Raw genomic sequence first — 57,472 nt, forward strand, 5'->3', positions numbered from 1 at the left:
GGGCTAGGCCCGGCTTCTTTTTACCTGACGGATCATCCAAACCTTTTAAAGTATTCTTGACATATCATCATGTATACAATTAATTTGGTTTGCATTCACAAATTGTTAACCTGGAGGCAACAAGATGAATGAGAAAACCATAAACGCTGAAAGTGGCGTGAGCACCAAGCAAAATCTTTACTACGGCTGGTGGATAGTGCTAGCCGCTATAATTGGACTAGCTTTTGGCTACAGCGTAATCGCCATGTCCTTTGGCACCTTTATCAAAGCCTTTGAAGCTGATTTTGGCTGGAGTCGCGGCCAGATCTCTTTCGGCTCTACCGTGATTGGCATTACCGCTATTCTGTTTTTTCCCTATGTGGGCACCCTGGTGGATAAATATGGGGTGAAGCGCATTTTGGTGCCTTCTACCTTATTGTTTGGCTTTACCATCGCGGCCATGTCCTTGCTGACACCTTCAATCTGGCATTTGTATGCCATGTGCGTGCTGATCCCTATCCTGGGCGCCGGTACCGCTCCTTTAACCTATTCGCGTTTGCTGGTGAGTTGGTTTAATAAGAAGCGCGGTTTGGCACTGGGCATAGGTTTGTCCGGTGTGGGGCTGGGTACGACCTTGGTGCCCTTGATTGCCTCTTACTTTATGAGTCATTACAGCTGGCGTGAAGCCTACATCGCCATTGGTGTGGTCATTGTGTTGTTGGTGCTGCCAATTGCTAAATTTCTGGTGCGGGAAACGCCGGCCGAGATGGGCCTGGCGGTAGACGGTGTGGCTGAGCAGCAAACTGAGGCTGTCACTTCAAGCGCCGCTAAACCTCTGATTGGCTTTACCGCCAAGGAAGCATTAGGGCAGCGCACCTTCTGGTTGATGGTCGCCTCTTTTGTGATTACCGGCCTGACAACCTCCACCGTTTTAGTGCATCTGGTACCTATGATGATGGACCGGGGGATGAACTTACAGGAAGCGGTGGGGACCTTTGCCTATCTGGGGATTTCCATTGTTGGTGGTCGCTTGTTGGCGGGTTATCTGATGGACAAGTTCTTTGCTCCCTATGTGGTGGTGTTTTTTATGCTTGGACCGGTAATTGGCCTGGCCGCTTTTGCCATGGGAGCCAGTGGTCAGTCGGCGGCACTTTGCACGGCACTGATTGGTATCGCCATAGGCGCTGAGTTTGATGTGATGGCTTACTTTACCAGCCGTTACTTTGGCCATCGCTCGTTTGGCGCTATTTATGGCTACGGCTACTCCGGTTTTAAAATTGGCGCCAGCGTCGGACCTTTAATTATGGGGCTGGCGTACGACGCACTGGGCCGCTACACCGAAGTGTTGTGGGCCATGTCGGTGGTGATGCTGCTCAGTTGTGTGCTGATCCTGATGATGGGGCGCTATCCGCAATTACCCTCACGCCCGGCCAAATAGGTGCGAAAACGGCGGCATTTAAGCCGCCGTTATCATATTAATGTTTTATGTGTTCCAAAAAATGTAATTGTATACATGATATTTAATATGTATTCTTTACCTGTGTTGATTGGGTGGTAGAAACCAGTATGAGAAAAACATTAAAAGTAGGTATTGCCGGTTTTGGCACTATCGGCAAGGTTGTCGGTCTGGCGCTGGATAAGGGCATGCCAGGTCTTGAATTGGTGGCTATTGCCTCTGGCAATCCGGATAAGGCCAAAGCGGCTATGGCCGGGTTGTCGCAGCCAGTACCAGTAGTCAGTGCCAAAGCATTGGCCGATTTGGCGGATGTGATAGTGGAATGTGCACCTACCGCTGCTTTTATGGACATTGCTGAGCCCGCCTTGTGCCAGGGGCGCACCCTGGTCACGGTCAGCGGCGCGGCCATATTACAGCATCCCGAGGTAGTGGAATTGGCTCAGCGTCATGGCGCTCAGATCCTGCTGGCGACTGGCGCATTGCTTGGCCTTGACGCGGTGCGTGCTGCGGCCAAAGGCACTATTCATTCAGTAACTATGGTGACCCGTAAGCCACCCACATCGCTGACCAAAGCCAAGTTTATTGTGGAAAACAACATTCAATTGCTGGGCCTGGAAGAACCTCTGCGGGTATTTAAAGGCAGCGCCCGGGAAGGTGCAGAGAAGTTTCCTTCCAATGTTAACGTGGCGGCGTCCCTTGGATTGGCCGGGCTTGGTGCCGAGCAAACCCAATTGGAAATTTGGGCCGACCCTGGCAAAACCCGCAATACCCATACCATCAAAGTTGATGCGGACAGCGCCAGCTTTGAAATGACCATTGAAAACGTACCTACAGTGGAAAATCCCGGCACGGGTCGCATTACCGCACTTAGCGTGCTGGCGGCGCTGGAATCGCTGACCGCGGCTCTGCGGGTCGGAAGTTAATCTGAGAGGAAATATGTATGTCTAAACCTGAAAAACCTATTCAACTTAAACATCTGGCTATGGCGTCCAATGATCCGGATAAAAGCCGGGAGTTCTTTGAAAATGTTTTAGGCTGGAGCGTGGCAGGGGTGGTGGCCAGTCGTAATGCAAACGGCTTTTATATGACCGATGGCAATATCAACCTGGCCATACTGAAGTTTCGTAATGGCCCGGCAGCCGGGAAAGAATTTCCGCAGGGGTATGTCGGCCTGCACCACGTAGGCTTTCAATGTGAAGATATTCAGGACATGGTCAACAGCTTCAAGGCCAACGGCTATGAGCCACGCCATGATGTGAATCTGGCTCAGGGGCTGGGCATGAACCCGGCAAAGGATAACGCCGAGTATAAGATGTCTGGTCCGGAGAATATTATGATTGATATCTCTGAGCGTGGCTGGGTGGGTACCAGCACTTATAAAACCCTGGATTAAGCGCGTAGATTTAGCTCATGCTTGGTGATATCAGCCTGTTCTTGCTTGCTACCCTGGCTTCTACCCTGGCTGGGGTATTTGTGATGGGCGGCGGCATGCTGATGGTGCTGGTGTTGCCCTGGTTTGTGCCTGCCATTGCGGTGGTGCCTGTGCATGCGGTTACGCAACTGGCCAGTAACAGTTCCAGACTCGTCTTTGCGCTGGAGCATATTTATTGGCCGGCCATCGGCCCTTATCTGCTGGGCTCAGTGGTAGGCACCAGCTTATTTGCTGCCTTGCTGCTGTCTTTGCCTCTTGAGTTTATCCCGCCATTTATTGCCATTTATCTGCTGTTAAGCCTGTGGTGCGCCCCTTTTGCACAGGTGTTGCGACGCCTGGAAAGCTTTTTTCTGGCTGGATTTCTGCAAACCGGGCTGGGGCTGGTAGTCGGTGCGCCAGGCCCGATTGCCCTGACTATGCTAAGCCGCCGTCTGGAAAACCGGGAAAGCATAGTGGCGACGGCCTCGTTGATGATGTTATGCGGCAACCTGTTTAAGATTGGGACCTTTCTGTGGCTTGGCTTTCATTTTGCTGACTATTGGTGGCCGCTGGTCTTGACTGTGGCTGGCGCTTGTTTGGGCTCGCTGCTTGGCAGCTTGCTGCGCCGCCGTATAGCGCCGCAGGCCTTTATGCTGCAGCTGAAATGGCTGCTTACCCTGATGGCCCTGACAACCTTATTGAAGAGCCTGTTATGGGAGTGATAACACCATGCTGAGATTGGCGCTGATATTGCCCAATGGCGATGTGCGAGAGGTGCAAGCCGAGCCGGGTTACAGTTTGCTGGTGGCCGTGCAGGATGCAGGCATTGATACCTTGCCGGGCGTTTGCAACGGTTGCTGCAGTTGCGGTACCTGCTTGGTGCGTATTGACCAGGTAAGCGAACAGGATCTGTCGCCCTGCTACCCTGGGGAGCAGCAGATTCTGGCTAAGCTTAGCGCCGGGGAAAAAACCAGATTGGCCTGCCAGGTGATGGTCAGTAGCACACTTGCGGGCGGGCAAATCAGGCTGCTCGGTAAAAGCCGGCCGGGCAAACATGCTGGCGACTAAATTCAGACCCTATTTGTACTCCTTTTTTATGTCCCTGAGTATGTCGGGCATTATGTCGCTGGTGGTCAGCTTGCATAATCTCGGATGGCGTGAAGATATCCTGTCAATCTGGCTTAGTGCCTGGCGTTTTAGCTTTATGGTTGCCTTTCCGACCGTGTTAATGCTAACGCCCTTGGTGCGGCGATTAGTCGATAGTTTACTGACGCAAAATTCTTGACTTGAACCTGGCGCGGCGCACTATGTTAATTGCGTGTTTTAAATGGAATTAACCTATGCCGCTTAACCTTGCCTTTGCACTGTTGCTTACGCTTTCCTCATGCTTCGCCCTGGCTGAACAGACCATTCAATCCCAATATTCCTGCTTTAGCGGCTCCTTTGAGTCATATGATAAATGGCTTATGAAATTGGCAAGTAAGAACCCTAAGTTCAATCGGGAAAGATTCGCTATGCGCTTTCCTGAAGAGCAATTCAATCGCCTGAAGCAATCGTTGGATTGTGTTGATTTTGTTTATCAGGTGGATGGTTTTAATGTCGAAGGTTACTACCTGAAGCCAAAGGCCAAGCCAGGCAGGAAGCTCCCCGTCGTTATCTACAATCGTGGGGGCAATGGCGATTTTGGTTACGTAGTGTTTGGCAAAAAATTGGACATTCATGCTGAGATTGCCAGCCAGGGCTTTATTGTGATTGGCAGCCAATACCGTGGCGCCAGCAAGCATATCGACAACAATGGTTTTGATGAGTTTGGTGGGGCCGATGTGAACGATGTGGTCGCCCTGGTGGATATCATTAAACAGATACCCGACGCAGATAGTGAAAATATTGCCATGATGGGCTGGAGCCGCGGCAGTATGCAGTCTTATTTGGCGGCAAAAAGACTAGCGAATATTAAAGCCTTGATTGCGGTGGCCGGGGTCTCAGATGTGCAGCAGGCCTTGGCAGACAGACCGGCGATGGAACATGTATATAAAAAACGGGTGGCCGATTTTACCAACAATAGGCAGCATGCTCAGGATCAGCGCTCGGTGGCTAAATGGGCCCATGAATTGCCCGCAAATATGCCTGTTTTATTGTTGCATGGCGATCAGGACGAACGGGTCAATGTAGCGCATTCCACGCGTCTAGCCGAGATTCTTGAGTCCCTTGAACATCCGCATAAATTGGTGATTTATCCAGGCGACAATCATGGGCTAACCAAACATCGGCAGGAAATGATGAACGAAGTGGTGAGCTGGCTACAGACTTATCTTCAATAACTTTTTTGTGTTTAGCTGGTAACAACGGACTTAAGCAAGAATGCAGCGGAGGCATAGATGACAGGATGGACGTTTTTTCTCAGGTTTACGCTGAGTTACACCCTTGTTATGGCAAGTGTAGGTTTTTTTAGTGTGCTTATTGAGATGGAGAATCCCAGTCTGCTAAATACCCCTATATTGATGGGGATTGCCTATTGGTGCTTCTATAGCTACTCAATTAAAAACGCCAGAATTGTGCAAGGAAAGGAAAAGTGGCGACTGGTGCTTCTGGCTACCTTAGGTGATTTGTTGGCCAGTATTGTATTGGCCACGCCCACCGCCTTAGTGGCTGAGATCCCTTTTACCTGGCTATTGATGGGGTTTGCTATAGTAATTCCGTTGCACCTATTAATCTTTATCGGGACCGCCTTCTTTGTAAAACGACAGCTCGTAAAGTTGCAGCCCGGGTTTGACACTTCTTCTGATTGAGTGATCTACAGCGGCTTCTGACTAATCAGATAATCAATAGTGCCCAGGCTGGTATTGGAAATATGGTTACGCATGGCGTCAAACGCCTGATCGCGGTCGCCGGCAATAATTGCCTCTACCAACTCAGCGTGTTCACGGTATGAGGCTTCCAAACGATTGCGTTTTTCAAACAGCCAGGGTTGGCGATACAAGCTCAGACGCTTTCGCAGCTTTGCAATGGTTTCCTGCAGGGTTTTATTCCGCGAGCCTTGATGAATGGCGGTATGAATTTGGTTATTAAGTTCGGCAAAACGCTCTACATCTTCGCTGTGAACCGCCTCTTCCGACAACTGATGCATACGCTGAATTTGCTTACGTTCAACGGCGGTCATGCGCTCGGCACTTAAGCGCGCGCACAGGGCTTCCAGCTCTTGCAGGGCTTCATACATATCGCTGAGCTGATCAATATCCAGCTCAATCACCGTTACCCCTTTATGAGCCTTGCTTTCTACTAAACCGCTGGTGTGCAGCAGGCGAAAGGCCTCGCGAATAGGAGTGCGGGATACGCCGAATTGATTGGCAATTTCCTGCTCTTCCAACTTTTGTCCGGGTTTAATCTCACCCGAGATAATTTGCGCAGACAGTTGGTTATAAATTTTGTCAGAGATAGTCAGAGTGGACATTCCTATTGCTTCAAACGCAGCCAAACTCGGGTCAGTTTAAAAGATATCCCTTAACTTTCAAGCGATATATACACGGGCTTTTTATTGTGTACAAATCTCTAAGTTCTTGAATACAAAAAGGTGTCTTGCAGTGACGCTAGATACGTAGATTACCGAAAGATGACTCTCTTAAGCACGGGGTTATTAGCCCCTTCGTGTTCTTCGTGACCTTCGCAGTAAACAAATACTTAAACTGCCTATATCACCACGAAGAATAGAAGGACACGAAGAGAATACCTGTTCGGTTTGGGTATGCAGCGTGCAAGAACATCATTTTCTTAAAGTCAGAAAACGTTGTTATTAGCCCCTTCGTGTTCTTCGTGACCTTCGTGGTAAATAAATTCTTGAACTGCCTATATCACCACGAAGAATAGAAGGACACGAAGAGAGCGCTTTACTAGCACCAATCAGTCGAGGTCGAGCTGCATACACATCACTTTGGTCTGGCTCATTTCCCGTATCGCAAATTTCACCCCTTCACGTCCCAGGCTACCGCGCTTAGCGCCGCCAAAGGGCATCGCATCGAGGCGATAGTCGGTGGAATCGTTGACCATCACACCGGCCACGTCCAGTTCCCGACTCACCTTCATGGCGGTATTCAGGTTACTGGTAAATACTGCGCCGTGAATAGAGAACTCCGCACTATTCGCCTGGGCCAGGGCGTCGTCCAAATCATCAAAGGCAAACAGACTGACCACCGGGCCAAAGGCTTCCTGACAAACCAGCCGATCGCTGTCTTTGAGGTTGTCCAGGGCGGTGGGATAGTAACAGGCACCTTCGCGCTTGCCGCCTACCAGCAAATTAGCGCCGTTGGCGACTGCTTGTTCAACCCATTGTTCAATACGCATGGCTTCACGTTCGTTGATCATGGGGCCAATATCGGTATCGTCTGATAGCTGGCTGCCCACCCTCAATTTGGCCGTCTGTTCGATAAAGGCTTGCTTAAAGGCGCTGTACAGACTGCGCTGAATATAAATTCGCTGCACCCCGATACAATTTTGCCCTACCGCCCAGTAAGCGCCAGACACGCAAGCGGCCACAGCTTTTGGCAGATTGCAGTCGTCCATCACCAGTACCGGGCTGTTAGCCCCCAGTTCCATGGCCAACTTTTTAATCCCGGCGTTTTTGGCGATGATTTCTCCCGAGGCTTCGCCGCCGGTGTAAGTTACCATCGCCACATCCTTATGGCTTACCAGCGCCTGAGCGAACTCCCGGGCATAGCCGGTCAGCACATTCACCTGGCCTGGTGGCAGGCCGCTTTCTAGCAGGGCTTGCACCAACATTAATGCCGATAAGGGCGCTTGCTGCGAGGGCTTCAGCACCACCGCATTGCCAGCGGCCAGGGCCGGTCCTAATTTGTGTGCGGCCAGGTTTAGCGGGTCATTAAAAGGTGTAATCGCGGCGATCACCCCCAGCGGCACCTGTTCGTAGTAACCGATGCGCTCTTCCCCCCCGACAAAACTGTCGAAACGCAGGGTTTCGCCGGTCAATCTGGTCGCTTCCTCGGCGGACAGGTTTAGCGTATTGATACAGCGCCGTACTTCCTTACGCGCGGCCTGAATGGGCTTGCCGGTTTCCAGCGCGATAGTGCGGGCAAAATCCTCGTGCCGCTGCTGAACCAGATTGGCCGCACCTTTTAACCAAGCGGCGCGCTCAGCGCTGGGTAAAAAACGATGTTTCTCAAACGCCAGTCTGGCGCTTTTCACCGCTTGCAATACATGGCGGTCATCGGCGCAGGAGACTTCACTTACCACGTCATTATTAAACGGGTTGTGGATCTGCATACTGGCGTCACTTGCCAGCCACTGACCATTGATCAGCAAGCTGGCCGCTGCATTTGGATACAAAATGGCGGCCTGCATATCAGGGTTTGTCCTTACGCAGTACCAGGCTGTCATACTCGCGCGAGTTTAAAATCGCCTCGACAATCACCGGCCCCTGCATGGCAAAGGCTTTTTCCAGCGCCTGGGCGTATTCCTGTTTATCAAAGGCTTTTAGCACCGGCGCTCCGAAGATATTGTCGCCGCCAATAGTGCCGCGTTCACGAATCGGGGTGCCGTAAATCGGGTTGTGCTTTTTCTCTTGCTTGATACGGATCAGCGCCAGGTCATTGTCTGTGAAAAGCACATACACGATATTCAGCTTTTCCCTGACGGCCACAGCGAGTTCACCGGCAGTCATCAAGAAACCGCCGTCTCCCACCACCGAACAGACTGGCGTATCGGGTTTACACAGCTTGGCGGCAATAGCCGAAGGAATGGCAAAGCCCATGGCCGACCAACCGTTGGTCATAATTTGCAGACCCGGTTTAGGCGTGGGCCACTTTTGTCCAATCAGGTGAATATGGGCACCTACATCACAGGTCATAATGCCGTGTTGTGGAAACTTGTCGCGCAAAATATCCAGCGCAGCACAAGGACCGAAGGCGTCATTATTGGGAGACATACGGGCAAACATCTCGGCCTTACGCTTTGCCAAGGCATTTAAATCCCAGTTCTTAGCAGCGCAGTCGCTGGCGAGCAGATACTCCACCGAATGCTTGATATTGCCCAGCACGTCACAGGCTAAGGTATATTTGCTGGTATCCAGATCGGTGGCAGCGATATCCAGGCTGACCAGTGGTGCATTGGGGATCCAGTCTTCGTAGTTAAATTCCACTTCGTCATAGCCGATGCTGACCACCAAATCGGCCTGCTGATGGGTTTGCCCTACCACATCGCTCAAGGCATGGAACAACACGCCGGCATAGTTAGGATGCGACTCGGCCAGCATGCCCTTGGCCATGGGGTTTAGCACCACAGGTACCTGGAACTTTTCGGCCAGGGCAATCACCTGCTCCTGCACGCCGCTGGTAATAGCACGCATACCCAGCGCAATCACGGGTTTATCGGCCTGTACAAACAGCTCGCGCATCTTATCCAACAGCACCTGAGCCGCTGGCTCGGCAATTTTCGGCGCAATAGGCTTGGCACTTTCTTGCACCGCTGGCAGGGCACTCATCCCCACCGGCAAGCCGATATGCACAGGGCCAGGCACGCCGGAAGTGGCTACATGGGCGGCATCAAAGATGATTTCGCGGACACGCTCGGCTTCCAGACGGGTGGTTTTTTTGGTGATAGGGGCGAACAGCGCCTGATGGTCAATGGCCATCTGCACGATGCGGCCACGCTTGGCTGCGGGCATTTCGTCGGTCAGGGCAATCATTGGCGAGCGATCCAAATAGGCACTACCCACGCCGGTGGCCAGGTTAGTGGCGCCTGGGCCAAAGGTGCCGAAACACACGCCGGGCACACCGGTAATACGGCCACAAACATCAGCCATAAAGGCCGCGCCGCCTTCGTGAGTGGCGAGAACAAATTCGATGCCGTCTGTAGTGCGCAGGGCTTCCATGTAATCCACCCAGCCGCCGCTGGGTACGCCGAACACATGTTTGACGCCCAGCTCCTTGAGCGCATCGACGACCTGTTGAGCTACGGTTTTATTAGTCATGATAGGGTACCCGTTAAATCTGATTATGGATGAATGTAACCCGCACTGTTGCTATGTGCGGCGGCGCAGGGCGCAAGCCCGGCCATCTGCAGAAAGCTCAGCAGGCTGTCGTTGAATTCCACCGGCTTTTCAAAAAAGGCCGAATGACCGCAGGCGTCAAATTCCACGATAAAGGAACCATCCACCTGCTCCTGCACCAGGCGAATCGCCTCAATGGGGAACAAAATATCGTCCTGACCGGCCAGAAACATCACGGCAAAACCAAGCTTGCCTAAAGTGGCCGGATCCACTTTTGTGGCGGCATATTCACCGCTAAGATTGCTGCGATCGGTGCGGTTAAAGCTGTTGAACTGGCGGTATAACAGGCCCTGCTCGGGGTTTGCTTGGCGAAATGCCTCGCCCAGCACCCGTTGCAATTGGTCCAGGTGGGCAGTGTCGGCCCGCGCCTTGTCCATAATGGCCGCGACTTCAGAACTTTCCTGTAAGCCATGTAGGGAGTCGGCAATTACCAACCCGGCAACTCGCTCAGGGTATTGACTGGCAAACTGAATGGCTGTGCCGCCGCCCATGGACTGACCCACCAGTGCGACTTTGGGCAGTTGCAAGTGGTTAAGCAAAGCCAGCAGGTCGCTAACAAAACCGCTACGCCCCAGGCCAGCCTGGTCGGTGGAATTGCCAAAACCACGATGATCAAAGGTGATCACCTGATAGGCTTTGGCGAGTACGGCCACCTGTTTGTACCAACTGGCATGATTGCCGCCCAAACCGTGGGCCAGCACCACAGGCTCGCCCTGGCCATGCACTTCGTAATAAAAGCTGTCTTGGTTAATTTGTATAAAGGGCATCAGGATTCTCCCTTACTTGTCATTCTTAATAATGGCTTTGATCCGCGCTGGCGGCTCCACCACAAAGCTTTCTAAATTCCACTGATCAAAGGTGCCCATTTCGGTACCTGGCCAGACTGAAGCTGCATAGGGGGCTTGTTCGGTGATTTGCAGCATGTCAGAGTAAAATTCCACGTTGTTGCCATCCGGGTCTTTAAACACGATAAAGGTATTGTCCCCTGGGCCATGGCGACCAATGCCGCGGTCAATTTCAATCCCGCGCGCCAGCAACATCTTAGTGATCTGCTTGATGTCTTCGATGCTGTCGACGTGATAGGAGAAGTGCTCGATGCGTGACTGGGCCGGGTCCTGCTTGCTTAGTTGATCAGCAGGCAGCTGCAATAAGGCCAGATCATGATGGTCCTGACCGGCACGTAAAAACACCATGCGATCATCTATCCAGTCAGACACGGTCAGACCGACCACCTCCTGATAAAACTGCACCGAACGTTGTATGTCCTGCACTTTGAGCACCAGATGGCCCAGTTTAGTTGGCTTGGGTTGGTACATGTTGCTCTCCTCTGGTTCAGAGCACTTCGGCTCTGACGGTATTTTTAATGCAGCCCACGCCCTCGGCGCTGGCTTCCAGTACATCGCCCGGCTTTAGATACAAACCGATACCTTTACCTACCCCGGCGGGGGTACCGGTCATAATCAAATCTCCAGGGCGCAGGGTCAAAATGCTGGACAGGTACTCGATTTGTTCAAATACGTTCCAAATCAGTTCGCTGGTATTGCCGTCTTGCATTTGTTTACCGTTCAAAAACAGCGACAGCTTAATCTGATGCGGGTCGACGATAGCTTGCTTGGGTACGAAGACCGGCCCCATGGGGCAGAAGGTGTCCCAGCTTTTGCCGCGAAACCAGTCGTGTTTAAAGGGGTAGTCGCTGCGACGATTCAGATCCCGGGCAGAAATATCATTCACCACGGTGTAGCCTGCAATATAGTTAAGAGCATCAGCGGCTTTTACCCGGCGGGCGGCCTTACCTATGACTACGCCCAGTTCCACTTCCCAGTCCAATTGCTGGGTTTCCGGCGGCAGAATCACATCTGTCTGGGTAGCGGTTACTGAGGTGGTGGCTTTCATAAACACATAAGGGGAGCTGTCCGGCTTGGCGGCCAGAATGGTATTCATCTCGGCTGCATGTTCTTGATAATTGGATGCCGTACCAAAAATGGTGGTGGGGCGAAAGGGCACCTGCAGCTGCAAATTCTCAGCCAGTGGTGCTAACTTGCCCTGCTCGACCAACAGAATCACCTGTTCAGCCAGGTCCTGCAATTCAGCCGAGGTTTGCTCCCAGTGGCAAATTGCATCGGTACTGCTGAATACCCAGCGTGGTTTGCTGTGCTGTGCTGGGTGAACGGCTTCAAAACAGCTCTCCAGGTCGAAAAACTTGCCTTGGATCTGCATAGCCGTGCGTTCATGGCCTTGCGTCTGGTAAGTCGCTAGTGCGAATGTTGTCATACAGAATTCTCTTATTTTGTGCCCCTAAGGGGCTTAACTCTTGCAATTCATCAAGCCCACTTTGCGGGTCTTACCGATGAAATTCGACTAATTAAATAGCTGCCTGATATATCTAAAATTGAATATCAGTAAGCCTTGCTATCTTTTTTTACATATTCAAGCCAGTAAGGTGCGGTACAGCATGCGGCCAGCGACCAACAGCAGGAAAAAACCGAACAGCATGCTGAGCCTACGTTTATCCAAGCGATGGGCGAGCTTGGCGCCAAAGGGAGCCATTACCACAGTGACCGGTGCGATCAGTGCCACACCGATCAGATTGATATAACCCAGGCTGCCTGGTGGCAGGCGCGAGTCTCCCCAGCCTGAGTAGGCGAAACCAAAAGCGCCAGGCAGGCTGATCAGTAATCCAAACAGCGCAGCTGTACCCACCGCGCGATGGATAGGCTGATTCATCAGGGTTAGCACCGGCACGCTCAGGGTGCCGCCGCCTATACCCATCATGCTCGACAAGCCGCCTATGGCCAGTGGGGGAAAAGGTGCTGCCAGCCCACGTGGCACATCTCGGCTGAGGATCAGATTGTCCAGTGGCAACAGCATTTTTAGGGCGACCAGCAGTGCCACCACGCCAAACACCGCGGATAAAACCTGGCTGTCCACAAAGGCTGCGCCGATGGCGCCTAAAAGTGAGCCCATCAGCACCGCCGGGCCCCAGATTTTTACCAAACCCAAGTCCACTGCCCCTTTGGCGTGATGTGCCCGGGTGGATGAAATCGAGGTAAAGATAATGCAGGTCAGCGACGTGGCAACGGCTACATGCATGCGAATGGCCGGCTCTATACCGTACAAACCCAAGGCCGTGTCCAGCACCGGCACTATCACAATGCCGCCACCTACACCCAGCAAACCAGCCAGCAGACCGGCGACGATTCCTGTGGCCAGCATCATGGCGGCCAATGGCAAAACAGCGTCGATAAACTCCATAGTCTCAGATCTCTAAACCTATCTAGGTATACTTTGATAATGTTATTGTATACATTAAATCTAGATTGCATTCAGATCTAGTGTTTTTTTTAACTCAACCATGTCTATTGGGAGGACGCCAAGATGAATTCACCGGCTATTAGTCACACACAACAGCAGGCTATTGATATGGCACAGGCCGCTGCCACCAAGCTTCGAGAGGAATTTGAACCCCTAAGCCCGAAGATGCTGGATCAGATCCTGTGTGAAGCACGCAGCCATAATGGTTGGCTGGATAAACCTGTTGCCAAGCAAACCCTCAGGCAGCTTTACGAGATTGTGAAAATGGGCTCCACCAGTATGAACAGTTGCCCGGCCCGCTTCGTGTTTATACAAAGTGAACAGGCCAAGCAAAAGCTCAAAGCCTGCCTGGCCCCACTCAATGTCAACAAGGTACTGAGCGCACCTGTTACCGTGATCGTTGCCCATGACCTGGCGTTTTACGAGAAGATGGACAAGCTGTTTGCCCACAACCCCGGTGCTCGTCAGATGATGGCCGACAATGCCAAGGCTGCTGAAATCACGGCTTTTAGAAATGGCACACTACAGGGCGCTTACCTGATGATTGCGGCGCGCGCCCTGGGTTTGGATGTAGGCCCAATGTCGGGTTTTAATAATCAGGCCTGTGATGAGGCTTTCTTTGCCGGTACCCGTGTCCGCAGCAACTTTTTGTGCTGCCTGGGTTACGGTGATACCACAAAACTGTTTCAGCGCCTGCCGCGTTTGGATTTTGATGAAGCCTGCCAGATTATTTAGAGTCTGGTTACTCTTGCAGGCCTTGTTGTTTCAGTAATCTGCCCAGTTGCTCCAGATCTTCGGCTTTGGGACTGGGCATCCTGTATTCCGGTGGACACATGGCCTGCTTATAGGCCGGGTGGGTGCGTATGCGCGTCAGCCAGTCTTGCACCTGTGGCTTGCCCTGCCAGATAAAATCAAACTTTAAACGACTTACCCTGTCAGCCAATGCCATCGTACTGATATCCGCCAGGGTAAAGGTTTCATCGGCCAGCCAGGTATGCTGGGTCAGCCGTTGCTCCATCAACTCCACAATCGCAACAAGCTGTTGAACACTTGCCAGCACCGCCTGGTAATCCACACAAGTTCCCACCAGGTTACGAAAGGCGGCCGCTCGTGCTGGCTGCGGGTGCGAGGCGATCAGCGTTTCGAGCGCTTCAGGGGTCATATTGGTAAAGCGCTGGCGAATCATAAGCTGAAAAGATGCCACTCTCAGCGTGGGGTGGATCACATCATCAAAATACTTACACCACATTCGCATATTAGCCCGGGCCATTGGTTGTGAGGGGACCAAGCTGGGTATAAAAGTTTCGTCCAGATACTCATTGATGATGCTGGACTCGCGGATAACCTGGCCGTTATGCACGAGGGTCGGCACCACGCCGGCCGGATTAAGCGCCAGGTAATCGGGATGCAGATGTTCAAAGTCCCGCAGCACCACGCGCTGGCTTTGCCAACTCAAGCCTTTGGCGGCCAAGCAGGCGCGTACCTTAAAAGACATCAACGAATCCCAATCTTGATAAAGCCAGAGCATTTCATCACCTTTATTAATGTATACATGAAAATATAAATGTATTTAAATTGATTAAAAATATATACAAATATTTAACATTGAATTATATGTAAAAAAAGTGAGTGCAAAATAAACAACCTCAATCAACCGCACAGCAACAAGAACGAAAGAGGAGACGGGTATGACACGACACACCAACCTAACCAATCTGGGCTTATGCACCAGTTGCCTACTATCCGGTTTGGCAACCAGTCACAGCCTGATGGCGCAAGATGCGCCAGCCAACCAGGACAGGAATGTCGAGCAAATCGTCGTCACGGGGTCGTTTATCAAAGGCAAAGAGCAGGGCACCAGCGCTTCGCCTATTGCCGTAATTGGTGAAGACGATCTGAATAATATCGGGGCCACCAGTGTTTCCGATCTGGTCAATACCTTGACCATCAATACCGGAGCGCAGGTTTATTCGGACAGTTTCGAACAAGCCCGTTCAGCCGGTACGACTAATATCAACCTGCGTGGTTTGGGCGTTACCTCTACGCTGGTTTTGCTAAACGGTCAGCGGCACACCTTGTCACCGGCGGTTACCGAAGCCGGTGATCAGTTTGTGGATCTCAGCACATTGGTGCCCGCCATCGCCGTGGAGCGGGTGGAAATACTCAAAGATGGCGCGTCGTCCTTGTATGGCTCTGATGCGGTGGCTGGGGTGGTAAATTTTATTACCCGTTCCACCTTTGAAGGATTCGAGCTGGATGCCAACTACCAGCACAATAAATACGGCTCGGACGAAGTCAGCCTGGGCGCTATTGTGGGGGCGGCAGGTGAACGCAGCAATCTGATGTTTGCCGTGAATTACTTAAAGCGCACCAATGTGCCTAATTCTGCGCGACGCGATGATTATGCCGACAATCAAGACTCCTGGAGTGGTTACGGCTTTCCCGGCAAGGTGATTGCGTTTGACGGCCCTCCGGGACCGCCGATTAAACTCATTGACCCAAGCTGCCTGGATGGTAGTGCTTTTGAAAAATATCCGGGTCTGGTGCGCCGCAAGCCAGATGGTGAGTTCCCAAGCGACGGTGCTTGCGAACTGAACTACGGTTATTACGGTGACATCATTGCCGCCGCCGAACAAACACAGGCCATGGCGCAAGCGACCTTTGATTTAACCGACAGCACGCAGTTGTTCAGTGAATTGGTGGTGGCCCGCAATAAGACCACGATTAATTCGGTGCCAAGCCAACCCCAGCTAGACGAAGTGCGGGTACCTGCGTATCACCCGGACGCTATCGAAGTAGGAGGCCCTGACCCCTTTCCCGGCAGTGCCTCTAACAGTGGCGTGCTGTTTATCCGACCACTGGGGGCTGGTTCCGAGCCCAATAAAGATGACAAAGTTTACCAAAGCTGGCGTTATCAACTCGGCCTGAAAGGCGACTTGACCAATGATTGGAGTTGGAAAGCCACCTGGACTACCAGTGTCAATGAAGCAGAAAACGCCCGCAAAGATGTGATTACCAACAATTTGCAAGCGGCCTTGAATGGTCAGGGTGGGCCAAACGGCGATGCATTTTATTATTGGCTGTCGAGCAGCCAGGATAAAAATACCCCTGAGATGTATGACTTTATCTTTGGCGAGTTTGGCTATCAGGCTAAATCCAGCCAAAGCGTATTTGACGCCCATGTCACCGGTGATTTATTTGAACTGCCAGCCGGTTCGCTAGGGGCTGCTTTTGGTGTGCAACATCGTACCGATAAGCTGGAATACGATTTTAACGAGTTATCTAACGATCTGGTGTTTAACTTTTTTGGTGGCGGTGAAGATTTTACCGGGGAACAGAAAGTGTGGGCGGCATTCGCCGAATTCTCCATTCCGTTGACTTACGATCTGACGATGCAGACCGCGATACGTTACGAGGATTTTGACTTGGCCAGTACCACTGACCCCAAAGTAGCCCTGCTGTGGACCCCAAGCCAGGACTTTAGCCTAAGAGCCAGTTACGGCACCTCGTTCAGAGTGGCTACCGTGTTTCAGAATGATTCCCAGTTTATTACGCCGCAAACCGCCAATGATCCGCTGGCCGGTGGTGATGAAGTGAGTTTTATCTCATTGCTGACCGGTGATCCAGAGCGCCCATTAAAGCCACAGGAGTCTGAGGCTGTGAACCTGGGGATGAGCTGGACCTTCGCCGAAGATGTTACTTTGAATCTGGATTACTGGCGCTTTGATTATAAGAACTTTATTACGCCTGAGTCCGCTGCAGCATTGCTGGCTGTCGACCCGACCAGCAGTCAGATTGAGCGCGGACCGGGTGGCGAAGCGGTGAAAATCACCACTTACTACCGCAACGCCGGCTCGGTGCAAACCGATGGCATAGATTTCAGCTTGTTCACGGATCTGGACATGGGGGAGTGGGGTAACCTGCGCCCTATGCTGGATGGTACTTATCTGCTCAGCTATGACCTGGACGATCCGCTACTCGGCCCCATCGATGGCCTGGGCAATGTCAACGATGAAAACTTTGGCGTATCCACCGTCGAGCTGCGCGCTAATCTGGGCTTGCTGTGGAGTAACGGTAAGCACAGTGGCAATCTTTATGTTCGCCATATTGGCGATTACCAGAATGACAATGAAGACAACGCTAAAGTTGCCAGTTGGACCAAGATAGATATGCAGTACATCTATCAGATGGATCCTTTGCTAAGTACGGGGGAGGGCCCAAGGTTAATGGTGGGGGCGCAGAACCTGTTTGACCGCGCCGCCCCTACCGTGCGCAATTCGCTTGGCTACGATGCCACTGTGCACGATCCCCGTGGTCGCATGGTGTATGTCAATATAAAACAGGCGTTTTAACCTACGTCAGCTTTGCAATAAGGCGGGCTAGGCCCGCCTTATTTAAGGTTTTTATACTAAGACGCTTGGACTTTTATTCTGCGCTGTAACGGCGCTCAACTTTGTTCAGCAATGCCGGATCTTCCAAGTCCAGCTTTACTGGCTTATGCAGAATAATACGACCCTCGATGCGGGCATTTTTGTCGACAAACAAGGTCGGCTCGTCATCGTCACCCCAGCTTTTATCTTTGCGGTGATTAAACACTACATCACCTTTAATGGTGGTACTGCCTTTCAACACGATATCGCCATTCAGGGTCTCCAGATCTTTACCAACCTCTGCGTCATCCAGCAGGATATCGCCATTCACTGTGCTGATATCTCCAGCTACCTGGGCGCCGCGTTCCAGACTGATGCGACCATTTACGGTTTCAAGATCGTCACTCACTCGCAAGTTCTTACCAGCAATGATGCTGCCGTTGACGGTTTCAGCTTCTTCCACTGATACATTGTCGCCCAGTTCGATACCACCGTTGACTGTGCTGACATCTCCGGCGCTGCTGCGATGACCAATGTCAATTCCGCCGTTGACCGTGCTCAAATCGCCTACCTTACGGTCACTTTGAATATCAATACCACCAAATACCGTGCTTGAATTTCCATGTTCATCAACATCACCACCCACGTGAATAATACAGCCGGAGAGTAAGGTCACGCTGAACAGTGGCACCAGCAGAGCGAGAGTATGTTTTTTCATGTTAATCCTGTTGATTTTGCTTTTTGATATTTAAAAGCAAGCCTCAGGCCACATAAGTAAGCTGTTTAAAATCAATTGGTTATGTATTTGTTGTGTGGAGTAAATAAATAGGTTTTGCCAAACTTTGGCACAATTCGCCACTTTTGCTGAAAAATAAGCCACTCAATAAAAAGGAGCCTTACGGCTCCTTTTTCTGATTAGGGTCTTGGCGGCCATGCCTGCTTAGGTGGGGCAAAGCTGGGCTCACCCAAAAGCGGGCTGGACAGGGCGTAGAAGCCATGGTTAGTAAACAGCCAGAATAGGTTGCGGTCGTACTCCACATAAACCGAGTGGGACAAATTGCCCATGGCATAGCTGGCTACCTGATCTTCCTTAAAGGGTGGCACGAAGTAGGCAGCAATTTGTGGTTTATCCGGGTTGCTTACGTCAAACACCTGCAAGCCGGCATTGTAGAAGTTAAACGGCAGAATACCGGCTTTGTGACTACCCGGTTGATGATAGGCACCAGTGCGTTTTGGACCAAAGCTACCACGACGCTGACAAAAATCCGTAAAGGATGCGTCGGCTGGCGGCTTGGGACGAGGCATCACACCTTTCACCTTGGGATTGGCCGGGTCAGACACATCAATAATATGGATATCTTTGTAAGGCTCGTAGCAGTCTTCGTTGAGTGGGTAGCCACTGAAATACACCAGACCGGTTTCTTCAACCTGGGACACATCGACAAAATCCCCTTCGGTACCGGCAATATTGGCTGGGAACTTCAGATTACTGACCACCTGCATATTGGATGGGTCGCTGATATCCACTACCACAAAACCTAACCCGCCCATGGCGCCATAACCATACTTACCACCCTGGGAAGCCGGTTTGGGAATAAACAGTGGCATACGAGAGCCCATCCAGGAGGTACGGTTTCCTGCACGCGGATCTGCTTTGAAGACCGCCTCATGCTCCGGGTCGCCGACGATTTGCCCAGGCAAACCTAGCATATCCAAGAATCTGGGGTTAGTCGGATCAGACATATCCCAGGCCTGATAGCCTGCGCTGTATAGGTCATTGGGGTATTCGGTCAAACCCCAGCGCTTATCCGGGGCTGCGGAGACATACATAATGTCGTCGCCGAAATAAGCGGGAATATCCCTTACCCCTGAACCTTGCTGCTGTCCTACAGGGGCATCCGCATGCAAGATGTCAGTGGTCCGCTCGGCAATTAGTTTCCAGTCTTTGGGGAGCGGTCCATTCATCTCGTAGACTTTAAAGCCTTTAAGGTGATTGGCGTTGCGAATTGCTTCTACTTTATCTGGCTGGCGGTATTTATCACGTAGCAAACCGAAACGACGAATCTCAAATGCTTGCACCATTACATATTTACCCAGCTTTTTGCTCCATTGGATACTGGCCGCGCCCATCATGTCGTTTTCTGCATACGGATTTTGTTCTTCACCGTCAGGGCCGTTAGCGCCCCAGGTGTGGCCCCGGGTCAGAAGCAGTTCAACGCTCTTGGGGTCCGTAATATCAAATATCTTCAGATCACGGCGCACATATTGGTAGAGATAGCGGCGACCATTGAAATCAACAATATTCTGCCAAGTATGAAAAGGCTCTACCGTAATAGGGTAGTAAGCTTCCACCTTCATATTCTTGATGTAGCTGTTGGGATCCCAGTAATCCAGTTGCCCTTCAAAAGGAAAGGCATCATGAGACTCCGGGGTCGCCTTGGGATGCACGAAGCTGCCATCTGCCTGCATACCATAACTACCAGGCACTGGATTAGCCGGCGTGCGGTCACCACCCAATTCAGCCTGGCGCTTAACTATAGGGTCCTTGATGTTAACCGGCGTGTCTTTGCTTATGTCCCAGGGACTGGCGATTAAACCCGTGCTGACAACCAGCGCAGCGGCTATGGCACTCAGCGGGAGCCTTCTATAATTCTGCATGTCGGTCTCCGTTATTTATTAAGGTTAAAAAATTCAGCGGCGTTATCTGCCAGAATGCGTTGCTTGGTCTGTGCGCCTAGCTCATCGTGGCTTTTTACCAGCTCACCTATGACCTGCTCACCCAAAGGAAAGGGATAGTCTGAGCCCAGCATCACCCGCTCTTCGCCCATGGTTTTGACCAGTAAGGCCAGGGCATCGGGGTGAAATACCGCCGAGTCCACATAGAACCTGTCCATGTAGCTGGAGGGTAGGTTAGGGCAGTCTTCGCGCACGATATCTCTGTGTTTCCAGGCGTTATCCACGCGGCCAATCAAATAAGGGAAACTGCCACCACCATGGGCAAAACAGATTTTCAGGCTGCGGGGCAAACGCTCAAAGGCTCCCGATAAAATCAGGGATAAAATCGACAGTTGCGTTTCGGCAGGCATGGCGACCAGCCAGGGCAACATATATTTAGGCATGCGCTCGGGGGCCATCATATCCCAGGGATGGATAAGCACAGGTGCGCCAATATCGGCGCAGTGGTGCAAGAAGGTCACAATACCTTCGTCATCCAGATTCTTCAGACCCACATGGTTACCAATTTGCACCCCCACATGGCCATTGGCCATACAACGGGAAACCTCAGCGCAGGCCGCGTCGATATCCTGCATGGGCACCTGACACAGGGCTTTGAGGCGTTGGCTATCCGGAGTGCAAAGTTCCAGTGCCTGGTCATTCAGCCAGGCAGCCAGCGCCAAAGCCTGTTCCACGGGGCGGTGGTAGGCAAAAAGTACCGGTGTGGCGCACATAATCTGGATGTCGATACCAAGCTTATCCATATCTGCCAGGCGTTTTTGGCTGTCCCAGCAGGCATGGGTAATAGGCCGGAATAGTTTGCCGTCAATCAGAATGTCTGCTTGCTCGGCATTCTTGTGCACCACTTGTGGCCAGCCCTGGCTGTTAAAACGCGCAGCGAAGTCCGGCAAACTAGCTGGAAAAAAGTGCGCATGCATGTCGATTAACTTCATGGCCAACTCCTATTTGCCGGGGTGCAATTCGCCACAGGCACTGCAGGTGCGTAATTGCTCATTTTCCTGAAAAGCTTTAAACAGCGGGGGCAGGTCTTTGACGATGGATTTCAGTTCCACTTGCACTTCATGCAGCAGGTGGTTGCAGCTCAGGCAGTACCAACGAAATGCGTCATGCTTGCCCTCTGGGCGTTTGGGCTCAATAACCAGACACAAGCTGCCTGCCTCGGGGCGTTGCGGAGAGTGGGGTACATAAGGGGGTAACAAAAATACGTCACCCTCTTTTAGCTCCAGTTTATATGGGCCGTTTTCCCCCATGATGTTGAGGTACGCATTGCCTTTCATTTGGTAGAAGAACTCTTCTACCGGGTCCACATGGTAGTCAAAGCGCTGATTAGGGCCACCCACTACCGTACACATCAAGTCTGCATCTTCCCAAATCAATGCGTTGTTGACCGGCGGTTGCAGCTTATCTTTATGGTCATCCAGCCATTTTTGGAAATTAAAGGCTTTGAGTTGTGTCATGTTAGCTCTCCTTGACCGCGTTGGACTGCGGCTTATAGGCCACCGCCTTGATTTCAATCAGCAGGTGCGGATGTGGCAACTGATGTACGGCTACTGTGGTACGGGTTGGTCCGTTGGCATCGAAGTACTCGCTATATACCTGATTGTAAGGACCAAAATCATTCATATTGACCAGAAAGGTACTGATTTCTACTAAGTCTGCCAGGGTTGCCCCTTCGACGGCCAGAATATCGCTGATGTTGTCAATCACCGCACGGGTCTGGGCGCGGATATCCAGATTGGTGGTGCCCATAGCATCCACTTCTGCGCCCACTATGCTGTTATCTGGCAGGCGCGAGCTGGTGCCCGAGACAAACAAAAAATCACCGGCTCGCTTAATGTGGGGAAACTTGCCTCTTGGTGTGGCTTTACCACTGACCAGGGTTGAACGGTTAGTCATATTATTCTCCGGCATGCAGATGGACCTGACCCATGCTGCTGGTATGCAAGCAAACATGGTCGCCAGTACTGAGCGGATGTGCCGCCGTGGCCGCGCCGGCCAGCACTATCCAACCGGCTTCCAGACAAATATCGGACTCTGCCGCCAGGCGCGCCGCTTCCACCAATGAGCGCCAGGGATTGCCAAGAATGGCCGAAGATGAACCTATCTGTACCGGCTTACCGTTAACTTCCATCACCATGGCCTGATTGCGGATATCCTGCTTGGGGGAGCACCACTGGCCCAATACAAAGCCGGAAGAGGAGGAATTGTCTGCGACCACATCGGCCAGCGAGAACTTAAAGTTGGCATAACGTGAATCGATAATTTCCAGCGCTGGTGCAACAGCATCTACGGCATTCATGGCTTCCAGCAGACTCACTTTGCCTTTGAGGGTTTTATTCAGGCGAAAGGCAATTTCCGGCTCAATTCTGGGGTGAATAAAACGCTTGAGACTGACACTGTCACCTTCCACCAGTTGCATAGTGCTGGTCAGACGGCCCCAAATCAGGTCATCCACGCCCATTTGCAGCATTTTTGCCCGGCTGGTAAAGCCCATTTTAATGCCCAGCAGCTTTTCGTTGCGGCTCATGCGTTTCTCAATACCGGCGGCCTGAATCTGGTAAGCCTGCTTCAAACCAATTTCCGGGTAGTCCAGACTTAGCTGCGGCGTAGCCTGGCTATTCAGCATGGCTCTATCCAGAATCTCGGCAATCTGCATGGTTTGATGTTGTTTATTGTCCATGGGCCTTCCTTATCGTGCGCTGAAACTGGCTCTTACCGAGCCAAGTCCACTGATTTCACAATCAAAAACATCACCCGGCTGGACTGCGACCATGGGGCCAAGGGCGCCGGTCAGAATGGTGTCGCCAGCACGCAAAGGTTGCCCTAACTGTGCCATGGTTTTGGCCAGCCACAGCGCTGCACTCAAAGGGTGACCCAGGCAAGCTACCCCGGCACCGGTGGAAACCGGTTCACCTCGACGGCTTAAACTCATACCGCATAGTTTGAGGTCTATCTGGCTAAGGGGTGTTGGTTTGCCACCCAGTACATACAGACCACTGGAGGCGTTGTCGGCTACGGTATCGACAATGCGGATATCCCAGTTTTCCACCCGGCTGCCAACTATCTCAAGCGCTGGCAGCGCAAAGGCGGTGGCGCGTAGCAAATCCGCCAGTGTGGGCTGCTGCATGGTCAGATCCTGCTCCAGCACCAGGGCCACTTCGGCTTCAATTTTAGGTTGCAGTACAGCAGAGAAAGGAATCTCTTTGCCTTCGGCTATGGCCATGTCAGCAAACAGGGCGCCAAAATCGGGCTGGTCAACACCAAGCTGGGTTTGTACCACTTTGGATGTCAGGCCGATTTTCCGACCGACTAAACGGCGACCCTGCTGTTGCCAATATTCAGTATTGAGCTGTTGTACCCGATAGGCACTCTCAAGATCGTTGTCTGCCAATAATGTACGCACAGGAGTACAAGGTTGGCCGCACTCCTGAGCCTGGCGCAATTGCAAGGCGGCGCGAAGTTCAGCGTCAGTGGCTTGTGATTGCATAGTTTCCTCTTACAGCTTGATGCAGATGTTGCTGGGTTCAGCATAAAAATTCAGGGAATGCTGGCCACCCTCACGGCCGATACCAGACATTTTTACCCCGCCAAAGGGGGTGCGCAGGTCACGCAGATACCAGGTATTCACCCATATCATGCCGGCTTCCATTTGCCTGGCCACCCGATGACCGCGGCTAATATCCTGGGTCCAAATGGCAGCAGCCAGGCCGTACTTACTGTTGTTGGCCAGCGCCACAGCTTGTTCCTCACTGTCAAAAGAGCTGATGTGGGCGATGGGACCAAAGATTTCCTCTTTGACGCAGCGGGCGTCTTCGCTCAGACCGGTAATTAAAGTGGGTTGCACCCAAGCGCCCTGGTCGCGTTCATCACCAAATTCGGGCACGCTGCCGCCAGTGACAAAAGTGGCCCCTTCTTCGGCGGCCAGTTTGTAATAAGACAGCACCTTATTGCGATGCTCAAAGGAGATCAGTGGCCCCATGTCGGTATCGGCGTCCGTGGGCCAGCCAATTTTCATGGCCTCGGCTTTTTGTTTTAACGCCGCCACAAAGCGCTCTAAGAGGGAACTATGTACATACACTCGCTCGGTACAGAGGCACACCTGCCCACCGTTAGTAAAGACTGACCGTGCAGTACCTTCGACGGCCGCTTCAAAGTCAGCGTCTTCAAAGATAATCGCGGCATTTTTACCACCCAGTTCAAAAGACAGGGGTTTCACGTGCTCTGCGGCGGCGCGCATAATGGCACTGCCGGTGCGGGACTCGCCGGTAAAGGTAATGGCATCAATATGTGCATGACTGGTGAGATATTCGCCTGCTGAATTAGGGCCAAAGCCATGGATCAGGTTGAATACCCCAGGCGGGATACCCGCTTCATGCATCACTTCTGCCAGTAAGGTCGCGCTGGACGGTGTTTCTTCCGACGGTTTGGCGACGATACAGTTGCCCGCCGCCAGTGCCGGTGCCAGCTTCCAGGTCAGCAGTAATAGCGGCAGATTCCAGGGTGCGATGACAGCAACAACGCCAAGGGGCTTGGGCAGACTGTAGTTCAGTGCACCTTTGCCATCTGGCGTATCAGTATGAAAACACTCACTGCCAGCGGTTTTTACCATGTCGGCAAATACCCGGAAATTGGCGGCCCCGCGGGGAATATCAATGCTGGAAGCCTGCTGCAGGGATTTTCCGGTATCGCGCATTTCAGCAGCGACAAATTCATCAAACCTGGCCTCAATACCATCGGCGACTTTATGTAACAAGGCAGCGCGCTGGTGCACCGACATGCTGCCCCAAGGGCCGCGTAAAGCGTCTTTAGCGGCCATAACGGCCTGATTTACCTGTTTTTTATCGGCTTCAGCCACCTGGCAAATACGTTGGCCGTTAACTGGATTGATATTGTCAAAACGCTTGGTGCTGTCGACAAATTCCCCGGCGATGTAGTGATGCAAAATACTCAATGTCATTCCTGATTCTCTTATTGCTGCACAGGGCAGCGCTGAGGCTTGGATTGACTTTACAGGCCGTTAACATAATACAAAAATAGAATTTACCGACTCAGCTATAAGGTAAAAGTTATATCTTTAGTCCGCTATGGATTGGGAACGGCGAATAGTGGGTGAATATTTCAGATGAATGATTTGGGTATTTATTATCCAGTAGGAAATGTGGTAAGACATAATAAAAGGGTTAGTAAATTATCTTTGCTATAGCCTTTAGTTGATAGCAAAAAAGGGGCTGCGGCTCGTCAATAACAACAAATTCATCTGAGACATTGCACATGACACCAGAAAAACTGCAACGCGATATGGTCGCCCGCATGAAGCTTAAACACTTGAAGCTACTTGTTACTGTGGGGGAGCAGTGCAATATCTTCAAAGCGGCGCAGTTGATGAATATGGCGCAGCCAGCGGCAACCAAGATTATCCGCGATATTGAGTCTGCCTACGAGCTGACCTTGTTTGAACGCTCATCTCGGGGCGTAGTGCCCACCTTGTATGGCGAGGTGCTAATCAAACATGCCAAGCTGGTGCTCTCGCAGATAAAACATGTGAGCGAAGAGCTGACTTCGTTGCAGGGCGGCTTATCCGGTCATGTCACTGTAGGTACACTGATTACCGCCAGTTTAACTTTGTTACCCAAGGCGCTGGTGAGACTGCGGGCCGAACGGCCGAATATCTCGGTGACTGTGGTGGAGGGGACTCAGGATGTGCTCTTACCCAATCTGGTGCAGGGCGACTTGGATCTGGTGGTGGGTAGGATCCCAGAGCATCAGGACTATGACGGATTAACCTCTATCGAGCTGTATGAAGAGCCGACCATGATAGTCGCCAGGGCCGGGCATCCACTGAGTAACCGTGGTGTTTTGAGCCTGGAAGATTTGTTGCAGGAAGATTGGATCTTACCCTCACCTCAAACCTATTTGCGTCGTGAGCTGGATCAGAATTTCCGTGACCAGGGCCTACCCTCACCTGCCCCTGTGGTTGAGTCGGTTTCTGTGCTGACGAATCGTACCTTGCTAAGGGAAACCGATATGATCGCGGCCATGCCCTATCAGATCTTTCACACCTATGAACAGCTTGGTGAGTTATGCCGCTTGCCAGTACCCGCCTTGGCCCGCAAGGGGCCGGTGGGGATCACTATGCGAACCGAAGGGGGCCTGACGCCCGCCGCAGCCTGTTTAGTGGAGGATCTAAAGCTGGTTGCGACTGAACTAACGGAAAGCTAGGAATTAAAAGTAATCACTTCAGTGCCGAGCTGCCCGATGTTTTGTTTTAAAGTTAAATTTTTTGGCTGACTTTAACGTAACGATTTTATATAAATCACCCCGTAGAAAAAACATTAAAAAAGGAATCAGGGATGAAGTACATTGTGTGTTTATGCACTTTTTTGTTCTGTGGCCAGATTATGGCTGCAACGTTAGATGTTGAGGCTTACGCTAAATTACCTTTAGTCGAGCAGCCACAGATTTCCCCCGACGGTCAGATGATCGCCGCCTTATATAACCTGGATGATGGTCCCCAGGTTGTAGTTGCGCCATTTCCCACCCTAGAATTTTCCACCTTGGCTAAGCTGAAAAAAAATCGTGACAGGTTGGAGTTTATTCGTTGGTCTGGAAATAAGTACCTGATTATTTCCGCCAGCTACCCTGAATATTTTCAAGGACAGCATTTCAGGGTGCAAAGGTTGTATGCCATCAACGTCGAAGATGGCAGTTCCAAGGAAATTACCAATCGGCGGTTTAGCAGCCAGTCCTGGTACCAGTATCAAAGTTATATTCTGACGTCTTCGCTTAAAGATGACGAAGAACATATTTTAGTGTCCACCTATGACTTTACGGACGAGGGCTATTCGGTTTTCAAAGTGAATTTGAAAACAGCAAAATTCGAGAAAGCGGTTAATAATGTCAACGACATAGATTATTGGTATGCCGACCGTAAGGGCAGAGTTCGAGTTGGTGTGGCTGTAGAAAAGAAAGATGACAAGATTAACCGAACTATTTGGTATCGGGCTGCGGAGCAGGATGAGCTGAAAAAGCTTCATACCCGGACTTACGGGGTAGGGGAAACTTTTTATCTTATTGGTTTGAATGACCAAGGTGATAAAGCCTATGTGCTTTCAGATCGTGAGACAGGTTTTCAATCCTTGTGGCTTTACGACATTCCCAAAGGGGAATTCGAGCAGATGCTGTTTACTCACCCGCAATACGATTTAGAGGATGGATTATTTGACAGCCAGGGAGAATTAATCGGTGCTTACTATTATGACGATTACTATCGCTCCTATTACTTTGACCCGGCTGATGGTGAGCAGGAAAATACTATATCCGCAGTACTTAAAGGGCAGGAAGTTACCGTTGTTAGTCGCAGTGCTGATAAAACCAAGTTGCTGGCGATGGCGGTACGTGATGACAAAGTACCAACATATTTCTATTTTGACTTAGCAAAAAAGAAAGGCGGCATTTGGCTTTCTCAGTATCCGCAGCTAGCTAAATCTGCCATGCATGCTGTAGAGCCTTATCAATTTGAAGCCAGTGATGGGCTGAAAATATCTGGCTACCTTACTATGCCTGTAGGCGTGGAAGACCCCGCAGTTATTGTCTACCCACATGGTGGCCCGCATGCCCGTGATTACCGTTATTTTGATCCTAAGGTGCAGTTACTTGCTGCAAAGGGCTACGCTGTGCTGCAAGTTAATTTCCGTGGCTCAGAAGGCTTTGGGACGGCGTTTGAAACGGCTGGCTATTATCAGTGGGGAAAACGTATGCAACAGGACGTTTATGAGGCAATGGACTGGTTGTTGGCCTCAGATAGGGTGTCGAAGACCAAAGCCTGTATTGTGGGGGCTAGCTATGGAGGTTATGTTGCACTAACTGCTGCTTACCAGCATCCGGAACGTTTTGATTGTGTAGTCAGTGTATCTGGTGTCTCTGATTTAGAAGAGCTGGTTCAGGACGAAGAAAGGCAGGACAGCTTTATTGGCAATATAGTTGATATTACTGATAAAAATGCCATTGATGAGTTAGCTGACGTCTCAGCGATTAATTATCTCGATAAGATTAAGAGTCCGATGTTACTCATTCATGGTACCAAAGATACAAGGGTAAACTATGATCAATCTCGGTCTTTTTACAGCAAGGCTAAAAGCCGCTTAGATATTAAATATATCGAGATAAAAGACGGTACACACTTTTTTGATGATTATGAAAGCAACCTGACATTTATTCGTGAATTGGATAGTTTTTTAACCAAGCACTTATGATGGCTTGATTGGCGTTAATCACTTGCATCATTATATTTTTGAGATCGGGGATCCTCTTTTTTAAGAGGATCTTAGATCGCCTTCCGATCTGGTAATAAAGTCGGGGCGGGCGCTATTCTTTTGCCGCTGTGGATTATTTTCTTAGCTTGTCCTTATTAACCCTCCAAGTACGTCTTGTTTCTAAATTGCCCAGGTAGAGATAGTCCATTCGAACAGCGATTGGCCCATATGTATCATTGATTTAGTGAAGCGGAAAAGCAGGTTTATGACTTATCCACTGTTGGCTTAAAAAGCTGTGGAAAAAGCTGTGTTTTAAATTTGGGTGTTGTTCGAAGATGTGCGTTTAATTGCAGGGATCCTGCGTTGATCTTCTGGCAAAGTTGGCTTAAAAAGAGAGAGAGGATCGCTGTTGGATCCTCCCATATGGATCGCAGAGTGGAGCTTAAAAACGGCCTTTGATGCCGAATCGGATTGCCCGACCTGGTAGCGGCGCGACATCTTTAAGGAAAGAGGAATGCACTCTGGCTTCTTCGTCGGTCAGGTTGTCTCCCTTTAGGAACAGCGTCAGATCCGCCAGATCGCTCGGTAAATAGTAGTTAACGCTGGCTGACACCAAGGTATAACCCTCTGTCGAGCTTTCATATTCGGCGTATTTGTCCTGCTTGCTGTAACGGGTAAAGCCTGCTTCGGCATGCCATCTGTCGTATTCAAAGTGCAGCGAGGAGCCTATCCGCAGTGGCGGAATGCGCGGGACATTGCTGCCGTCATCCAATTTGGCGCGGGTGTAATCGGTAAAGGCATCGATGCGCCAGTTTTCAGCGAAGTGCCAGTCCATCTCGGCTTCGAATCCATACAACTTGGCGTCCTGTTGGGCAAATAGGAAGACCGGCAGATCCTCGCCATGCGCATGTCCGTCTTCCAACTCTCCGCTGTCTTCTACTTCATCATGGGCGTGCAGATGTCCGTTGCTGATTACTAGCCCAGTGTCCTGCTGAAACACGTAATTATCTACCTGGTTGTAGAACAGGCTCACCGACGCGTGCCACTGATCGGTGTGATAACGGTAAGTGAGATCAAGGTTGTTGGAGACCTCCTTGTCCATCTTGCTTTCAGCCTGCTCCAGCAGATATTCATCCTCGTGTTGGTGAATGGCAAAGCCACCACCAATTTCATAAGTGCCGGTGCCAATATGTGGGCCAAAAGCAAAGGTCTCTGAAGCGGAAGGTGCTCGCTGCGAATAAGCATAGTTAAAGGCCAGCGATTGGTGCTCATCTAAGCTCCACACCACGCCTGCGGAGGCACTCAAGCTGTTGTAGCGCTGCTCGTCAAAGTGGATTTCGTGCTCCTCTTCCTCCTCGGCGGCGTCATGGGCTTCGTGAGCGTGGGCCATGGCGTCAAAAAAAGCATTGTCCGGCTGATGGCGAACTTTCTCTACACGTAGTCCCAATTGCCACAGCAAGTCACCGGTGCGTTTTTCTTCCAGTACGAACATTGCCAGACTTTGGCTGTCCGTGGGAGGCGTAAAGGCTTCTTCACCAATGGCGGAGAATTCAACGTCATTGAAATGCAGACCTATTACTCCTTCCCAGCCAAATAGCGGCTTGTGTTCGGCCCATAGGCGGGATTCCAGCGTTTGATTCTGGAACGTTGTGCCAACTTGTCCCTCTTCAATTTCACTGTGCTGATAATCGGTATAGCCGTTATGCCAGTGTACTGCAGAGAAAGGACCGGTTAGGTTATTCCAGTCAATAATGGCCTGAAACCTGTCTTGCTTCAGACGAGCGTAAACGCCTTCTTCGGTTTCCGCACTGTGCTCGTCTGCTTCATCCTCTTCTCCATGCTCTTCATGGGCATGACCGGGAACGCCGTAGTCAGAATCCAAACGGCCGTATGATAACGCCAGGCGGAAGTCATCGCTTATCCAACCGCCACCCAGTGTGAATCCCTGCGCATCGATAGCAGAATTTTCCAGGTATCCGCTTTGTTCATCGTCATGCTCGTCTTCATCATGAGCCAATTCGGCTGGGCCTGGGATCTCAAAATTATCGGTTTTACGGCTGAAGGCGTCCAAATGCCAGGCAAAGCTGCCAGCCCCACCGTTTAAATCGGTGGAAACGGTTTTCTCGTTGGCGACTGTGTCATAAAAACCCATAACCTGGCCGCTCAAACCATCCTGGGTTTGCTGCGGGAGGCGGTTATCCACCACATTCACCACCCCACCAATTGCCCCGCTGCCATACAGCAATGTGGCAGGACCTCTTAACACTTCTATCTGCGTGGCGGTAGATACTTCAGTCGCGACGCTATGGTCAGGGCCAACGCGCGACGCATCTGATGCATCCAAGCCATTTTGCACAATCTTAATTCTGGGGCCGTCCAGACCACGAATAATCGGGCTGCTGGAGACTGGGCCGAAGTAGGAGCTATTTACCCCTGGGGTGTTTTTCAGGGTCTCGCCCAGCGTCGCAGCCTGATTCTGTGCAAGCTCTTCACCACTGAGAATGGATACCGGCGTGGCTGATTCCAGAATCGTACGCTTTAATGGTGAAGCACTGATTACCAATGTTTCAATATCATGTTCATCTTTCTGGACGGGTTTGTCATTAGCCCAGCCAAATGCTGGCAGAAGTGCCAGCACAATAGGGGAGAAGCGTACTTTCATGGGGTTACCGCTATAATCGTGAATTGGTAATATTATAACATTTCTGTTCATTGGCAGGTCAAGGTCAGACCGATAGAAAGGGGGGCTTTTGCGACAAACAATCCGTTATTACTTATTAGGCTAATTTCTGCTGTAATAGATATAAGTATTCAGTGGAAGGACTGTTTTGAGGTTACCCTATTCTACACTTGGCCTGGGAAAATGGTTGGATTTGCTGAAACCCCAGGCGCATGCACTTCGTCAGCAATGGTGGCCTTTGACTGAACAGTTGGCGGCACAGAAGAAACCTTGCGTATTTGCTATCAGTGGGGCACAGGGGAGTGGTAAATCTACCTTGGCCAAGTATCTGCAAGCCGAGTTAGGGCAAACATTTGGATTGCAGGTTGCGGTATTGTCATTGGATGACCTCTACTATCCCCGCTCTCACCGGCGCTGGCTGGCCGAAAATGTGCATCCCCTGCTAGCAACCCGTGGCGTGCCTGGTACCCATGACATCAGTTTAGGGATGGAACTGATTCGCCGTTTCAGAAATGGCCAGGATCTTAGCTTGCCAAGGTTTGATAAAAGTCAGGACGACCGAAGCGTAGAAGGTGAATGGCTGCAAGGTCCGGCGGATATTCTCATTATTGAAGGTTGGTGCCTGGGGGCCACCCCACAAGAAGAGCTGGAGCTCACCAAGGCCATTAATGAATTGGAACAGCAGGAAGATATAGCGGGCACCTGGCGTCAGTATGTGAACCATTGCTTAGCTGGAGATTATCAACGCTTGTTTGCCACCTTTGATAGATTAGTCATATTGCAGGCACCAGATTGGCAGAGTGTGCTGACGTGGCGGGCAGAGCAGGAGCAAAAATTGATGCAACGAGGTGGAAGGGGCATGAATGAGCAACAGCTGGCCAAGTTTATGCTGCATTATCAACGATTAACTTGTCATCAACTACGGAGCCCGGCACGCGATGCTTGGCAGGTTTTCCAACTGGACGCTAATCGACGGGTCACTGCCGTCAAAGGGCAATACACGCATGACTGGCAAATCTGAAGTGATGGGGCAGGACTTAAAAACACTCTGCGAAGATCATCCTCAGTTGCTACGCAGCTATCATGAGGTTTGTGGGCTGCTGTTTTCGGTAGCTGCTGCACCACAGATCCCTGCCCCTCAACAATGGATGCCTTGGGTACTGATCAGCGACGAGATGTCTGCAGAGGTCGCTGAAAAGCTCACGCAAAGCTTAATGGATTGCTTCAAAGCGCAGTTGTTAATCATGCGGGATGAAGGCAATTTATTACCCAGGGTTTGTGTTTATCATGCTGGATTAACGCTGGAAGATGCCCTGAGCCAGTGGATGAGCGGTTGTTTATTGGGTCATCAGCACCTGCAGAAAGTGTGGCAGCAGGCCTGGTCACAGATGCAACAGCAGGCGCCGGATGATGCCCCCCAAGCCGCCAAAGAACTTAGCCACTTATTACGTTTGTTCAGCACTTTTGCCAATGTACCTATGGCGCTGGAGCAGGCTGCGGCTGGTGGTAATATACAGCTTGCCGCTCAGTTGGCGGCTATTGCTGAAACCCTGCCCAGAGCATTGCGACAGTACGTGAGCTTGGCTGGCAAGCTAGCCGTTTACCTTCCTCACCAGTTTGAAACTTTTATATCAGGCCAAGATCCAGCGCCTTGAGCACCGCACGTGTGCGGTCTCGCACATTCAGCTTGGCCAGAATGGCGGAAACCTGATTGCGAATGGTACCTACTGAGCGATGCAGCGCATCGGCAATCTCGTGATTGGAGTACCCGGCGGCCACCAGCCTGAGCACTTGCACTTCTATATCCGTGAGTTGTTCTATCAGTGCGCTTGGGGAATCCTGGTTGTCCCTGGCTTTTTCCACCCGACAGGTCACTGCGGGTTGCAACCAGCTTTTACCCTGCGCCAGATTAATGATGGCGTTTGTCAGCGCGTCAAAGCTTACGTCCTTGCGCAGGTAGCCTTTGGCACCCAGCTTAATGCACTCAAGCACCAAATCATGATCATCAAAGGTGGTCAGTATCAGCACAGGTAACTGAATATTGGCTGCTTTAAGTTGTTTAAGTACATCCAGCCCTGTGACTTTAGGCATACGGATATCCAACAGCATAACATCTGGCTGATAAGTAAGGGCCAGCGCCAGGGCCTCACTACCGTCGTCAGCTTCGGCAACAACATCCAAACCAGGTTTAAGCTGTAAAAGACTTTTGATGCCTTCACGAACCAGGTTCTGGTCGTCTATCAATAAGATCTTAACGTTCATGTACCGCTATCCGGGAGTATCGCAAGCAGGCTGAAGCCAGCCGGGCCAGCTTCTATTTTCAATTCGCCATCCAGTTTGCTCAGCCGCTCCTGCATGCCAGTTAAGCCATGGCCAGGTGTGATATCTTTTGTATGGCGGCCATTATCATCCACCTGCAGATGCAAAACTCCTTCACGTTTGTTGAGGCTTAATCGACATTGGTTGGCACCACTATGCTTGAGAACATTAGTGAGCGCTTCCTGGGCACAGCGAAAAAGCGCCTCTGCAACACGTGCATCGATGATCACCACGTCAGGGTCTATATCAAGGCTAATTTCCAGACCATCCAGATCCTGAATCAGAGCTTGCAGTGCGGATACGATATCCAGCTGATTTGCCCGGCGAATGTCTGCTACAGCTTCACGAACATCAGAGAGAAGCAACTTGGCCAGTTCCTGTGCACGTTTAATATGTTGACTGGCACTGTCCTGGCTAAGCTGGTTGGCGACTTCCAACTGGATACTCAATGCGGTCAGGTGATGCCCAAGCACATCATGTAAGTCTCGTGCTATGCGCAGTCGCTCATCACGACGGGTGGTGGTATAGAGCAAGCTTTGTGTGGCCCTTAATTCTCTCAGCAAGTGAGCGTTGGCTTCCTTGGCCTGTCGTTCGGCCTGTAAGCGTGTGGCGATGAAAAGCGCAAAAAGGTTCAAGGTGGAAAACAGCAGGGCGTTGACCAGTCCATATTCGGCTGGTGAAAGCACAAAGTTCAGCATTGGCAACAATAAGCAAACCAATACGCAGATGAGTGGCCTGAATAATTCGCTAAGGTGTGCCACCAACATAATACCTAGGATAAGAATCATGCCATTGGGGAACAGCCACATTAATAGCAGGAGACACAAGGCCTGGACTAACGGCCCCAGCCAAATGTAGTCGGAGCGCAACATACGCCACAAATACCCCGCCAGAAACAGTAGCAACAAACTGCACACCAGCAGCACGGCACCGGGAGTGGGAGCAAAACGATGCTGAATATTGGGATCGTTCAGGTGCCAGAAATACAGGGTGAAACAAAGGATAAATCCCCAGGTTAGAAAACCCAGGCCGATTTCAAAAAATTTGCTGTTCAAACGGTCCGATAACTTCATGGCGGCAGTATCGCATAACCGCAGTATGCCTCGAATAGGGCAAATGTCACGATCTCCGCGACGTGACTAAAGGCCATGACATTTGTCACATGTACGCACCGAATACGCTCGCTAAGCTGCCCATAGTTTAATCAAGGAGACTATGACCATGAGGAGCTTATTCTACGGATGCAAACTGCTATTACTGCTGATTTTCTCAGGCTGGGTGCAGGCAGATGAGACATGGAAACTGGAGTTCGGTGGAGGGCTGGCGGCTTATGACACACCCTGGGTGGATATGCCGATTCAATACATCACACTACCCTACATCAATGCCGAATATGGTCGTTGGCAGTTGGGTGTTAAACATGGGATTTTTCAGTATCGGCTAAGCGGTGACAACTGGCCAGTTAGCCTGTCTGCCGGGCTGAATTACCGGGATGAAACCTATGACAGCGTGTTTAGTTTTAACGATAAGCTGTCCGATGATCCTGTCTTCACAGGTTATCATTCGCCCGATGGGGAAGTGACGGCCCAGCTAAACGCGAAGTGGCAGCATTTATCCTTGTCGGTGAGTCAGGATGTGTCCAACCACTCATCAGGCACTGTCGCCGATTTATCCTATATGCACCCGCTCTATCAGGGAGAGCGTGGTGTGCAGTTCCTTATGGGCGGCGGTGTGCGCTGGCTGAGTGAGAAATACAGTGACTATCTGTATGGGGTCTATGGCGACAATATCGCTCCGCAGTATGGCCGTGTTGCCTATCAAGCCGAAGCTGCGACCAACTACCAGCTCTCCATGCAGTTAATTTACCCCTTCAATCGACAATGGAGCCTGAGTGCGCAGGCCAGCTATGAATGGTTGGATCAGACCATACAGGACAGCCCGCTGGTGGATAAGTCCGGTGTTGGCAAAGTCATGGTGTTTTTCACCTATAGGAAAATGTAATGAATAAAGTCATCACTATATCGCTGATGCTGATATTGTCAGCCTGCTCCAGTGACGATGTGGAAACCGCCAACTTTGGCAGTGACTACTACAAGAGTGACTATCAATTGGTAAATGCCACAAATCTTGAGCTGGACTTTTACATGGCCAACTCAGAACTTGACGGCGATGAAAGAGACCCGTTCAAAGACAAGTACAAAGTGGCGCATGTCACCAAAGAGGAAGGAACCAAACAAATTCGCCATGAGCATAACGCAGAGCGCAAAGTGAACTTTTACGTGCATGCCCCTTACGCGAACAAGGCGGGCTACCGGGAAACCCATAAAGTTAAACGGGACAGGCATTATCAGTGGTTGGCCTGGATGTCCGGGGAAGCCTTATCACACAGTTTATTTGAGAAATATGAGTCAAATCGTGAGGGCTATATCAGGGTCAGGCTATTTGCTACGGATACCGCTTTGCAGGCCAACAACAGCGGACAAACTCTGACCCTGACCATCGGCAAAGTCTCGGAGTTCATCTCCGTGGATCAATGCAATGGCGGCCTGCAAGTCAATGGGATGCCTATCAATCTGTGTGACGCTTCGTTTGGCCGCAGCTATTTGCTGGTGGTTGGTGATGAAGGACGTATTAGCTTGGCGCTGCAATAATTTTTTAACTCTTTAACCCCTTTTGGCTTTGTACGGCGTTTTATCTATGCAACCCAAATGGAGAAACGCCATGCTAAGCCACTTTACTGCTACTTCATTCGCAAATACCGCTGTTAAGGCCCTGATTATTACGTTACTGGCCAGCCTGATCACTTTTGCCCTGTTTGTATTGATGGATGTGCTGACCCGTATCGAGCAAGATGGGCCTATAGACAGTTCCCCTGTGGTTGTTGTCAACGCGGTTTTTGAACCTGAGAAGCAAATTACTCAGGAGAAAAAACCTTTATCACCGCCACCTGAGCATAAAGTCATGCCTAAACTGACTAATCTTACCCCAGTGAGTGATGATCTTGAGCCGGGCATTGGTGACTTTGTCCCTGACGTAAAGCTGGGAGAAGAGTTGGGCGAAATTCCTGTGTTTAGTGCCTCGGAGGGGCAGGCAACTCCCATGGTGAGATTCGACCCAAACTATCCCATGGAAGCATTACGCGATGGTATCGAAGGCTGGGTTAAATTGGTGTTTGATATAGACCCCAGCGGCAAGGTGGAAAATGTGCGGGTGCTTGAGTCGAACCCGGCCCGGATCTTTGACCGTGAAGCCCGACGGGCATTGTTACGCTGGAAATACAAACCACAGATTCGAAATGGACAGGCCATGGCGCAAAGCAATCAGGTGGTACTGTTAAGTTTCAATTTGAACCAATAAGCTAAGTCTTAGGATGGTTAATAATGTGTGTCTGGTGTCAGAGGCGCATTGGTCGTTAAGGAAAGATATGACGCTAAGTATCGCAATCAAATCCTTATTGCATATTGAGCTCAGCAACGAAGAGTTGATGAGCCGCTATGTGCTAAGCGGTGATGCGAGTTTGCTGGCGAAGCTTTACGATAATTGTGCCAGGGATTTGTATCACTTTCTGTTAACGCTGTCAGAGCCTGAGCTTGCCGCGGATATTGCGCAAAAGTCCTGGCTTAGGGTAATGGAAAAGCGCCACTTGTATCATAGTAATGGCCAGTTTAAAGCCTGGCTGTTTACTCTGGCACGCAATCTGTTAATGGACGAATACCGCCGCACTAAGCGCTATCCATTGTTGGAGGAATGCGAAGTCCGTGATCAAGGCAGTCAGGATAAGGTGGATGGAAACCTACTTAAGGCTTTTTCACAGGCCCTCGAAGCTCTGCCTTTTTATCAGAGAGAGGCTTTTATGCTGTATCAGGAAGGATTTGGTGTACAGGATATTGCCCTGATCACAGGGGATAATCAGGAAACCATCAAAAGTAGACTGCGCTATGCCAAACAGCAGCTTCGTCAACAATTGGGAGAATGTTGTGAATAAAGATGAGCAACTGAAAGCCCTCTATCAACAGCGTAAAGAACAGGTTAAGGCGCCTCACTCGACCCGACAGTTGTTGTTGAACAAAGCCCAGGCTGAGCAGATCAAGCCGGGCTACAACCTGTGGAACTGGACGCTCGGTATCAGTTTGTGTGCTGCACTATTGGTATTGTTTCAATTTGTTGGTATCACACACCAACAGCTACGACCTGAGTATGAGGTGATTCAGGTGCATCGGCTGAACGAAGAAAAGCAACCTGGTGAACTCGCGGCTTTAGTTGCCGAGCAAACCCGTGTTGAGCATGCTGACAACTATGCCCGATATATACAGGGTCAGCAGATATTGACAGCACACCACAAGCGCCTGGCCAGATTGTTGAATACCGAAGACGGTTGGGGTTTGCAAACCTGTGATAAGGAGTTGGTGCTGTTAACCGCACAACTGGTTGAGCAGATGCACAATAGTCAACAACTGCCAGCGCAGCTCAGTCAGGGGGACACGGTGGAAATTGCCTTTGATGCTGACGGACGGATAGTAAGTATCAAAGCTGCGCCGGGTTTGCACTGCTAAGCAAATAGTTTGAGCGGGACTGTCGCCCGCTCTGGTTATTTGCCGATCAGGCGCAGGAATTCATCACGGGTGGCCTGTGATTTACGCAGCCCGCCCAGCATCACCGAGGTGACCATAGAGGAATTCTGTTTTTGTACGCCGCGCATCATCATACACATGTGCTTGCCTTCCATTATTACGCCTACTCCTTTGGCGCCAGTGACTTCTTGTACGGCTTCGGCGATTTGTTTGGTCAGGCCTTCCTGAATCTGCAGTCGGCGGGCAAACATATCCACTATACGGGCAAACTTAGACAGCCCAAGAACTTTCCCATTTGGCAGATAAGCGATATGGCAGCGGCCGATAAAGGGCAGCATATGGTGTTCACATAAGGAATAGAATTCAATGTCCTGTACGACTACCAACTCATCGGTATTAGATTCAAAGATAGCGCCGTTAACCACTTCATCCAGTGACTTATGGTAACCGTCGGTAAGAAACTGCATGGCTTTGGCGGCACGCTTTGGGGTATCCACTAATCCTTCGCGGCTGACATCTTCACCCAAAAGCGTGATGATCTGCTGATAGTGGCTGTTCAATTGGTCTGACATCAATTCATCTCGTTGCTATTGATGGCTTTAATACGCAAAGATCCTTACTTTGGATTGCGCCACCCGGGAAAATTGCCGGATTATAGCGCAATCGTGATGTCGGGTCAGGAATTTGTCATATGTCAGAAAGACAATCAGGGTGGTGGCGGTCATTGTGGCACACGGATTGTGTGCGTTGCCGGCAGATACGTGCAGCAATAATTTGGGGGCTTTTGATGTATTTACTCGTGATGCTTTGGTGGTGAGCCATATGGATATCATTCAGATTCGTGCGGGGGCCAAGCGCAATGGCTTCAGCTTGTGTTTGTTCGGCATTATCGGTTTGCTATTGTCCGCCTTATGGTTGGCCTGGTTACCTGAATGGCTAAAATTGGCTGGTATTTTCCTGACCAGCGCATCGTTGGTAACGATTTTAATTGGCTGGCTGAAGGTCAGAGAGCCAGTGTTCAGCTTCGAGCTGTCCCGTCAGCATCTGAAATATCTGCATCGATTTGGCCATTGGCAACTGGAGTGGGGCAATATTCAGCGGGTCGGTATTCCTCGTGTCAGACGCGGGCTGGAGCATCAGGATATGGAGCTGATAGGTATTCGCTTGAAAGACTATGAGCCTTTGTTAGCCTGTATTTCCCCGCGCTTGGCCAGTAACATTCTAATGCAGCAACGGCCGCTGTTATTGCAGGATGAGGATTGTAAAACCGGTCAGTGTTATAGCGAGACGCTATTGGAAAAGGACAGTTACAAGGGCAACAGCGGCAAAGAATATCGGGGAATAGTGGCGATGTTTGCCAACCGTATGACCCGTATTCGCGAGGTGCTTGGCTATGACCTGTTTGTGTTTGCGTCTGAGTTTGACAGATCTCAGGAGGAATTTGTCGCTTTGCTTAATGCTTGCCAGCAGCAGTCTTTAAAAGACGGATAAGCTAGCAACGGGCCTTAGGCGGGATGCTGCGTCTCTCCAAAAGAGCCGCCTTGTAAGAACTCCAAGCCTTGTTCTTCCACTTGTAGGCATTCCCGATAAAAGCTTTCAAGTAAGGTTTTGACCTCGGCGATATGCCCGGTTTTTAGATGTTCCTCCAGTTCCTGACAGAGGGTTTTAAGCTTGGGCACACCGGTATAGCAACAAGCGCCGTGCAGTTTGTGTATTAAGTACTGCAAATGCGCCTGATCCCCTGCCTGTGCAGCGGCTTTAATCTGACTATGCATGCTGGGCAACTGCTCGATAAACGCATCCAACATTTGTCTGGCATGGTGCGGATTATCGTTGGCCAGTTGCATGGCTTGTGCCCAGTCCAGGCTCTCTTCTGAGGTGGGCTGACACCAGCGCTTAATCAGCTTAATCAGATCATCAAAATTGATAGGTTTGGGTAGATAGTCGTCCATGCCGGAATTAAGCAGTTTTTCTTTTTCTTCGCGAAACGCATGGGCTGTCACAGCAATAATCGGGGTGCCACGATTTAAGTGGGTTTTACGGATCATGCGGCTGGCCGCCAGACCATCAATACCCGGCATTTGCACATCCATCAGTATCAGATCAAAGGCTTCTTTCTCGCAGCGATCAGCGGCATCCTGACCATTAAAGCTCAGTGACAGCTCCACCGGCGAGTCACGCAACCAAGTGGCCAGCAACCTCAGGTTAATCTCCATATCATCCACCGCCAATACGCTGGCTTTCGGCAGGCTTTTGAGCTGACGTGAAAAATTATCGTTTTGGATTGGTGTGGGTGGGTGCAGCAAGTTTTCCAGCTTACCTAGCGTCAGCGGCCGTTCAATCCGTCTTTCAAACATGGCGAGCATCATGTCTTGCTGGCTTGGCCTTGGGGCACTATCAAGCAGAACTTTGTGTCTGGCGCGCAGCGTTTCTAATGAGGCGAGTTTGGCCTGATAGCTGTGACATTGCTGCTCAGGGCAGGATAAAAACAGATAATCAAAAGGACCGGTTTGCATTGCCAGATAGTCAAAACTGTCACAACTGGTCACCACTGCGCCCAGAGCTTTAAACATGCGCCCCATGGCCTGACGTGCGGGTGGGTAGGCTTCGTAAATCAGCACCTGTTTGCCTTTCCAGCGGCTATAGGGTGATAGCGACATCTTCTGACTTAACTTATTGACCCGCAGCTTGACGGTAAACTCCGTCCCAGCACCTTGTTCGCTATGCAGTTCAATGCTACCCCGCATTAACTTAACCAGTTCCTGACAGATAGCCAAACCTAGGCCGGTTCCCTGGTATTCGCGGTTAATAGCACCATCCAGTTGCGAGAAAGCGGAGAACAGCTTATGTCTGTCTTCCCGGCTGATACCTATGCCGGTGTCTTCAATCTTAAATACCAGTTCATACAAACCGTTGGCCTGGTCTTCGCCTTTTACCGCCAGACGCACATGCCCGTGACGGGTAAACTTGATGGCATTGCCAACCAAATTGGTGAGTACCTGGCGAATACGGGCGGCATCACCAATCAACTTTTTCGGTAAGGGACTCAAGTCGCTAATAAGTTCCAGTCCCTTGGCATGAGCCGAGCGCGCCATTAACCCCGCCAGCTCTTCCAACAGTTCTGTAGGGCAGAATGGCTCGTTATTGATCTGCAACTTACCTGCTTCAATTTTGGAGAAATCCAGTACGTCGTTGATGATATTTAGCAAGTTGTTGGCGGACGCATTGATGATTCGTACGTGTTCCTGCTTCTCGGTGGGCAAGGGCGTATTGGCTAATTCCTGGCTGAATCCCAATATCGCGTTAAGCGGGGTACGGATTTCATGGCTCATATTGGCCAGAAACTGGGACTTGATCTTGCTGGCCTGGATCGCTTGCTTGCGGGCAATATCCAGGCGCGCATTTTGTTCTTCAATAATTTCCATGTTATTGCGCAGATCATTGGTCACCAAGTCAACGGAATGGCTGAGTTGCGTCTGGCTTTTTTCCATTAGAGCCAGGGAAAACAGCACGGCCTCCAGAAAAACGCCCATCTGGAAACAATAGGTGGTCAGGAAGTTGGTGGGTAGCCAACCTATCAGCCCCAGTAAACCGGCCAGAGCGGCTGTGAGCAAAATGCTCCAGGCAAATACAAAGTAACGAGCTGGTTTAAATTGGTTGGCGTAGCTTTCATAGCCAGCATATAGGTAGCTGCTAATGGCCAGCATGCTAACCAGATAAACAGCGCCATTTTGTATACCGGCATCCAGAAAGTTGCCCAGTGACGCCAACCCAAGCAGTATCTCTATGCCAATCAAGGCAATGATTATTCGCCCGGCCTTAGGAGCATTCTGCTTGGCATCAAGAAAGCTGTAAGTGAAAATACCTGCAGTTACCGCAATAACCAAAAACAGCAGATCGGTGTGTTGATTTAGCCAGTCAGCAACCGGCGATTGCCAGTAAACCTGAATGTGTCCACCCCAAACAAATTGCCATATCAGCACCGTGGCAATATAAGTGCAATAGACCAGCAGACTGGTATCTCGCAAACTGATAAATAATGTCAGGTTGTAGAAAAGCAGCACCATTAAGCCACCGTAAAACACGCCCCACAGGATGTTTTCCAGTGCCTGCTTTTTCATATGTAGTGATTCAGAGGAAAGGGTAACAGGTACTACTCTTGCCTCCGCATCACTTTGTATACGGATATAGAGGTCCAATCTTGTTGCGTAAGGGAGGGTGGCCTCCATGGAGGGGTATCGGAATCGCTGCTCTGCTTGCGCTTTACCCTGCTTGCTATGGGCAATGATTTTGCCCTGTGCAACCAGGTAGATATCCACGTTATCATTCTGCGCATATTTGACATCGACCAACCAGACAGGCTGTTGGCTGACATTACTGAAGCTGGTAGTAAACCAGATTGCTTCATCGCCGAAACCGTAGTTAGGGTTGTGTTGCGCTGGCCACTGAAAATCGCGGCGCATAGCCAGCACTTGCTCAATGGTTAACCCGCCATCAGCATCTATCAGTATTCGCATCTGATCGGTTAGGCTGTGGGTTTTCTCGGCATCAATAAGTTGCAGGCTGGCCTGGCCCACAGCCGACAGGCTGAACAGCAGACAAAAACACAGCAACAAATACTTGGCCAATCCCATGATTTAAGCAGCTATACGGTGAGTTGAGAATTCAGGAGGCTTATTTAAGCATTGTCCACAAGGGGATACCAATGTTAAGTTGCCATTTTATTAGCGTGTGCCGTGCGGTGGATATTCTGTCTGGTTAAATTAGCGGTAATGACCCACTGACCCAACACGCCACCCACTTCCCGAAGTTAATCTCGTAAAGCAAGAATTCTATGAGCCAAGAAATCAGTATCAGTGCCGATGGTATAGAGCAGTTGCCCCTGCGGCGTTTTACCGAAGATGCCTACCTGAATTATTCAATGTACGTCATCATGGATCGGGCACTTCCACATATTGGTGATGGCCTTAAACCTGTACAGCGTCGCATTGTTTACGCTATGTCTGATCTGGGACTGAGCGCGACCGCCAAGTACAAGAAATCTGCCCGTACTGTGGGTGATGTATTGGGTAAGTTCCACCCCCATGGTGATTCCGCCTGCTATGAAGCCATGGTGCTGATGGCCCAGCCATTTTCCTACCGCTATCCGCTGGTGGATGGTCAGGGCAACTGGGGAGCGCCAGATGATCCCAAATCTTTTGCCGCCATGCGTTATACCGAAGCGCGCTTATCCCGCTACAGTGAGTTGCTGCTAAGTGAACTCGGACAAGGCACGGTAGATTGGGTACCCAACTTTGACGGCACCCTTAAAGAGCCTAAAGTGCTGCCAGCCCGCTTACCACATATTCTGATGAACGGCGTAACAGGCATTGCGGTAGGTATGGCCACCGATATTCCGCCTCACAACTTACGCGAGCTGGCGCAGGCTTGTGCCTACTTGCTGGATAACGGCAAGGCCCAGGTTGAAGAGCTGATGCAATTTGTGCATGGCCCGGATTATCCTACTGAAGCTGAGATTATTACGCCTAGGGATGAGATTCAGAAGATTTACGAGTCGGGTCGGGGCTCCATCAAGGCGCGAGCTGTATACGGTGAAGAAAATGGCGAAGTGGTGATTACTGCGTTGCCGCATCAGGCGTCAGGCGGCAAGATTCTTGAACAGATCGCCGCTCAGATGCAGGCCAAAAAGCTGCCCATGGTGAGTGATTTACGCGATGAATCCGACCATGAAAACCCCACTCGTTTGGTGATAACACCGCGCTCTAACCGGGTTGACGTAGAACAGTTGATGCAGCATTTGTTCGCGACGACGGATTTGGAAAAGAGTTATCGGGTCAATCTGAATATGATTGGTCTGGACAACCGGCCCAAAGTCAAAGACCTGAGCACTATTCTCAGTGAATGGCTGGAGTTTCGTCGCGATACAGTGACCCGTCGTTTGCAGTATCGTTTGGAAAAGGTGTTGGCCCGACTGCATATTCTGGAAGGTTTACTGATTGCCTTTTTGAATATCGATGAAGTCATTCACATCATCCGCACCGAAGAGGAGCCTAAAGCCGTATTGATGGCCAGATTTGGGCTAAGTGATAAACAAGCCGAAGCTATTCTTGAGTTGAAGTTACGTCACTTGGCTAAGCTGGAAGAAATGAAGATCCGCGGTGAGCAGGATGAATTAGCCATTGAACGTGACAAACTGCAGGCGATTCTTGGCTCTAACACCAAGCTTAAAAATCTGATTAAGAAAGAAATCCTGGCAGACGCCGAACATTATGGTGACGACCGCCGTTCACCTATCATTCAGCGGGTTGAAGCCAAGGCGCTGTCGGAAAAAGAACTAGTGCCCTCGGAAGCGGTAACCATCGTTCTGTCCGAAAAAGGCTGGGCACGCTGTGCCAAAGGCCATGATGTGGATGCCCCTGGTCTTAGCTATAAGGCAGGTGACCAGTACCTGGCCTCGGCGAAAGGGCGTAGCAATCAACAGGCCGTGTTCCTGGATTCTTCAGGGCGAACTTTTGCCTGTGATGCCCATACCTTGCCATCCGCCCGTAGTCAGGGCGAACCATTAACCGGTCGCTTTAATATTGTTGGCGGTGAGAGCTTTGAACATGTGGTGATGGGCAATGATGACGACCAGTATTTACTGGCGTCAGACGCTGGCTATGGCTTCATTGGCAAGTTCGCTGACATGGTCAGTAAGAACAAGGCTGGTAAGGCCTACCTGAGTCTGCCTATGGCAGCCAAAGTGATTACGCCGCAGCGTGTACGCAACTTACAAAGCGATTACTGCCTGGCTATCTCCAATGAGGGGCGGATGCTGATGTTCCCGCTCAAGGATTTACCTGAGTTGGGTAAAGGGAAGGGAAATAAGATCATCAGTATTCCTTCTGCCAAAGCTCAGGCCCGTGAAGAGTACGTAAAGGTGCTGGCCGTGGTGCCGGACGGTGCTCAGGTTAAGGTGCTGGCAGGCAAACGCGGCATGACCTTAAGTGCGGAAGATCTTAGTCACTTCCAGGGAGAACGAGGCCGTAGAGGGCATAAACTACCCCGTGGCTTGCAACGTGTAGATGGGATTGAGGTGATATTGCCCGACGGTAAAGCAACCGCCGTAGAGGCCGAAGAGCCGGGCAATGACGCTCCGACCCTGGATTTAAGTTAAAGCCAGGGTCAGGATTAGTCCACCGCCAATCAGCAACACAAATAGCGCCGCCGCCATCAGCAAGGGGCGGCGCCCTGCTTTTACGACATCAGTAATGCGGGTGTTTAGCCCCAATGCCAGCATAGCCATAGTCAGCATCAGCTCGTCGGCGTACCTAATCGCCGCGAGGTTATCACCTGACAGCCAATCCGCGGAGCTAATTAAACTACAAGCCAGAAAGCCCAGCGCAAACCAGGGGATATGCAGCCTTGTACCCTCTTCGCGCGGCTCACTTTGATGAAACCAGCCAAGCCACAGTAAAAAGGGGGCGAGTAGCATCACCCGTAGCATCTTTTCGATAACGGCCACCTGTTGCACAGGTTCATTGATGGCACCGGAAGCGGCCGCGACTTGAGCGACTTCATGCACGGTAGCGCCAATCAGCAAACCCAACTGGTGCTCAGTGACAGGTAGTAAGGCATACGCCAAGGGATAGAACAGCATGGCCAGGCTGCCAAACAATACCACACAGCCTATGGCAACTGAGACTTTTTCGTCACTGGCTTTGAGCTGTGACTGACAGGCCAGCACCGCCGCTGCGCCGCAGATAGCACTACCTGCCCCCACCAGCAGACTGGTTTGCTTATCCAGTCCCAGCTTCTTACCCAGCCATAGCGCTGTGCTGATGGTGATGGTTAGAATCAAGGCTGCTAAGAGCACGCCACTGATTCCGACCTGCTGAATCTGGTCCAGGCTTAAACGAAAGCCGTATAGAGCGATGGCGAGGCGCAGCAAGGGCCCTTTAGCCCACTGCACTGTGTTACTGAATCGGGTTTCCAGGTGCTGATAGCCAAAGTGTCCTAGCACCATACCCAGCAATATTGCCAGCATAAGCGGTGATGCCGTCACCCAGCCAAGTTGATTAGCAGTAATGCATGCCCAACTGAGTAATCCAAGTAACAGGAGGGCGGCAATATGGCTGAGGCGAGAAATAGGCAGAGAAAGCGACATACAACATCTCCTTTGGAGAACATTGGTATATCTTAGAACGGTATTTTATATAAGAATAATGTATTAATTTCATAAAAATATGAGTTGTAGTTATGTATTTGAATCTGCATCTACTCAGGATCTTTATGCATGTGGCGGAACTCGGGAGCTTTTCCCGCGCCGCTGAGCAATTGGCTATCACCCAACCCGCCGTATCAAAAGGCGTAACGGAGCTGGAAAGCCAATTGAGCCTGGCCTTACTGGAGCGCACCAGTGCCTCTCTGAGAGGACGGCGTCAATGGCAGCTAACTGAGCATGGCCGGGCTTTGCTGGAACATGCCAAAGGTATCTTTGCGTTGGAGCGCGCTGCTATTGATGACTTGCAGGCCCGGCTTGATTGCCAGCGCGGCCATCTTCATCTGGGCGCGAGCAGCACCATTGCTGGATATTGGTTAGCGGACGTTTTTACGAGATTTTGTGCCCAGTATCCAGATGTTCAGGTGAGCGCTATGTCGGGCAATACCGAGGAAATCTGCCAGGCACTGCTGGATTGCAGGTTAGATTTGGCACTGGTTGAGGGGCAAGTCAGCGACCCTCGGATTGCCGTCAGCCATTGGTATGATGAGCCGTTGAAACTGGTTTGCCCGGCAGATTGGCAAGTAAATGGTAAAAATCTGAATAGGTTGCGTTGGCTGTGGCGGGAACCCGGCTCAGGTACCCGAAGCTGGATGGAGCAACACCTTCAGGATGCTGGCATAGTGCCTGAATCAAGCCTGGAAATTGGCAGCAATGAGGGGATCGCACGCGCTGTGGCCGCGGGGCTGGGGCTGTCTATTCTGCCACTGAAAGTTTGTGAGGAATTACTTACTCTGGGGCGTCTGCAAGTTCTGGATACAGCCTGGAGCAAGAGTCTGTATCGTCCCTTGTTTTTATTGCAGCTTCAGCAGCGCCCCTTGTCTCCCTTGGCTCAGGCATTCAAATTCATGTTAAGCACAAATTAATATTGAAGAAAGCCGATAGGTACTGCTATCTTCCATGCACAAAGCCGCTGGATTGCGGCGGCAGACTATTAAATTTAAATCAGGGAAGGGTCTATGTCTGAGCTTGCCAATAAATTCGTTTTTCCTAAATCAATAGCAGTCAAAGCCGGTGCTGTCATTGCCAGCTTAATCCTGATCTTCGCCTTCATTTCTAACTCGGTGTTTTATGCTGAGCCTGGTTACATCTATCACGTCCGCACTGTGACAGGCAATGAAGAGGTTGTCACCGATGTCGGTTACCAATTCTTTCCTTTTGGCCGATATAACTCGTGGAAACGTGCGATGACTGTTCAATCTGTGCGAGGTGCAGACGCTGATGATATTCACCCGGAAAAAGACTCAGATAATGCGTCCGCTACCCTACCGCCTATGAGCATTATGTTTCTGGACCAGGTTGACGCCCACGCCGAAGCGACAGTGCGCTTTTCGATGCCAACCGACCAACAGTCTTTTCTTAAACTTGCCCATGAATACCGTTCGCCGGAAAATTTGCTGCGTACCGCTTTAATGCCGGCTTTTAAGGAAACCCTGCAGGCTAATGCGTCACTAATGACAGCGGAGGAGTACTACTCAGGCGGCCGTACTCAGTTTAACTCTGAATTTGAGAATCAAATGAGTCGTGGCATTTTTCTGGTAAAGCGTCAGGAAGAAACGGTCAGCTCCATGAAACGAGCGGCCGGCAGCGCTAATGTTGCCTTGGGTACGCAGCAGGAAGAGTATGGTGAAGACAGTAAAACCATATTTACCGTGAAGAAAATTCTGAATGCGGATGGTCAACCGCAGCGCAAAGAGCAGCGTTTCCAGCACTTCGGGATTACCGTGGTATCGGCTTTGGTAACCGACATGCGCCCCAACAACAAATTTGTTGAACGTATGCAATTAAAACAAAAGGCATCGGCTGATCGTGCTATTGCCCGGGAACAGCGGGTACAGGAAGAAGAGCAGCGTTTGCTTGCTATCGCAAGGGGAGAGCGCGAAGTGGCGGAACGCCAGGCTAAAGCTAAGGTTGAGCAAATTGAGAAAACCACTGATGCTGAAACTGACAAGCAATTAGCTATTACCTCAGCACAGAAACTGCGAGATCAAGCCGCTATCAGTAAGGAAACAGCGCAGATTGAGCTGGAGAAAGCCATGATAGAAGCTGAAACGGTACGTACCTTAGCGGAAGCCGAAGCTTACCAGAAAAAGGTTATATTGCAGGCCGACAATGCCTTGGCACAAAAACTGGACGCCGAAGTGAAGATACAGCAGCTCTGGGCCGACGCCTTCGCCCGCCGCCAGGTACCGACCTATGTTTTCGGTGGTGGTGAATCCGGCGCACCTACTGGCAGTGATGCTGAGGCAAAGGTGTTTATGCAGATGCTGACATTGGATGCGGCTAAACGCCTTAGCTATGACCGCGAGCTGAATAAGAAAAAAGGGGATTAGATCTGGCAGCTTGGCCAATTTGAAACCGCTAAGCTACCAGTGCCTATATTGATGAATGTATCAGGGGGGAAATTGCCAGGGGGATTGATAAGATCTGGAATTAGATTTGCGCTATTTTGGTGCTGCGCGACATTTGCTTTAGCTGCACACAAAGCGGAAGAGTACTTGGTCATGCCTCGTCAGTCTGTTGCGCTAATAGGTGTCGACGTCCTGAGCAGCAAGGGTGTCCTGCGGGCGCAAACCATTCTGTTAGAGGATGGCCGAATCTCAAAGATTGGCCCTGGTCCTGATGTATCTGTGCCCGAACATGTAAAGACACTGAACTTGCCAAACCATACAGTTATTCCTGGTCTTGTTGGCATGCATGACCATACCCATATGCCAGGACAGACCTTTATGGGGGCAAGCGCTTCCAGATTGTGGTTGGCCAGCGGCGTAACTACAGTGCAGACCGCCGGAAGTGCTGATTTTTCGTCAGAACTGGCGTTAACTGAAGCCATTAGAGCGGGGGACGTTGCAGGCCCCAGAATTTTCCCAACGGCCCCCTATCTTACTGGGCCAGATGGTAACGGGCCAATGGCCAAACCGAAGACACCGGATGAGGCTAGACAGCTGGTTCGCGATTGGTCCGCGTCTGGGGCAACATGGTTTAAGCTATATCGCCATATTCAACCTCATATTGCCGAGGCAGTGATCGATGAGGCTCATAAGCTAGGACGTAAGGTAACCGGCCATTTATGTTCTCTCACATTTAGTGAAGCAGCTCGGTTAGGTATAGACAGTATCGAACATGGTTTAATCTCTGCTTCAGACTTTATTGCGGAGAAGACTACAGGCCAATGTATCTCGACCCGGTCTACATTGGCCGGATTGGAAATGGATGATCCAAGAATAAAACTGCTAATCGACCTGCTGGTCGCAAAGCAGGTCACCTTATCTTCAACTTTGGCGATTATTGAATCCCATTTTGCTCATCGCCCACAGGCAGATGAGCGCAGTCTGGTGCTTTTGTCTGAGACCTGGCGGGAGCAATACGAAACACGTCAGCATCGCCTTAGACAAACCGGCGGTCAACTACCTCCCTCTGTTTTAGGTAAACTAATGGCCTTTGAAGTGCAATTCTCTAAGGCCGGAGGGCGGCTTGTAATGGGGCCGGATCCCGGACGACATGTGCTGCCCGGCTATGGCAACCAAAGAGGATTTGAACTGCTGGTCGAAGCTGGCTTTAGTGTGCATGAAGCATTAGAAATTGCTACTGCAAATGGAGCGGAAGCCCTTGGCATAGGGGAGGAGGTTGGCCGTATAGGCGAGGGATACTTGGCAGATCTGGTTATACTTGAAGGTGACTTATCTGCTGACCCTGGCGTTATTCGTAATGTAAAACTGGTAATAAAGGGGGGCGAACTATACTCTCCCGCCAAATTGCTAGCTGGCTTGGAAGGCAAGTTTGGCCCTCAATAGAAGGTAGAGAGCTACGGCTATTGATGTTTACCTTATTCTTGTCTGAGCAGCAGACTGGCCATGGCTTGATTAAATACCATTATCCAGTTGGGACAAAACTGACCGGGGGCAACGCGGTTGATCTCCATCACCGCACGCTTTTTCGGGCGCTTTGTGTGAGTGTCATGGGCGCGGGCGTGGGTCAGGGCATCAAAGGTGTCAACAATCGCCAGAAGCTTGGCACCTTCGCAAATATCCGCATCTTTTAGACCCAAAGGGTAACCAGAACCATCAATGCGTTCATGGTGTTGGATAACGATTTTACGTGCCTCATTCCACTGATCAAGGTGTTCAAGTAATCGTGCACTTTTATAAACGTGAGAGCGCATCAGATTAAATTCAGCTTGCTCCAACGGGGTATTCTTGTGCAGTACTTTTAATGGCATAAAAGCCATGCCAAAGTCATGAACATAACAAGCCACCGCCAACTGGTTGGGGTCAACTGGATTGCCTTTGAGTTTATTCAGATAGAGCGCCAACCTGGCAATACGGTCACCTCGTCCACGCCAATACTGAGAGCGGCGCTCCACCGGCTCCATCAATTCCCGGAAGAAGATAATATCCCTATGTTCATCGTCATCATGGTCGCCATGCAGACCAATGTCATCCAGTGCATCGCCGCTGCTTTTCTCTGTTGTTGCCACAGGTGCTTGTGAAGCAGAAGGATGGGCATCCAGAGTTGGGTCCAGTAACAACACTGACTCAGCCAGCAGCTTCTCATGCTCTTGGGGGTTATCTGGTTTAATGCGGGCGATTTGTTTAACCAGCAGCTGATAAAGGCCTTCGTCGTATTGGGCGCTACCGGACTTAATGCAACTTTGTACAAAGAGCTTTACCCTGTCCATGGTTAGCAATACCAGGTCGCTCATGGTGCTGGTGTAGCGAATCTGCCCTTTACGCAGGTAATCCAGCAAATCTTCAACATGCTGGAGTAAGGGGATCATGGGGGTGAAATTGACTAAGCCCAAATCCCCTTTGATAGTGTGAATAGAGCGAAACAGTGCACGTTGCAGTTCGTTATCCTGAGGTTGCAGCTCTAATTCCATCAGCGTTTGTTCGCTGGCCTCATAGAGCTCGTTGATCTCCTCTAACAGGTCATTAAGGATATCGTTGTCCAAATCATCATGTCGGAATGTCTGCATGCTGCTGCCTTACTCTTCGCATCATCAGCGAAACTATCTTGTGTCACAGAGTGTAATCGGACTGTGAGATAGTTTCATCACCTTTGACGCGCTTTGCCTAAATGGCTGAGCATCCTGCTGATACCAAGATGGATATTACTGATCAGATATCCTCACGGATGAAAAAGGGTATACTCTGCGACCTGATTGATTCTTGGGTGTTGCTGTGCTTGCTCTGATTCGTATCCCGCTGGTTTTGCTCTATTTCGTCGTCGTTAATCTGTTGTTGTTATTGATCTGTCTGGTCAGGCCGTTTCATCGTGACAATGTGCATCACGGCGCCCGACTGTATGCGGGTATTTCACGTTTATTGGGCGTGCGGGTTGTGGTGCGGGTTGCAGAGGAAGTAAAAGCCGGTGGCCCATATGTGTTTATTGGTAATCACCAGAACAGTTATGACTTAATTACTATCTGCGCTGCCACTCAGCCAGGCACTGTGACTGTTGGTAAAAAGAGCCTGGTGTGGGTGCCTTTAATGGGGCAGATGTATTGGTTGTCGGGCAATATCCTGATTGACAGGCTAAATAGCAGTAAAGCCAGCAGTACCCTTAAACAAACCATTCGTAAAATTAAGCAACGTCGTATATCTGTGTGGATCTTTCCTGAAGGTACACGCAGCAATGGACGTGGGCTACTGCCGTTTAAAACCGGGGCATTCCGAATTGCCCGGGAAACTAACGAACCTGTATGTATGATTTGTGCCAGCGAACTACACAATAAAATTAAGTGGAACCGCTGGAACAATGGCGTGGTACTGGTTGATGTTACCGGGCCTGTGGTACTGGATGACAGCCGCGAGTTGAAAGAATGGACACAGTATTTTTATCAGCAAATGCAGGACAAGCTTGACCAACTGAACAAAGAAGTTGCCGAACTGGAAGCCAAGTCTTGATGTTGATTGGCGATAGCGCAAAAGCAAGCTAGACTGCGGGCAATTTACTACTGATGGGACACAACAATGAGTGCCGAACTTAACGAATGGTATGAATTCAATCAGGAAACCATTGAAGCGCTGTTAAATGACGGCAGCAATGCCGAATTGCCGCATTCCATTGAGTATCATTTTGCCAGCGATAACTTTGACCGCCTGGAAAAGGCCGCGGTTGACGCTTTTAAGGCGGGCTTTGAGGTGGGGGATGCCGAAGAGTTGGTGCTGGACGACGGCGGTACCTTGTTCTGTTTTGACGCGGTCATTGAACGCCCGCTGGAGCTGGACGTTATCAACAAAGACACTGACACCTTGCTGGCCATTGCCGATAAGCATGATGTGCACTATGACGGTTGGGGTACGTACTTCGTCGAGTAACTCCCCCCTGGCCGTGTTCTTGATCTAGTGAATTCCCACTGGGACTATTGTTGAGAACTCGGCCTGACTTTGGACCTGTTTAGCAACGTCCTGCCCTTGAGCTTCCGCCAGTAAGGCGGCCATAGCATCCATAATATCCAAAAACTGAATAAGCTGACCTTCATTCAAGGTTACTGATAACTTTTCAATGTTATTGATCAAGGCTTTAGTGGTCATCGGACACTCCGTCAAAATTCTGTTGCTCGAGGCTGAATGACCTTATCAATTCAAAAGCCGTGCCAGATGATTTGGTTTTTGTGCTTTCTTCTTTTTACTCGTCCTGTGGGCTATCCGGCGATTTTTCTTCCACCTCTGTAACGACTTTTTGCACTAGCTTGACCCTACCCTGGCGCACTAATGCATCGCGAAGTACATACTCTATTTGCGCATTCAGGCTACGCAGCTCATCGTCTGCCCAGCGCTGCATAGCGGCAAGGACGTCGGCATTAATGCGAAGTGGATAGGCTTTCTTAGACAAACTTATACCTTAAAATTGGCTCGTAACTGATGGGTAACAAATTCCATAGCGGTCAGTGGTGACTATGTAGTCGATATGTTCAAACTGGTGTGGGGCCATTAGAACAACGACGTCGCAAGATGTCTCCACTGCTGGTTTAATCTTATTATACGCTGATTCAGCGGCGGTAAGGGTGGTTACCACCGCCAGTAAGCTCAGGCTAGTAAAGGCTGCCAGCATTGATCACTGGCTGAGTATGCTTATCGCCACACAGCACTACCAATAAGTTGCTAACCATCACTGCTTTACGCTCTTCATCTAGCTCCACAACGTCTTTTTCACGCAGTTTATCCAATGCCATTTCCACCATGCCGACAGCCCCTTCCACAATGCGCGTGCGCGCCGCAACGATGGCACTGGCCTGCTGGCGTTGCAACATAGCGCTGGCAATCTCCGGGGCGTAGGCCAGGTGGCTGATTCTGGCTTCATGTACTGTTACGCCGGCCTTATCCAATCGATCCTGAATTTCTTTCTTCAGGCTGTCAGAAATGGTTTGAGGGTGACTGCGAAGGGCAATGGCATCTTCCTCCTGTGGATCGTATGGGTAAGAACTGGCCATATTGCGCAGAGCAGATTCGCTCTGAATATTGACAAAACTTTCGTAGTCATCGACTTCAAATACCGCTTCTGCGCTGTCGCTGACCGACCATACCACTATGGTGGCGATTTCGATGGGATTACCCTGGTTGTCATTTACCTTGATCTTGCCGCTCTCGAAGTTGCGGATACGTAGTGACACCGTGCGGCGGTTAAATAGTGGGACAGTCCAACGCAGTCCGTTCTTTTTGACCGTACCAACATAGGCACCGAACAAGGTCATAACTTTGGCCTGGTTGGGTTGTACCATCATAAAGCCAGCCAGGGCACCTGTGTTCAAACCCAGCAGCACAAGACTAATGATGGAAGTGACATCTGTTAGCTTACCTATTTGGGGTATAGCAATGACGAGTACGGCAAGCAAGATGGCGATTACCACATAACCATTAAGTGAAAATCCAGTTTTCTCTTTAATCATTTTTTGACTCTATATGATATCAATGTGATATCACTTTAGGTGGTGGGCAGCTTACTTGCAAGTTTTTTTCTGCTGCTTATGCTGTTTACTCTGTATTCAACGAAAGAGAGAAAACCAACAATGTTTAGACTTGTTAGCTCAGTTGTCATCGCTCTGCTGCTTGTTGCTTGCACATCGACATCGCAAGAAACTGTTGGCCAGCGTCGTGCAGAAGTACAAAAAATGGTTCAGGAAACCGTGTCATCTGTGCAAAAGCATCAGTCCAATATCCGTCAGAAGATGGCTAGTGCACCTGGTTATGCGGTGTTTAGTAACGCCAATGTGAATGTCATCCTTGCCAGTTTTTCTGGTGGTTATGGGTTGGCGCATGACAATGCCAGTGGCAAAGACATCTATATGAAAATGGGGGAGGCAGGGATTGGTTTAGGACTGGGTGTGAAGGATTTTCGGGCGGTGTATATTTTTAAAACCCGTAAAGCCTTTGACCGTTTTGTGGAAAGCGGCTGGATGGTCGGAGCCCATGCAGATGCTGCCGCCAAGGCCGATGATAAGGGCGGCGCTGCAGCGGCGGAAATTGTCGCCGACGATGTTGAAATTTATCAACTAACAGAAGCGGGGTTAGCCCTGCAAGCGACCATTAAAGGCACCAAGTATTGGCAGGATGATTCTTTGAACTAAGGTTTCCTTTAGCGCTGGTCGCTGAATATCTGATTGCGGCCAGCTTTCTTAGCCTTTAACAGGCATTTATCTGCGCGTTCAAAGGCTTCCTGAAAATCTTCGCTGGGTTCGATTTGCACAATACCAAAGCTGCCTGAAAGAAAATGTCGGGTACCATCCACCTTAACTGCCTGTAGTGCCTGACGCAGTCTCTCTGCCGTTTCACTGGCTTTATCAAGGGCGGTCCCAGGCAACAAAAGTAAAAATTCATCGCCACCAAACCGGCCCAGTATATCGGACTGACGTAGTCCTTTGCTGATGGTATCCGCGACAGCGATCAATGCGCTGTCTCCTGCTGTATGGCCAAACTGATCATTAATCTGTTTGAAATGATCTATATCGAATACCAGCAAAGATATGGGGTGTCCATAGCGTTTCGCTCTTGCTACTTCCTGTTCTGCTCGTTCGAAGAAGTACAGGCGGCTGGCGACTTTAGTCAGACTGTCATTGAGGGCTAGCTCCCGCAGTTGTTTGTTATGTGCGGTTAGAACGGGCACTGCCAGCCCGAAATAGGCACTGGCGGAAATGACGCAAATGGCAAATTGGTATACCAGTGCGAAATCCATCAAAGACAGGGCAGCTACCCAAATTGCCGTTAATATGCTGAATACCGCCAGACTTAGTGCTGCACGAAAGGCAGATTCTGTGTAGACAATCCACATTTGTGGAATGATCAAAAAGAACACGGCGAAGGACACTTCTGAATAACGGAACTTGGCAGCCAGCAACATGGTTAAGGTAAGTAGGGATGTACTTATCAATAGCTTACTTAAAAAGCCATACATGCCTTCGCCGCTGCGTTGGAAATCTAATCCGCCTAACCAGCTTTCAATCAGAGGGTAACGCCAGCTCAGCAAACCAATAAATAACGGTGTCAAAACAATGGTACCGGCCATATCGCCAATCCACCAAGGGAGCCAAATGGCACCGGCGTCCTGTGGCTCAATCAATCCGCTGCCTGCCAGTACTTGTGTACCCGTTAAGGCCGCCAGCAAAGAAGAAAGGGTGCCGAGAATCAGGAAACTGAGGATGATCTTCGGTAGGGCATCGCTAAATGAGCGGCGTATCAACTGCTTTAGCAGTGCAGCTCCGCAGTAGTAGGAAAAGCTATGGGCGGCGCCGAATAATACCCCAGTGTACGCAAGTTGTACCCAGGATTGTTGCATCTGGTATAGATCGTCAACCCAGAAGGTGGCAATCAAGCTGCATAACATGACAACGGGCAAGGCCCGCAGGCCTAAAATCAGAAAGGCAGCAAAGCTCAGGCCGGCCGGAGGAAACCAGATACTGGCATGTGGGGCATATTCCATCAGAACCGCGAGCCGCCATAATAATAGCCAGGCTCCGCCTAGTGCAAGGCTGCGCAGCATCTCCCGGCTATCCAGTAGATGGTTGCTGGTAACTGACTTCAGATGAAACTTGCCCGAGGCAGGAGATTCACGCAATAGATTACCCTTCAGATGACGACCAATAATAGGCGCGACCGTTGTCACTGGCGCCAAATATGGCATTGGCATCAGCACTAATGGCCATGGGCCAATTCATCAGAGATGTGGGAAGCTGCCAACAGGTTTCACCACGTTGCACGTCGATCAGGTAAAAATTCCCCGGCGTTTCCTGCCCTGATTTTTCAGGCTGACCGTCCGTTGCCGTTACATAGATTGCCTGACTATCCATGTTTACGCCAGGGTTTGGATCATACTGAGTGCTTTTTTGCCATATAGCCATTGGTGTGCATGGAATACTGGGGGCTGACTTCACCGCGAATAAACAACCGTGGCTTTCCTCTGCAAGGTTGACGCCATACACCAGGTAAACCGCGCCATCGACACCTTTTTGAATGGCAATAGCGTAAGCAACGGAAAGCGTAAAGTCCTCGGGTTGATAGCACCAGGCAGGGTGTGTGGGAAGTTCAAGGCAAAATGCCAATGCTTTACCGTCATGGCTGGCCGCTGCCCACCAAGTTCCATCATAACTTATCGCCACCCGCTGCAATCCTGCCTCAGCCTGGTAAAGGGCGGGAGATTGCAGTTTGTCCCCATAGATAGGAAAGTGGCCGACGGTGCCTGCCGCACCTTCGGTAACATCATAACTGCGAGTAGTTGCCACAACGGCGGTGCAACCATCCGCACTTAGCTGGCAGCTTTGGCAATACTGGTCAGTATAAATATATTGGTCTGTTAGCTGATACTGACCATTTCTCAAAACGCAGAGTAGCAATTGATTACCGGCCACGGCGATCAGTGTTTCGCCGGTTTCAGATAGTGCAACCTGATTCACCCTGCTTTGGGTTTGCAAATCCAGCAAACGCTTGCCAGTAGCGCTGTCGTAAGCATACAGAAAGCCGGTATCCGTACCTTGCTGACTAAGGGTGCCACCTGCTGCCGCGAACTGACCATTGCCGCTTACCGCAACCCAGTACACACCCTGGTAGATATCTTCGCCGATCTTATCTTGCCAG

At 50.6% G+C, this 57,472-nt stretch carries 55 protein-coding genes (1 of these 55 only partly in view); 27 read left to right on the top strand and 28 right to left on the bottom strand.

Annotated elements, in window-relative coordinates; all coding sequences use genetic code 11:
• Positions 1-124 precede the first annotated feature (124 nt).
• From KJY73_RS11965 to KJY73_RS12000, 8 genes are all read left to right on the top strand, one after another.
• Positions 125-1,417, top strand: coding sequence for an MFS transporter (locus tag KJY73_RS11965; protein ID WP_214343973.1), 1,293 nt, complete (start codon positions 125-127; stop codon positions 1,415-1,417).
• Positions 1,418-1,545: 128 nt separating this feature from the next.
• The gene (locus KJY73_RS11970; protein ID WP_188690537.1) at positions 1,546-2,358 is read left to right on the top strand and encodes an aspartate dehydrogenase; all 813 of its coding nucleotides are present in this window, start codon (positions 1,546-1,548) and stop codon (positions 2,356-2,358) included.
• Between the two features lie 17 nt (positions 2,359-2,375).
• A complete protein-coding gene (locus tag KJY73_RS11975) occupies positions 2,376-2,828 on the top strand; it encodes a VOC family protein (RefSeq protein WP_188690534.1) in 453 nt (150 codons plus the stop codon).
• 17 nt (positions 2,829-2,845) lie between these two features.
• The gene (locus KJY73_RS11980) at positions 2,846-3,568 is read left to right on the top strand and encodes a sulfite exporter TauE/SafE family protein (protein WP_214343974.1); all 723 of its coding nucleotides are present in this window, start codon (positions 2,846-2,848) and stop codon (positions 3,566-3,568) included.
• Between the two features lie 7 nt (positions 3,569-3,575).
• The gene (locus KJY73_RS11985) at positions 3,576-3,914 is read left to right on the top strand and encodes a 2Fe-2S iron-sulfur cluster-binding protein (RefSeq protein ID WP_214343975.1); all 339 of its coding nucleotides are present in this window, start codon (positions 3,576-3,578) and stop codon (positions 3,912-3,914) included.
• Positions 3,901-4,131, top strand: coding sequence for a DUF2798 domain-containing protein (locus KJY73_RS11990; protein ID WP_214343976.1), 231 nt, complete (start codon positions 3,901-3,903; stop codon positions 4,129-4,131). The genes KJY73_RS11985 and KJY73_RS11990 overlap by 14 nt, the downstream gene beginning before the upstream one ends.
• 229 nt (positions 4,132-4,360) lie before the next feature.
• Positions 4,361-5,167, top strand: coding sequence for an alpha/beta hydrolase family protein (locus tag KJY73_RS11995; protein WP_214343977.1), 807 nt, complete (start codon positions 4,361-4,363; stop codon positions 5,165-5,167).
• A 57-nt stretch (positions 5,168-5,224) separates the two neighbouring features.
• Entirely contained in the window at positions 5,225-5,635 is a 411-nt protein-coding gene (locus KJY73_RS12000; RefSeq protein WP_214343978.1) for an ABZJ_00895 family protein, read from the top strand.
• A 5-nt stretch (positions 5,636-5,640) separates the two neighbouring features.
• On the opposite strand, the gene KJY73_RS12005 is transcribed toward KJY73_RS12000, so the two are convergent.
• The 7 genes from KJY73_RS12005 to KJY73_RS12035 form a co-directional block, all read right to left on the bottom strand.
• Positions 5,641-6,297, bottom strand: coding sequence for a GntR family transcriptional regulator (locus KJY73_RS12005; protein ID WP_188690517.1), 657 nt, complete (start codon positions 6,295-6,297; stop codon positions 5,641-5,643).
• Between the two features lie 446 nt (positions 6,298-6,743).
• Positions 6,744-8,198, bottom strand: coding sequence for an aldehyde dehydrogenase family protein (locus KJY73_RS12010; protein WP_214343979.1), 1,455 nt, complete (start codon positions 8,196-8,198; stop codon positions 6,744-6,746).
• Position 8,199: 1 nt separating this feature from the next.
• On the bottom strand, positions 8,200-9,825 hold the full coding sequence (locus KJY73_RS12015) for a thiamine pyrophosphate-binding protein (protein WP_214343980.1): 1,626 nt from the start codon (positions 9,823-9,825) through the stop codon (positions 8,200-8,202).
• A gap of 23 nt (positions 9,826-9,848) precedes the next feature.
• Positions 9,849-10,670, bottom strand: a complete 822-nt coding sequence (locus tag KJY73_RS12020) for an alpha/beta fold hydrolase (RefSeq protein WP_214343981.1) — start codon at positions 10,668-10,670, stop codon at positions 9,849-9,851.
• 12 nt (positions 10,671-10,682) lie between these two features.
• Positions 10,683-11,219, bottom strand: a complete 537-nt coding sequence (locus KJY73_RS12025) for a VOC family protein (protein ID WP_214343982.1) — start codon at positions 11,217-11,219, stop codon at positions 10,683-10,685.
• A gap of 16 nt (positions 11,220-11,235) precedes the next feature.
• On the bottom strand, positions 11,236-12,174 hold the full coding sequence (locus KJY73_RS12030) for a fumarylacetoacetate hydrolase family protein (protein WP_214343983.1): 939 nt from the start codon (positions 12,172-12,174) through the stop codon (positions 11,236-11,238).
• Between the two features lie 156 nt (positions 12,175-12,330).
• Positions 12,331-13,155 (bottom strand): sulfite exporter TauE/SafE family protein, encoded by an 825-nt coding sequence (locus tag KJY73_RS12035; RefSeq protein WP_188690499.1) that lies wholly within the window; start codon positions 13,153-13,155, stop codon positions 12,331-12,333.
• A 123-nt stretch (positions 13,156-13,278) separates the two neighbouring features.
• Between KJY73_RS12035 and KJY73_RS12040 the strand changes: the two genes are divergently transcribed.
• On the top strand, positions 13,279-13,950 hold the full coding sequence (locus KJY73_RS12040) for a malonic semialdehyde reductase (protein ID WP_214343984.1): 672 nt from the start codon (positions 13,279-13,281) through the stop codon (positions 13,948-13,950).
• 7 nt (positions 13,951-13,957) lie between these two features.
• On the opposite strand, the gene KJY73_RS12045 is transcribed toward KJY73_RS12040, so the two are convergent.
• The gene (locus tag KJY73_RS12045; RefSeq protein WP_214343985.1) at positions 13,958-14,743 is read right to left on the bottom strand and encodes a glutathione S-transferase family protein; all 786 of its coding nucleotides are present in this window, start codon (positions 14,741-14,743) and stop codon (positions 13,958-13,960) included.
• Between the two features lie 160 nt (positions 14,744-14,903).
• Between KJY73_RS12045 and KJY73_RS12050 the strand changes: the two genes are divergently transcribed.
• A complete protein-coding gene (locus KJY73_RS12050; protein WP_214343986.1) occupies positions 14,904-17,567 on the top strand; it encodes a TonB-dependent receptor in 2,664 nt (887 codons plus the stop codon).
• Between the two features lie 73 nt (positions 17,568-17,640).
• On the opposite strand, the gene KJY73_RS12055 is transcribed toward KJY73_RS12050, so the two are convergent.
• The 8 genes from KJY73_RS12055 to KJY73_RS12090 all read right to left on the bottom strand — a co-directional run bounded on the left by KJY73_RS12055 (position 17,641) and on the right by KJY73_RS12090 (position 25,278).
• Entirely contained in the window at positions 17,641-18,303 is a 663-nt protein-coding gene (locus tag KJY73_RS12055; protein ID WP_214343987.1) for a DUF4097 family beta strand repeat-containing protein, read from the bottom strand.
• Positions 18,304-18,500: 197 nt separating this feature from the next.
• The gene (locus tag KJY73_RS12060; RefSeq protein ID WP_214343988.1) at positions 18,501-20,243 is read right to left on the bottom strand and encodes an LVIVD repeat-containing protein; all 1,743 of its coding nucleotides are present in this window, start codon (positions 20,241-20,243) and stop codon (positions 18,501-18,503) included.
• Between the two features lie 11 nt (positions 20,244-20,254).
• On the bottom strand, positions 20,255-21,253 hold the full coding sequence (locus tag KJY73_RS12065; protein WP_214343989.1) for an amidohydrolase family protein: 999 nt from the start codon (positions 21,251-21,253) through the stop codon (positions 20,255-20,257).
• A 9-nt stretch (positions 21,254-21,262) separates the two neighbouring features.
• Positions 21,263-21,778, bottom strand: coding sequence for a 3-hydroxyanthranilate 3,4-dioxygenase (locus tag KJY73_RS12070; RefSeq protein WP_214343990.1), 516 nt, complete (start codon positions 21,776-21,778; stop codon positions 21,263-21,265).
• 1 nt (position 21,779) lies between these two features.
• Positions 21,780-22,217 carry a RidA family protein gene (locus KJY73_RS12075; RefSeq protein ID WP_232848582.1) on the bottom strand — a complete coding sequence of 146 codons (438 nt, stop codon included), beginning with the start codon at positions 22,215-22,217 and terminating at the stop codon, positions 21,780-21,782.
• Position 22,218: 1 nt separating this feature from the next.
• Positions 22,219-23,001, bottom strand: coding sequence for a 2-keto-4-pentenoate hydratase (locus KJY73_RS12080; RefSeq protein ID WP_232848583.1), 783 nt, complete (start codon positions 22,999-23,001; stop codon positions 22,219-22,221).
• A 9-nt stretch (positions 23,002-23,010) separates the two neighbouring features.
• Positions 23,011-23,808, bottom strand: coding sequence for a 2-keto-4-pentenoate hydratase (mhpD, locus tag KJY73_RS12085; RefSeq protein WP_214343992.1), 798 nt, complete (start codon positions 23,806-23,808; stop codon positions 23,011-23,013).
• A gap of 9 nt (positions 23,809-23,817) precedes the next feature.
• Positions 23,818-25,278, bottom strand: coding sequence for a 2-hydroxymuconic semialdehyde dehydrogenase (locus KJY73_RS12090; RefSeq protein ID WP_214343993.1), 1,461 nt, complete (start codon positions 25,276-25,278; stop codon positions 23,818-23,820).
• Positions 25,279-25,592: 314 nt separating this feature from the next.
• On the opposite strand from KJY73_RS12090, the gene KJY73_RS12095 reads away from it, so the two are divergent.
• Both KJY73_RS12095 and KJY73_RS12100 read left to right on the top strand, forming a co-directional pair.
• On the top strand, positions 25,593-26,540 hold the full coding sequence (locus tag KJY73_RS12095; RefSeq protein ID WP_214343994.1) for a LysR family transcriptional regulator: 948 nt from the start codon (positions 25,593-25,595) through the stop codon (positions 26,538-26,540).
• Between the two features lie 131 nt (positions 26,541-26,671).
• Entirely contained in the window at positions 26,672-28,573 is a 1,902-nt protein-coding gene (locus KJY73_RS12100; RefSeq protein WP_232848584.1) for an alpha/beta hydrolase family protein, read from the top strand.
• Positions 28,574-29,015: 442 nt separating this feature from the next.
• Here KJY73_RS12100 and KJY73_RS12105 read toward each other — a convergent pair whose 3' ends face one another.
• Entirely contained in the window at positions 29,016-31,235 is a 2,220-nt protein-coding gene (locus KJY73_RS12105; RefSeq protein WP_214343995.1) for a TonB-dependent receptor domain-containing protein, read from the bottom strand.
• A 166-nt stretch (positions 31,236-31,401) separates the two neighbouring features.
• Between KJY73_RS12105 and KJY73_RS12110 the strand changes: the two genes are divergently transcribed.
• Together KJY73_RS12110 and KJY73_RS12115 are read left to right on the top strand one after the other, a co-directional pair.
• The gene (locus KJY73_RS12110) at positions 31,402-32,274 is read left to right on the top strand and encodes a zeta toxin family protein (protein ID WP_214343996.1); all 873 of its coding nucleotides are present in this window, start codon (positions 31,402-31,404) and stop codon (positions 32,272-32,274) included.
• Positions 32,258-32,908, top strand: coding sequence for a UPF0149 family protein (locus tag KJY73_RS12115; RefSeq protein ID WP_214343997.1), 651 nt, complete (start codon positions 32,258-32,260; stop codon positions 32,906-32,908). Before KJY73_RS12110 ends, KJY73_RS12115 begins: the two co-directional genes overlap by 17 nt.
• Here KJY73_RS12115 and KJY73_RS12120 read toward each other — a convergent pair.
• Together KJY73_RS12120 and KJY73_RS12125 are read right to left on the bottom strand one after the other, a co-directional pair.
• Positions 32,880-33,515: a response regulator transcription factor gene (locus KJY73_RS12120; RefSeq protein ID WP_214343998.1), complete on the bottom strand. Its 636-nt coding sequence runs from the start codon at positions 33,513-33,515 to the stop codon at positions 32,880-32,882. The two genes, KJY73_RS12115 and KJY73_RS12120, sit on opposite strands and share 29 nt — an antisense overlap.
• Entirely contained in the window at positions 33,512-34,645 is a 1,134-nt protein-coding gene (locus KJY73_RS12125) for a sensor histidine kinase (RefSeq protein ID WP_214343999.1), read from the bottom strand. Before KJY73_RS12125 ends, KJY73_RS12120 begins: the two co-directional genes overlap by 4 nt.
• 148 nt (positions 34,646-34,793) lie before the next feature.
• Between KJY73_RS12125 and KJY73_RS12130 the strand changes: the two genes are divergently transcribed.
• From KJY73_RS12130 to KJY73_RS12150, 5 genes are all read left to right on the top strand, one after another.
• Positions 34,794-35,573: a MipA/OmpV family protein gene (locus tag KJY73_RS12130; protein ID WP_214344000.1), complete on the top strand. Its 780-nt coding sequence runs from the start codon at positions 34,794-34,796 to the stop codon at positions 35,571-35,573.
• A complete protein-coding gene (locus KJY73_RS12135; protein ID WP_214344001.1) occupies positions 35,573-36,223 on the top strand; it encodes a hypothetical protein in 651 nt (216 codons plus the stop codon). Before KJY73_RS12130 ends, KJY73_RS12135 begins: the two co-directional genes overlap by 1 nt.
• Positions 36,224-36,269: 46 nt before the next feature.
• Positions 36,270-36,929, top strand: a complete 660-nt coding sequence (locus KJY73_RS12140; RefSeq protein ID WP_214344002.1) for an energy transducer TonB — start codon at positions 36,270-36,272, stop codon at positions 36,927-36,929.
• A gap of 67 nt (positions 36,930-36,996) precedes the next feature.
• A complete protein-coding gene (locus tag KJY73_RS12145; RefSeq protein ID WP_232848585.1) occupies positions 36,997-37,557 on the top strand; it encodes a sigma-70 family RNA polymerase sigma factor in 561 nt (186 codons plus the stop codon).
• On the top strand, positions 37,550-38,125 hold the full coding sequence (locus KJY73_RS12150; protein ID WP_214344003.1) for a hypothetical protein: 576 nt from the start codon (positions 37,550-37,552) through the stop codon (positions 38,123-38,125). The genes KJY73_RS12145 and KJY73_RS12150 overlap by 8 nt, the downstream gene beginning before the upstream one ends.
• A 35-nt stretch (positions 38,126-38,160) precedes the next feature.
• Here KJY73_RS12150 and folE read toward each other — a convergent pair whose 3' ends face one another.
• Positions 38,161-38,715 (bottom strand): GTP cyclohydrolase I FolE, encoded by a 555-nt coding sequence (folE, locus tag KJY73_RS12155; protein ID WP_206593507.1) that lies wholly within the window; start codon positions 38,713-38,715, stop codon positions 38,161-38,163.
• Between the two features lie 154 nt (positions 38,716-38,869).
• Here folE and KJY73_RS12160 point away from each other — a divergent pair, with 154 nt between their 5' ends.
• On the top strand, positions 38,870-39,634 hold the full coding sequence (locus tag KJY73_RS12160) for a DUF2982 domain-containing protein (protein WP_332874196.1): 765 nt from the start codon (positions 38,870-38,872) through the stop codon (positions 39,632-39,634).
• A 14-nt stretch (positions 39,635-39,648) separates the two neighbouring features.
• Here the strand turns inward: KJY73_RS12160 and KJY73_RS12165 are convergent, their stop codons facing one another.
• Positions 39,649-42,777, bottom strand: coding sequence for a hybrid sensor histidine kinase/response regulator (locus tag KJY73_RS12165; protein WP_214344004.1), 3,129 nt, complete (start codon positions 42,775-42,777; stop codon positions 39,649-39,651).
• Between the two features lie 200 nt (positions 42,778-42,977).
• Between KJY73_RS12165 and parC the strand changes: the two genes are divergently transcribed.
• The gene (gene parC / locus KJY73_RS12170) at positions 42,978-45,299 is read left to right on the top strand and encodes a DNA topoisomerase IV subunit A (protein WP_214344005.1); all 2,322 of its coding nucleotides are present in this window, start codon (positions 42,978-42,980) and stop codon (positions 45,297-45,299) included.
• Here parC and KJY73_RS12175 read toward each other — a convergent pair.
• Entirely contained in the window at positions 45,291-46,289 is a 999-nt protein-coding gene (locus tag KJY73_RS12175) for a YeiH family protein (RefSeq protein WP_214344006.1), read from the bottom strand. The two genes, parC and KJY73_RS12175, sit on opposite strands and share 9 nt — an antisense overlap.
• Positions 46,290-46,381: 92 nt before the next feature.
• On the opposite strand from KJY73_RS12175, the gene KJY73_RS12180 reads away from it, so the two are divergent.
• The 3 genes from KJY73_RS12180 (at position 46,382) to KJY73_RS12190 (ending at position 50,197) form a co-directional block, all read left to right on the top strand.
• Positions 46,382-47,269, top strand: a complete 888-nt coding sequence (locus KJY73_RS12180; RefSeq protein WP_232848586.1) for a LysR family transcriptional regulator — start codon at positions 46,382-46,384, stop codon at positions 47,267-47,269.
• 93 nt (positions 47,270-47,362) lie between these two features.
• Positions 47,363-48,736 carry an SPFH domain-containing protein gene (locus KJY73_RS12185; protein WP_214344007.1) on the top strand — a complete coding sequence of 458 codons (1,374 nt, stop codon included), beginning with the start codon at positions 47,363-47,365 and terminating at the stop codon, positions 48,734-48,736.
• Positions 48,737-48,907: 171 nt separating this feature from the next.
• Positions 48,908-50,197, top strand: a complete 1,290-nt coding sequence (locus KJY73_RS12190; protein ID WP_214344008.1) for an amidohydrolase family protein — start codon at positions 48,908-48,910, stop codon at positions 50,195-50,197.
• A 32-nt stretch (positions 50,198-50,229) separates the two neighbouring features.
• Here the strand turns inward: KJY73_RS12190 and KJY73_RS12195 are convergent, their stop codons facing one another.
• The gene (locus KJY73_RS12195) at positions 50,230-51,378 is read right to left on the bottom strand and encodes an HD domain-containing phosphohydrolase (protein ID WP_214344009.1); all 1,149 of its coding nucleotides are present in this window, start codon (positions 51,376-51,378) and stop codon (positions 50,230-50,232) included.
• Positions 51,379-51,583: 205 nt separating this feature from the next.
• Between KJY73_RS12195 and KJY73_RS12200 the strand changes: the two genes are divergently transcribed.
• Together KJY73_RS12200 and rraB are read left to right on the top strand one after the other, a co-directional pair.
• Positions 51,584-52,309, top strand: a complete 726-nt coding sequence (locus KJY73_RS12200; RefSeq protein ID WP_214344010.1) for a 1-acylglycerol-3-phosphate O-acyltransferase — start codon at positions 51,584-51,586, stop codon at positions 52,307-52,309.
• A 66-nt stretch (positions 52,310-52,375) separates the two neighbouring features.
• On the top strand, positions 52,376-52,723 hold the full coding sequence (gene rraB, locus KJY73_RS12205; RefSeq protein ID WP_214344011.1) for a ribonuclease E inhibitor RraB: 348 nt from the start codon (positions 52,376-52,378) through the stop codon (positions 52,721-52,723).
• A gap of 24 nt (positions 52,724-52,747) precedes the next feature.
• Here the strand turns inward: rraB and KJY73_RS12210 are convergent, their stop codons facing one another.
• From KJY73_RS12210 to KJY73_RS12220, 3 genes are all read right to left on the bottom strand, one after another.
• The gene (locus KJY73_RS12210; RefSeq protein WP_214344012.1) at positions 52,748-52,939 is read right to left on the bottom strand and encodes a hypothetical protein; all 192 of its coding nucleotides are present in this window, start codon (positions 52,937-52,939) and stop codon (positions 52,748-52,750) included.
• Positions 52,940-53,033: 94 nt separating this feature from the next.
• Complete coding sequence (locus KJY73_RS12215) at positions 53,034-53,240, bottom strand: hypothetical protein (protein WP_206593517.1); 207 nt, start codon at positions 53,238-53,240, stop codon at positions 53,034-53,036.
• A gap of 199 nt (positions 53,241-53,439) precedes the next feature.
• Positions 53,440-54,291: an SPFH domain-containing protein gene (locus tag KJY73_RS12220; RefSeq protein ID WP_214344629.1), complete on the bottom strand. Its 852-nt coding sequence runs from the start codon at positions 54,289-54,291 to the stop codon at positions 53,440-53,442.
• Positions 54,292-54,414: 123 nt separating this feature from the next.
• On the opposite strand from KJY73_RS12220, the gene KJY73_RS12225 reads away from it, so the two are divergent.
• Positions 54,415-54,972 (top strand): lipid-binding SYLF domain-containing protein, encoded by a 558-nt coding sequence (locus KJY73_RS12225; protein ID WP_214344013.1) that lies wholly within the window; start codon positions 54,415-54,417, stop codon positions 54,970-54,972.
• Positions 54,973-54,980: 8 nt separating this feature from the next.
• Here KJY73_RS12225 and KJY73_RS12230 read toward each other — a convergent pair whose 3' ends face one another.
• Entirely contained in the window at positions 54,981-56,522 is a 1,542-nt protein-coding gene (locus KJY73_RS12230; protein ID WP_214344014.1) for a sensor domain-containing diguanylate cyclase, read from the bottom strand.
• On the bottom strand, positions 56,461-57,472 hold the 3' portion of the coding sequence (locus KJY73_RS12235; RefSeq protein WP_214344015.1) for an outer membrane protein assembly factor BamB family protein. It continues 167 nt past the right edge of the window; only the last 1,012 of its 1,179 coding nucleotides appear in the window; the start codon falls outside the window, past its right edge — the gene reads right to left on this strand; its stop codon occupies positions 56,461-56,463. The genes KJY73_RS12230 and KJY73_RS12235 overlap by 62 nt, the downstream gene beginning before the upstream one ends.

The organism is Bowmanella yangjiangensis (assembly GCF_018531185.1).
Classification (GTDB): domain Bacteria; phylum Pseudomonadota; class Gammaproteobacteria; order Enterobacterales; family Alteromonadaceae; genus Bowmanella; species Bowmanella yangjiangensis.

Bases quoted from the DNA above. Each gene is read 5' to 3' on its own strand.
- KJY73_RS11965 (WP_214343973.1), top strand. From the start codon at position 125: ATGAATGAGAAAACCATAAACGCTGAAAGTGGCGTGAGCACCAAGCAA.
- KJY73_RS11970 (WP_188690537.1), top strand. From the start codon at position 1,546: ATGAGAAAAACATTAAAAGTAGGTATTGCCGGTTTTGGCACTATCGGC.
- KJY73_RS11975 (WP_188690534.1), top strand. From the start codon at position 2,376: ATGTCTAAACCTGAAAAACCTATTCAACTTAAACATCTGGCTATGGCG.
- KJY73_RS11980 (WP_214343974.1), top strand. From the start codon at position 2,846: ATGCTTGGTGATATCAGCCTGTTCTTGCTTGCTACCCTGGCTTCTACC.
- KJY73_RS11985 (WP_214343975.1), top strand. From the start codon at position 3,576: ATGCTGAGATTGGCGCTGATATTGCCCAATGGCGATGTGCGAGAGGTG.
- KJY73_RS11990 (WP_214343976.1), top strand. From the start codon at position 3,901: ATGCTGGCGACTAAATTCAGACCCTATTTGTACTCCTTTTTTATGTCC.
- KJY73_RS11995 (WP_214343977.1), top strand. From the start codon at position 4,361: ATGCGCTTTCCTGAAGAGCAATTCAATCGCCTGAAGCAATCGTTGGAT.
- KJY73_RS12000 (WP_214343978.1), top strand. From the start codon at position 5,225: ATGACAGGATGGACGTTTTTTCTCAGGTTTACGCTGAGTTACACCCTT.
- KJY73_RS12005 (WP_188690517.1), bottom strand. From the start codon at position 6,297: ATGTCCACTCTGACTATCTCTGACAAAATTTATAACCAACTGTCTGCG.
- KJY73_RS12010 (WP_214343979.1), bottom strand. From the start codon at position 8,198: ATGCAGGCCGCCATTTTGTATCCAAATGCAGCGGCCAGCTTGCTGATC.
- KJY73_RS12015 (WP_214343980.1), bottom strand. From the start codon at position 9,825: ATGACTAATAAAACCGTAGCTCAACAGGTCGTCGATGCGCTCAAGGAG.
- KJY73_RS12020 (WP_214343981.1), bottom strand. From the start codon at position 10,670: ATGCCCTTTATACAAATTAACCAAGACAGCTTTTATTACGAAGTGCAT.
- KJY73_RS12025 (WP_214343982.1), bottom strand. From the start codon at position 11,219: ATGTACCAACCCAAGCCAACTAAACTGGGCCATCTGGTGCTCAAAGTG.
- KJY73_RS12030 (WP_214343983.1), bottom strand. From the start codon at position 12,174: ATGACAACATTCGCACTAGCGACTTACCAGACGCAAGGCCATGAACGC.
- KJY73_RS12035 (WP_188690499.1), bottom strand. From the start codon at position 13,155: ATGGAGTTTATCGACGCTGTTTTGCCATTGGCCGCCATGATGCTGGCC.
- KJY73_RS12040 (WP_214343984.1), top strand. From the start codon at position 13,279: ATGAATTCACCGGCTATTAGTCACACACAACAGCAGGCTATTGATATG.
- KJY73_RS12045 (WP_214343985.1), bottom strand. From the start codon at position 14,743: ATGCTCTGGCTTTATCAAGATTGGGATTCGTTGATGTCTTTTAAGGTA.
- KJY73_RS12050 (WP_214343986.1), top strand. From the start codon at position 14,904: ATGACACGACACACCAACCTAACCAATCTGGGCTTATGCACCAGTTGC.
- KJY73_RS12055 (WP_214343987.1), bottom strand. From the start codon at position 18,303: ATGAAAAAACATACTCTCGCTCTGCTGGTGCCACTGTTCAGCGTGACC.
- KJY73_RS12060 (WP_214343988.1), bottom strand. From the start codon at position 20,243: ATGCAGAATTATAGAAGGCTCCCGCTGAGTGCCATAGCCGCTGCGCTG.
- KJY73_RS12065 (WP_214343989.1), bottom strand. From the start codon at position 21,253: ATGAAGTTAATCGACATGCATGCGCACTTTTTTCCAGCTAGTTTGCCG.
- KJY73_RS12070 (WP_214343990.1), bottom strand. From the start codon at position 21,778: ATGACACAACTCAAAGCCTTTAATTTCCAAAAATGGCTGGATGACCAT.
- KJY73_RS12075 (WP_232848582.1), bottom strand. From the start codon at position 22,217: ATGACTAACCGTTCAACCCTGGTCAGTGGTAAAGCCACACCAAGAGGC.
- KJY73_RS12080 (WP_232848583.1), bottom strand. From the start codon at position 23,001: ATGGACAATAAACAACATCAAACCATGCAGATTGCCGAGATTCTGGAT.
- mhpD (WP_214343992.1), bottom strand. From the start codon at position 23,808: ATGCAATCACAAGCCACTGACGCTGAACTTCGCGCCGCCTTGCAATTG.
- KJY73_RS12090 (WP_214343993.1), bottom strand. From the start codon at position 25,278: ATGACATTGAGTATTTTGCATCACTACATCGCCGGGGAATTTGTCGAC.
- KJY73_RS12095 (WP_214343994.1), top strand. From the start codon at position 25,593: ATGACACCAGAAAAACTGCAACGCGATATGGTCGCCCGCATGAAGCTT.
- KJY73_RS12100 (WP_232848584.1), top strand. From the start codon at position 26,672: ATGAAGTACATTGTGTGTTTATGCACTTTTTTGTTCTGTGGCCAGATT.
- KJY73_RS12105 (WP_214343995.1), bottom strand. From the start codon at position 31,235: ATGAAAGTACGCTTCTCCCCTATTGTGCTGGCACTTCTGCCAGCATTT.
- KJY73_RS12115 (WP_214343997.1), top strand. From the start codon at position 32,258: ATGACTGGCAAATCTGAAGTGATGGGGCAGGACTTAAAAACACTCTGC.
- KJY73_RS12120 (WP_214343998.1), bottom strand. From the start codon at position 33,515: ATGAACGTTAAGATCTTATTGATAGACGACCAGAACCTGGTTCGTGAA.
- KJY73_RS12125 (WP_214343999.1), bottom strand. From the start codon at position 34,645: ATGAAGTTATCGGACCGTTTGAACAGCAAATTTTTTGAAATCGGCCTG.
- KJY73_RS12130 (WP_214344000.1), top strand. From the start codon at position 34,794: ATGAGGAGCTTATTCTACGGATGCAAACTGCTATTACTGCTGATTTTC.
- KJY73_RS12135 (WP_214344001.1), top strand. From the start codon at position 35,573: ATGAATAAAGTCATCACTATATCGCTGATGCTGATATTGTCAGCCTGC.
- KJY73_RS12140 (WP_214344002.1), top strand. From the start codon at position 36,270: ATGCAACCCAAATGGAGAAACGCCATGCTAAGCCACTTTACTGCTACT.
- KJY73_RS12145 (WP_232848585.1), top strand. From the start codon at position 36,997: ATGACGCTAAGTATCGCAATCAAATCCTTATTGCATATTGAGCTCAGC.
- folE (WP_206593507.1), bottom strand. From the start codon at position 38,715: ATGTCAGACCAATTGAACAGCCACTATCAGCAGATCATCACGCTTTTG.
- KJY73_RS12165 (WP_214344004.1), bottom strand. From the start codon at position 42,777: ATGGGATTGGCCAAGTATTTGTTGCTGTGTTTTTGTCTGCTGTTCAGC.
- parC (WP_214344005.1), top strand. From the start codon at position 42,978: ATGAGCCAAGAAATCAGTATCAGTGCCGATGGTATAGAGCAGTTGCCC.
- KJY73_RS12175 (WP_214344006.1), bottom strand. From the start codon at position 46,289: ATGTCGCTTTCTCTGCCTATTTCTCGCCTCAGCCATATTGCCGCCCTC.
- KJY73_RS12180 (WP_232848586.1), top strand. From the start codon at position 46,382: ATGTATTTGAATCTGCATCTACTCAGGATCTTTATGCATGTGGCGGAA.
- KJY73_RS12185 (WP_214344007.1), top strand. From the start codon at position 47,363: ATGTCTGAGCTTGCCAATAAATTCGTTTTTCCTAAATCAATAGCAGTC.
- KJY73_RS12190 (WP_214344008.1), top strand. From the start codon at position 48,908: ATGCCTCGTCAGTCTGTTGCGCTAATAGGTGTCGACGTCCTGAGCAGC.
- KJY73_RS12195 (WP_214344009.1), bottom strand. From the start codon at position 51,378: ATGCAGACATTCCGACATGATGATTTGGACAACGATATCCTTAATGAC.
- rraB (WP_214344011.1), top strand. From the start codon at position 52,376: ATGAGTGCCGAACTTAACGAATGGTATGAATTCAATCAGGAAACCATT.
- KJY73_RS12210 (WP_214344012.1), bottom strand. From the start codon at position 52,939: ATGACCACTAAAGCCTTGATCAATAACATTGAAAAGTTATCAGTAACC.
- KJY73_RS12225 (WP_214344013.1), top strand. From the start codon at position 54,415: ATGTTTAGACTTGTTAGCTCAGTTGTCATCGCTCTGCTGCTTGTTGCT.
- KJY73_RS12230 (WP_214344014.1), bottom strand. From the start codon at position 56,522: ATGCCATATTTGGCGCCAGTGACAACGGTCGCGCCTATTATTGGTCGT.